The organism is Mesorhizobium sp. CNPSo 4689 (genome assembly GCF_057784325.1).
On sequence record NZ_JBWLUZ010000034.1, the window covers coordinates 1 to 50,539 of the forward strand.

At 59.1% G+C, this 50,539-nt stretch carries 35 protein-coding genes and 12 pseudogenes; 17 read left to right on the forward strand and 30 right to left on the reverse strand.

Annotated features, from left to right (window positions below; translation table 11 throughout):
• From AC04SI_RS27570 to AC04SI_RS27580, 3 genes and pseudogenes are all read left to right on the forward strand, one after another.
• Window positions 1–879, forward strand: an 879-nt coding sequence (locus AC04SI_RS27570) for a cation:dicarboxylate symporter family transporter (RefSeq protein WP_488475252.1), incomplete at its 5' end; no start/stop codon positions are given.
• A 299-nt stretch (window positions 880–1,178) separates the two neighbouring features.
• Window positions 1,179–2,210 (forward strand): LacI family DNA-binding transcriptional regulator, encoded by a 1,032-nt coding sequence (locus AC04SI_RS27575; protein WP_488475253.1) that lies wholly within the window; start codon window positions 1,179–1,181, stop codon window positions 2,208–2,210.
• A 157-nt stretch (window positions 2,211–2,367) separates the two neighbouring features.
• Window positions 2,368–3,169 (forward strand): annotated as a pseudogene (locus tag AC04SI_RS27580) (TIM barrel protein).
• Window positions 3,170–3,175: 6 nt separating this feature from the next.
• Here AC04SI_RS27580 and AC04SI_RS27585 read toward each other — a convergent pair.
• Window positions 3,176–4,120, reverse strand: coding sequence for a LysR family transcriptional regulator (locus AC04SI_RS27585; protein ID WP_488475254.1), 945 nt, complete (start codon window positions 4,118–4,120; stop codon window positions 3,176–3,178).
• 106 nt (window positions 4,121–4,226) lie between these two features.
• On the opposite strand from AC04SI_RS27585, the pseudogene AC04SI_RS27590 reads away from it, so the two are divergent.
• From AC04SI_RS27590 to AC04SI_RS27600, 3 genes and pseudogenes are all read left to right on the forward strand, one after another.
• Window positions 4,227–4,313 (forward strand): annotated as a pseudogene (locus AC04SI_RS27590) (thiazole synthase); the annotation flags it as partial.
• Window positions 4,310–4,913: pseudogene (locus tag AC04SI_RS27595) on the forward strand (thiamine phosphate synthase). The pseudogenes AC04SI_RS27590 and AC04SI_RS27595, both read left to right, overlap by 4 nt.
• Window positions 4,904–5,656, forward strand: a complete 753-nt coding sequence (locus AC04SI_RS27600) for a hydroxymethylpyrimidine/phosphomethylpyrimidine kinase (RefSeq protein ID WP_488475255.1) — start codon at window positions 4,904–4,906, stop codon at window positions 5,654–5,656. Before AC04SI_RS27595 ends, AC04SI_RS27600 begins: the two are co-directional and overlap by 10 nt.
• Window positions 5,657–6,080: 424 nt before the next feature.
• On the opposite strand, the gene AC04SI_RS27605 is transcribed toward AC04SI_RS27600, so the two are convergent.
• The 5 genes and pseudogenes from AC04SI_RS27605 to AC04SI_RS27625 all read right to left on the reverse strand — a co-directional run bounded on the left by AC04SI_RS27605 (window position 6,081) and on the right by AC04SI_RS27625 (window position 11,466).
• Window positions 6,081–7,397, reverse strand: a complete 1,317-nt coding sequence (locus AC04SI_RS27605) for an HlyD family type I secretion periplasmic adaptor subunit (protein ID WP_488475256.1) — start codon at window positions 7,395–7,397, stop codon at window positions 6,081–6,083.
• Window positions 7,394–9,145 (reverse strand): type I secretion system permease/ATPase, encoded by a 1,752-nt coding sequence (locus AC04SI_RS27610; RefSeq protein ID WP_488475257.1) that lies wholly within the window; start codon window positions 9,143–9,145, stop codon window positions 7,394–7,396. The genes AC04SI_RS27605 and AC04SI_RS27610 overlap by 4 nt, the downstream gene beginning before the upstream one ends.
• Before the next feature lie 520 nt (window positions 9,146–9,665).
• Entirely contained in the window at window positions 9,666–9,875 is a 210-nt protein-coding gene (locus AC04SI_RS27615; RefSeq protein WP_488475258.1) for a hypothetical protein, read from the reverse strand.
• A gap of 356 nt (window positions 9,876–10,231) precedes the next feature.
• A pseudogene (locus AC04SI_RS27620) lies at window positions 10,232–10,654 on the reverse strand (Tn3 family transposase); the annotation flags it as partial.
• A 48-nt stretch (window positions 10,655–10,702) separates the two neighbouring features.
• Window positions 10,703–11,466 (reverse strand): IS5 family transposase gene (locus tag AC04SI_RS27625; protein ID WP_488475259.1). Its coding sequence is split into 2 segments (ribosomal slippage): window positions 10,703–11,128 and window positions 11,131–11,466, totalling 762 coding nucleotides; the frame shifts between segments, so codons are not numbered across the junction.
• Window positions 11,467–12,024: 558 nt separating this feature from the next.
• Between AC04SI_RS27625 and AC04SI_RS27630 the strand changes: the two genes are divergently transcribed.
• From AC04SI_RS27630 to AC04SI_RS27645, 4 genes are all read left to right on the forward strand, one after another.
• On the forward strand, window positions 12,025–12,882 hold the full coding sequence (locus AC04SI_RS27630) for a sterol desaturase family protein (protein WP_488475260.1): 858 nt from the start codon (window positions 12,025–12,027) through the stop codon (window positions 12,880–12,882).
• Window positions 12,883–13,735: 853 nt separating this feature from the next.
• Window positions 13,736–13,804, forward strand: a complete 69-nt coding sequence (locus tag AC04SI_RS27635) for a hypothetical protein (RefSeq protein WP_488475283.1) — start codon at window positions 13,736–13,738, stop codon at window positions 13,802–13,804.
• Between the two features lie 287 nt (window positions 13,805–14,091).
• On the forward strand, window positions 14,092–14,358 hold the full coding sequence (locus tag AC04SI_RS27640; protein ID WP_488475261.1) for an SGNH hydrolase domain-containing protein: 267 nt from the start codon (window positions 14,092–14,094) through the stop codon (window positions 14,356–14,358).
• 176 nt (window positions 14,359–14,534) lie between these two features.
• Window positions 14,535–15,284, forward strand: coding sequence for a carbonic anhydrase (locus AC04SI_RS27645; protein ID WP_488475262.1), 750 nt, complete (start codon window positions 14,535–14,537; stop codon window positions 15,282–15,284).
• Window positions 15,285–16,045: 761 nt separating this feature from the next.
• Here the strand turns inward: AC04SI_RS27645 and AC04SI_RS27650 are convergent.
• From AC04SI_RS27650 to AC04SI_RS27700, 11 genes and pseudogenes are all read right to left on the reverse strand, one after another.
• The gene (locus tag AC04SI_RS27650) at window positions 16,046–16,816 is read right to left on the reverse strand and encodes a hypothetical protein (protein ID WP_488475263.1); all 771 of its coding nucleotides are present in this window, start codon (window positions 16,814–16,816) and stop codon (window positions 16,046–16,048) included.
• A gap of 370 nt (window positions 16,817–17,186) precedes the next feature.
• Window positions 17,187–18,983 (reverse strand): annotated as a pseudogene (gene glmS, locus AC04SI_RS27655) (glutamine--fructose-6-phosphate transaminase (isomerizing)).
• A gap of 151 nt (window positions 18,984–19,134) precedes the next feature.
• Window positions 19,135–19,373 (reverse strand): annotated as a pseudogene (locus AC04SI_RS27660) (acyl carrier protein).
• Window positions 19,374–19,379: 6 nt separating this feature from the next.
• Window positions 19,380–20,138 (reverse strand): annotated as a pseudogene (locus tag AC04SI_RS27665) (sulfotransferase); the annotation flags it as partial.
• Between the two features lie 197 nt (window positions 20,139–20,335).
• A complete protein-coding gene (locus tag AC04SI_RS27670) occupies window positions 20,336–21,124 on the reverse strand; it encodes an ABC transporter permease (protein ID WP_488475264.1) in 789 nt (262 codons plus the stop codon).
• Between the two features lie 3 nt (window positions 21,125–21,127).
• Window positions 21,128–22,036 carry a nodulation factor ABC transporter ATP-binding protein NodI gene (gene nodI, locus AC04SI_RS27675; RefSeq protein WP_488475265.1) on the reverse strand — a complete coding sequence of 303 codons (909 nt, stop codon included), beginning with the start codon at window positions 22,034–22,036 and terminating at the stop codon, window positions 21,128–21,130.
• A gap of 10 nt (window positions 22,037–22,046) precedes the next feature.
• Entirely contained in the window at window positions 22,047–23,759 is a 1,713-nt protein-coding gene (nodU, locus tag AC04SI_RS27680; protein ID WP_488475266.1) for a nodulation protein NodU, read from the reverse strand.
• 13 nt (window positions 23,760–23,772) lie between these two features.
• Window positions 23,773–24,419: pseudogene (gene nodS, locus AC04SI_RS27685) on the reverse strand (nodulation methyltransferase NodS).
• Window positions 24,420–24,429: 10 nt separating this feature from the next.
• Window positions 24,430–25,773, reverse strand: a complete 1,344-nt coding sequence (gene nodC, locus AC04SI_RS27690) for a chitooligosaccharide synthase NodC (protein WP_488475267.1) — start codon at window positions 25,771–25,773, stop codon at window positions 24,430–24,432.
• Between the two features lie 16 nt (window positions 25,774–25,789).
• A complete protein-coding gene (gene nodB, locus AC04SI_RS27695; protein WP_488475268.1) occupies window positions 25,790–26,449 on the reverse strand; it encodes a chitooligosaccharide deacetylase NodB in 660 nt (219 codons plus the stop codon).
• The gene (locus AC04SI_RS27700) at window positions 26,446–27,036 is read right to left on the reverse strand and encodes a NodA family N-acyltransferase (RefSeq protein ID WP_488475269.1); all 591 of its coding nucleotides are present in this window, start codon (window positions 27,034–27,036) and stop codon (window positions 26,446–26,448) included. The genes nodB and AC04SI_RS27700 overlap by 4 nt, the downstream gene beginning before the upstream one ends.
• A 273-nt stretch (window positions 27,037–27,309) precedes the next feature.
• Here AC04SI_RS27700 and AC04SI_RS27705 point away from each other — a divergent pair, with 273 nt between their 5' ends.
• A complete protein-coding gene (locus AC04SI_RS27705; RefSeq protein WP_488475270.1) occupies window positions 27,310–28,269 on the forward strand; it encodes a LysR family transcriptional regulator in 960 nt (319 codons plus the stop codon).
• A gap of 878 nt (window positions 28,270–29,147) precedes the next feature.
• Here AC04SI_RS27705 and AC04SI_RS27710 read toward each other — a convergent pair.
• From AC04SI_RS27710 to AC04SI_RS27745, 8 genes and pseudogenes are all read right to left on the reverse strand, one after another.
• A complete protein-coding gene (locus AC04SI_RS27710) occupies window positions 29,148–30,152 on the reverse strand; it encodes a LysR family transcriptional regulator (protein ID WP_488475271.1) in 1,005 nt (334 codons plus the stop codon).
• A 58-nt stretch (window positions 30,153–30,210) separates the two neighbouring features.
• A pseudogene (locus AC04SI_RS27715) lies at window positions 30,211–30,794 on the reverse strand (NodA family N-acyltransferase).
• Between the two features lie 288 nt (window positions 30,795–31,082).
• Window positions 31,083–31,656: pseudogene (locus AC04SI_RS27720) on the reverse strand (IS110 family transposase); the annotation flags it as partial.
• Between the two features lie 488 nt (window positions 31,657–32,144).
• A pseudogene (locus tag AC04SI_RS27725) lies at window positions 32,145–32,678 on the reverse strand (transposase); the annotation flags it as partial.
• Window positions 32,679–32,760: 82 nt separating this feature from the next.
• A complete protein-coding gene (locus tag AC04SI_RS27730) occupies window positions 32,761–33,465 on the reverse strand; it encodes a hypothetical protein (protein WP_488475272.1) in 705 nt (234 codons plus the stop codon).
• Window positions 33,466–33,502: 37 nt separating this feature from the next.
• Window positions 33,503–33,823: a hypothetical protein gene (locus tag AC04SI_RS27735; protein WP_488475273.1), complete on the reverse strand. Its 321-nt coding sequence runs from the start codon at window positions 33,821–33,823 to the stop codon at window positions 33,503–33,505.
• The gene (locus AC04SI_RS27740; protein WP_488475274.1) at window positions 33,816–34,562 is read right to left on the reverse strand and encodes a hypothetical protein; all 747 of its coding nucleotides are present in this window, start codon (window positions 34,560–34,562) and stop codon (window positions 33,816–33,818) included. Before AC04SI_RS27740 ends, AC04SI_RS27735 begins: the two co-directional genes overlap by 8 nt.
• 440 nt (window positions 34,563–35,002) lie before the next feature.
• A complete protein-coding gene (locus AC04SI_RS27745; RefSeq protein ID WP_488475275.1) occupies window positions 35,003–35,368 on the reverse strand; it encodes a hypothetical protein in 366 nt (121 codons plus the stop codon).
• A 137-nt stretch (window positions 35,369–35,505) separates the two neighbouring features.
• On the opposite strand from AC04SI_RS27745, the gene AC04SI_RS27750 reads away from it, so the two are divergent.
• The 5 genes and pseudogenes from AC04SI_RS27750 to AC04SI_RS27770 all read left to right on the forward strand — a co-directional run.
• Entirely contained in the window at window positions 35,506–35,835 is a 330-nt protein-coding gene (locus AC04SI_RS27750) for a hypothetical protein (RefSeq protein WP_488475276.1), read from the forward strand.
• On the forward strand, window positions 35,832–38,573 hold the full coding sequence (locus AC04SI_RS27755) for a caspase family protein (protein ID WP_488475277.1): 2,742 nt from the start codon (window positions 35,832–35,834) through the stop codon (window positions 38,571–38,573). The genes AC04SI_RS27750 and AC04SI_RS27755 overlap by 4 nt, the downstream gene beginning before the upstream one ends.
• Window positions 38,574–38,806: 233 nt before the next feature.
• Window positions 38,807–39,115 carry a CU044_2847 family protein gene (locus AC04SI_RS27760; protein WP_027043935.1) on the forward strand — a complete coding sequence of 103 codons (309 nt, stop codon included), beginning with the start codon at window positions 38,807–38,809 and terminating at the stop codon, window positions 39,113–39,115.
• Window positions 39,116–39,239: 124 nt separating this feature from the next.
• Entirely contained in the window at window positions 39,240–43,487 is a 4,248-nt protein-coding gene (locus tag AC04SI_RS27765) for an NB-ARC domain-containing protein (RefSeq protein WP_488475278.1), read from the forward strand.
• Window positions 43,488–44,288: 801 nt separating this feature from the next.
• Window positions 44,289–44,378 (forward strand): annotated as a pseudogene (locus tag AC04SI_RS27770) (oxidoreductase); the annotation flags it as partial.
• A gap of 33 nt (window positions 44,379–44,411) precedes the next feature.
• On the opposite strand, the gene AC04SI_RS27775 reads toward AC04SI_RS27770, so the two are convergent.
• The 4 genes from AC04SI_RS27775 to AC04SI_RS27790 form a co-directional block, all read right to left on the reverse strand.
• On the reverse strand, window positions 44,412–45,083 hold the full coding sequence (locus AC04SI_RS27775; protein ID WP_488475279.1) for a hypothetical protein: 672 nt from the start codon (window positions 45,081–45,083) through the stop codon (window positions 44,412–44,414).
• Between the two features lie 359 nt (window positions 45,084–45,442).
• A complete protein-coding gene (locus AC04SI_RS27780; protein ID WP_488475284.1) occupies window positions 45,443–46,165 on the reverse strand; it encodes a thermonuclease family protein in 723 nt (240 codons plus the stop codon).
• A 68-nt stretch (window positions 46,166–46,233) separates the two neighbouring features.
• Entirely contained in the window at window positions 46,234–46,620 is a 387-nt protein-coding gene (locus AC04SI_RS27785) for a hypothetical protein (protein ID WP_031260607.1), read from the reverse strand.
• Window positions 46,621–48,208: 1,588 nt separating this feature from the next.
• Window positions 48,209–48,352, reverse strand: coding sequence for a hypothetical protein (locus tag AC04SI_RS27790; RefSeq protein WP_488475280.1), 144 nt, complete (start codon window positions 48,350–48,352; stop codon window positions 48,209–48,211).
• Window positions 48,353–48,591: 239 nt separating this feature from the next.
• On the opposite strand from AC04SI_RS27790, the gene AC04SI_RS27795 reads away from it, so the two are divergent.
• Complete coding sequence (locus AC04SI_RS27795; RefSeq protein WP_488475281.1) at window positions 48,592–49,527, forward strand: ImmA/IrrE family metallo-endopeptidase; 936 nt, start codon at window positions 48,592–48,594, stop codon at window positions 49,525–49,527.
• A 510-nt stretch (window positions 49,528–50,037) separates the two neighbouring features.
• On the opposite strand, the gene AC04SI_RS27800 is transcribed toward AC04SI_RS27795, so the two are convergent.
• On the reverse strand, window positions 50,038–50,274 hold the full coding sequence (locus AC04SI_RS27800; RefSeq protein ID WP_488475282.1) for a hypothetical protein: 237 nt from the start codon (window positions 50,272–50,274) through the stop codon (window positions 50,038–50,040).
• Between the last annotated feature and the right edge of the window lie 265 nt (window positions 50,275–50,539).

Below are 50,539 nucleotides of genomic sequence, written 5' to 3' on the forward strand. Positions count from 1 at the left end.
TCAACGATTGTCGGTGCCTTCGCGCAAGGCGACATCCTGCAGGTGCTGTTCTTCTCGGTTCTGTTCGGCATCGCGCTGGCGATGGTCGGAGAGACGGGCAAGCCTGTCGTTTCCTTCCTTCAGGCGCTCATCGCGCCTGTCTTCAAGCTCGTCGGCATTCTGATGAACGCCGCGCCGATCGGCGCTTTCGGCGCAATGGCCTTCACGATCGGCAAATATGGCGTCGGTTCGGTCGTGAACCTCGCGATGCTGGTCGCGACGTTCTATATCACCGCCTTCCTCTTTGTGTTCGGGGTTTTGGGCGCGGTCTGCCGCTACAACGGCTTTTCGATCTTTTCTCTCATTCGCTACATCAAGGAAGAGCTGCTGCTTGTCCTGGCAACGTCCTCCTCGGAGGCCGCGCTGCCCTCGCTCATGGAGAAGATGGAGAAGGCGGGCGCCAGGCGGTCGGTCGTGGGTCTCGTCATCCCGGCCGGATATTCGTTCAATCTGGACGGCACCAATATCTACATGACGATGGCGGCCCTCTTCATCGCCCAGGCGACGAACACGGATCTGTCAATTAGCGATCAGGTGCTGCTGCTGCTCGTTGCGATGCTTTCCTCGAAGGGCGCTGCAGGTGTGACAGGCGCGGGCTTCATCACTCTGGCTGCTACGCTCGCCGTAGTGCCGAGTGTGCCCGTTGCTGGGATGGCACTCATCCTCGGCGTCGACCGCTTCATGTCCGAATGCCGGGCGCTGACGAATTGCGTCGGTAACGCAGTGGCATCCCTCGTTGTCGCCCGCTGGGAAGGAGAATTGGACGAAGCGCTGATGAAAGCCGCATTTTGCGGTCATCCGCCTGCCGAGGCATCAAACCGGCTACCGCCCGCCGAGTAAGGGCGAAGCACCGCGACCCGTTAATTCGCCTAGCTGGTCACGGGAACTGAACGATCGACTCGCAGGCTCTAAACGGCGCCTCACGGACCATGAATCAGAAGCGCTAAATGTGTGAGTGCAAATCGTCGCCCCCCAAGCGATAACCTTCCGTTATACCCGGCCGGTCTACGTCTGGAGTGCTGTTCGTCCAATACGCCGTCGATCATGCAGTATGCGGACGTCTTCACTTTGCCCGAAACCATTGTCGAGACGCGCTAGGTGACAGAGAGCCTGCGTCAAAACCAATCAGAATAGGACCCATGACCAAGCGCCCCACAATTGCCGATCTCGCCCGTGAAGCCCGAGTCAGCGTAGCAACGGTCGATCGGATTCTGAACGCCCGCCATCCGGTGCGCGAGGAGACCGCGCGGCGGGTCCACGCCGCCGCCCACGCCATCGGCTATCATGCTGCCGGTCTCATCAAACAGCGCTTGCAGCGAGACCTGCCGCACTATCGGCTGGGCTTCATCTTGAGAAAACCGGCCCAGCATTTCTACCAGGAATTCGCGCGCGAGGTCGAAGCGTCGGTCAATTTGGCCCAGTCCTTCCACGGCATTTCGCGCATCGAATTCGCGCCGTCACATATGCCGAGCGACCTGATTGCGCGGCTCAAGGATTTGAGCGTACGCTGCCATGCGATCGCGATGGTGGCACCGGACCATCCGAAAATTACAGCAGCGGTTGAGGAGCTCAAGGCCAAAGGCATTCCGGTTTTCTCGCTGCTTTCCGACTTCGCCGCCGGCGTGCGACAGGGGTATATCGGCCTCAACAACCGCAAGGTGGGACGCACGGCCGCTTGGATGGTATCCAAGGTCGCAAAACGGCCCGGCAAGGTGGCGGTGTTTGTCGGCAGCCATCGTTTTCAGGGTCACGAGCTCCGTGATTTCGGCTTTCGCTCCTATTGCCGTGAGAAGGCGCCGACGTTCGAGGTGCTGGACCCGCTCATGAACCTCGAGAAACGGCAGATCACCTACGAGGCAACGCTTGATCTCATGCAGCGGGAACCCGAGCTCGTCGGCTTCTATGTCGCCGGCGGCGGCATGGAGGGCGCCATCTCCGCGGTCCGGGAAGAGGGCAAAAGTCGGGATCTCGTCGCGATCGTGAATGAAATCACGCCGGAGTCTCGGGCGGCGCTCGCAGACAACATCGTCACGATGGCAGTCGCCACGCCAATGCGCCGGCTTTGCCAGGAGCTGATAACGCTGATGACGCGGGCTATCGAGACCGGCACCGCTGAAACACCAGGACAGACATTTCTGCCGTTCGACATCCATCTGCCGGAAAATATATGAAACCGATGGATTCTATCATAGCGGGGAGTTTCCTTTCACAAATGAAAGAAGGCTCGATTGACTGTCCTGCCTCATTTCGGTCAACGAGCGGTTCCACGCGGCAGAAGCCGAACAGCCGAGAACGGCGACCGCGCTTCATGAAAGGAAAAGCCAAGCCATGCGCCAGGCGTCGCCCCGCTTTGCACTCGACCGCTTGGCGGGCTGCCGATTTGATGTTCGGGCATTTTTCGCGCTTGCCCGCGACCACGGTCTGACAGACGTTCTTTTCAGCAATTCTTTTGCACCTGGCATGCCGGCTGCGGACGTGAGGTCTGCCGCCGCTGAGGCGGGCATCACGATTATCTCTGTCAACGCCTTACAGCGGTTCAATGAGTGGGCTCCCGCGCGCCATGCCGAGGCGAGCAAGCTCGCCGATTATGCGGCTGACTGCGGGGCGAAGACGCTCGTGCTGGTGCCGCTCAATCACGGCTCGAGGCCCACGAACGGCGAGCGCCACGGGAATCTGTCGTCGCCTTGAGCGCGCTCAAGCCGATCCTCCAGTCGCGCGGTTTGATCGGTCTTATCGAACCGCTGGGCTTCCAGACCTGCTCGCTTCAATCGAAGAAGGAAGCGGCTGAGGCCATTGCCGCGGTTGATGGCCAGTCCGCCTTCCGCCTCTTACACGACACGTTCCACCACACCCTCGCGGGGGAGACATTCTTCTCCTGCGAGCTAACCGGTCTCGTGCACATTTCAGGCCTGACAATCCGACCTTCTGGATTTACCCGGATCGCGTCCTGGGAGGTTCCGACAATGGCAGCCAGATCCGGTCGCTGCTTGATGGCGGCTATGCCGGTCCCTTCTCGTTCGAGCTAGTCGAGGAAGTCCAGGCGCTGGACGACCTCGCAGGCGCACTTGCCGGCAGCGTCGATCTCATCCGAAACGGGGCTATTCACGCGAGAGCCTCCCTGAGACGCTGAGTAAATCTAGGAGCGCGTGCGACGTCCCGAGGACTTGTTTGGAGTAGCCATGCGGGACGCCTCCTGCAACATTATCTCCCGTATCCAGATGCTTGCCGGATCGCTGTTGTGAAGGGCCGGCCATTGGAGGGTCTCGGTAAATCCGGGAAGTGGCAGCGGAAGGTCGAGGATCTGCAGGGGGAACGTTGCTTCGAAATGCTTGACCAGCCGCAAGGGCATGGTCGCTATACGATCTGTGCCTGATACCATCGGCGGGATCATGCTGAAGCCCTGCACAGCGACCTCGACACGTCTCCTAAGACCATGCTCAATCAAAAACGATTCTTCGATGGAGGGCCTCAGCATACGGCCGAACTTGACCACGACGTGCTTCATCGACATGTATCTCTCGAACGTAAGCTGCCGTGGCAGCTGTTTGTTCGCGGCGCAGCCTACACATACGAGCGTTTCGTCGAACAGCGCCACTCTTGAATGCGCGCTCGACTTGTACAAATCCGGAAGAATTAGAAAATCGATGTCACCGCGCCGGAGAAGCTCATCGGGGGTTTCGTCGACAGGCAGCAATTCGAAGCTTACACCGGGCGCTTCCCGTGCAACACGCTCCACGACCTTTTCAAAAAACACGAGTGTGACGAAATCGGAAAGAAGGATGCTGAAGCGGCGGTCGGATTGAGCCGGGTTAAACGGATCCCAAGAAATAATCGAGCTCTGGATGCGCAGCAGCGCGTCGCGAACTGCGGGGGCGAGTGCTTCCGCACGCGGTGTCAGGATGCGTTCGCGGCCGCTCATCAAAAATAGTTCATCGTGGAAAAAGTCACGCAGCCGGGCGACGGCCGCACTCATGGCCGGCTGACTCAGGTTGATGCGGCGTGCCGCCGCCGTGAGGCCGCGCTCAGCCAGCAGCGCGTCGAGCACGACGAGAAGATTGAGATCAAGTCCCTTGAAACGCATGTCTTAGCTATCATAGCGTGGATGCATTTGATTGAAACAAACGATTTTACCGATTTTTCAGAACGTCGCATAGGGAGAATTCAAGGAACTCCTAAAGGAGGTTTTTCAGGAAGCGTATGGTTCGGGACTGCTCGAGCCGCGCGACGTCGCCGTGCCGTCGACGCCTACGGTCGGCAGGGCGGTTTTTTCATGAAGCTCGATCCCTTCTACCTGATCGTCGACAGCGCCGCCTGGGTCGAGCGGCTGGTGCCGCTCGGCGTCAGGCTGGTGCAGCTTCGCATCAAGAACATGGACGAGGACAGGCTGCGCGTGGAGATCCGCGAGTCAAAGGCCTTGTGCGCACGACACGATTGCCAGCTCATCGTCAACGATCATTGGCGGCTGGCGATCGAGGAGCGCTGCGACTTCGTCCATCTCGGCCAGGAGGATCTGCAGGCCGCCGACCTCCCGAAGACGGGCGGCCGGCATCAGGCTCGGGCTGAGCACGCACGATCATGCCGAGCTGAAGACGGCCATGGCCGCCAGGCCCGACTACGTCGCGCTGGGTCCCGTCTATCCGACCATACTGAAGAAGATGAAATGGGCGCCGCAGGGGCTCGAAAGGGTTCGCGCCTGGAAGGACGCCGTCGCACCCATTCCGCTGGTCGCCATCGGCGGCCTCAATCCCGAGCGGCTCGACGGTGTTTTCGAGGCCGGCGCCGACAGCGCCGCGGTGGTTACTGACATAACAGTGAACCCTGATCCCGAGGCGCGCACCAGGGAATGGATCGAAAAGACGCAGCAATGGCGCTGAACCGAGACCCGCATGTGCTCGTCGTCGGCGGATCGGATTCCAGTGGGGGCGCGGGAATTGCGCGCGACATGGAGACGATCTCCGCCATCGGCTTGCGCGCGTGCGTTGCCGTCACCGCGGTAACGGTGCAGACACACCAATCCGTCACGGCTATCCACCATATGCAGCCCGGCCTGGTCGCCGATCAGATGCGCGCGGCGCTGCGGGCCAACAGGGTATCCGCGATAAAGATCGGCATGCTTTCGACGGGACGCGTCATCGCGGCGGTTGCAGCCGTCAGCGAAAATCTGCGGATACCGGCAGTCCTCGATCCGGTGCTGGCTTCCTCGTCGGGCAGGCAACTGCTGGAACCGGGGGCGATCGGCGTCTTGAAGCGCGATCTTATGCCGCTTTGCCGTCTCGTCACGCCGAACCTCGTCGAGCTGGCGATCCTGACCGGTTCGGATTTGGCCGAGGACGACGACGATGCGCTGCTGCAGGGGAGGCGATTGCTTGCGGCCGGGCCGCAGGCACTGCTCATCAAGGGCGGCCATGCGACGGGACCCAGATCAACGGATATCCTGTTGGGCCCCGGACAAGAACCTATCCACGTCGACATGCCACGGCTTGCCGGCTCGATGCGCGGGACCGGCTGCATGCTGGCCAGCGCGATAGCGGCGTATCTGGCGATCGGGGATTCGATTGAGAAAGCCGTCCGCCAGGCTAAGCTTCTTGTCTTCGAAAAGATTTCGAAAAACCTATGAGGATCGGACTCGCGATCGTCGCCCGTGATTCGCCTCGAAGGATCTTTGTGGCTTTGGTTGGTTGATTGGTGAATGATGCGATTCAGCAGACAAAGCACCCGTCGCGCGGAGCCAAAGGTCATGGCTATCCAGCTAAAGGCCGCTGCAGCGACGCGCCTTTCTGGTCGCGAGCTGGTCACCGCAACGTGCCAGCCTCCGGCGCGGGGAAGTGGCGGCAAAAGCTGGTTCAAGGAGACCTCTCGGCCAAGCGCGCTGCCGAAGGATCCAGCCGTGTCTCCTACGCAGGCTTTATAAGCAAGGGCTCGGCGTCACCGGGGCCACTTCGCAAGCTGGCGTAATCGACGATTCCCGGACCGGAAGGGTCGGTGTCCGAAGCGCCACCTCTATCGCCGATATCTATCTCGCCGCTCCAGCCACGCGCTGCTCAATCCTCCCGGAAGGCGTGCCGCATCTGGTCGGTGAGCGGCTTGGTGAGGTAGGAGATGACGGTACGGTCGGCGATCTTGATGAAGACCTCGGCGGGCATACCGGGATAGAGCGAGAGGCCCTTGAGCTTGGCGAGGCTTTCCGGCTTCGGGCGGATGCGCAGGGGATAGTAGGTGGCTCCGGTGCGCTCATCGGTCACGATATCGGGAGCGACCCTCACGACCTCGGCCTCGACTTCGGGCGTGGTGCGCTGGTTGAAGGCGCTGAATCGGATCTCGACCGGCTGGCCGACACGGATCTGGTCGATGTCGTGCGTCGCCACCCTCGCCTCGATGGTGAGGTTATCGGCCTCCGGCACCACGAGCATCAGCGTCTCGCCGGGATTGATGACGCCGTTGACCGTGTGAACTGCGAGCTGGTAGACGCGACCGGGAAGCGGCGCCGTGATATCGAGGCGGCGCAACTGGTCGGTAGCGGCGGTGCGGCGCTCCTCATATTCGGCGATCTTCGCCTCGACCTCCGTCAGGTCCTTGGAAATCTCGGTGCGCCGGTCCTCGTCGAGTTGCAGGATTTGCAGGTCGATCTCGCTCGACTTGCCGTGTGCCTGGGCAAGGGCGGCGATGTGCTGTCCGCGTTCACCTTCGAGTTCCGCGCGCTGGCGCTTCAGCGTCGTCACCCGCTGCATCGGCACGAGCCCCCGGGCATAGAGCGAATCGACGCCGGTCAGCTCTTCCTCGATCAACTTCAACGCATCCTCGATCGACTTCACTTGCACCGTCAGGCCTTCGATTTCGTCGGCAAGCTGTGCCTTCCTCGACGCCAACTGGCTCTTCATGCCGGCGAGTGCCGCGCGCCGGCTCGCGAAGAGCTTCTGCTCGCCCTCGACGAGCTTCGCGGCCACTGGGCCGGAGATGAACTTACGCAGCTTCTCGTCGACAGAGAATGAGGACGCTCCAATCCGCTCGGCCTGGAGGCGGGCGTGGCGGACATAGAGCTGCGCAAGCGTGCTTTCGACGACGGCGAGGTTCGCCCGCACAGCAGTGTCATCAAGGCGGATCAGAACCTGCCCGGCTTGAACGCGATCGCCTTCCCTGACGAGGAGTTCGTCGACGATACCGCCTGTCAGGTGCTGGATCTTCTTTACGTTATCGTCAACGACGACGACGCCGCCGGCGACGACCGCGCTCGACAATTCCGTCGTCGCCGCCCAGCCGCCGACACCGACGACCAGCGCAAGCGCCAACAGGGACAGACCAATCATGTGGCGTGAAAGCGAACGGCGCGAACTCGATGTCTGCTGCATGCGGCCGCTCATTGCTTCGTCTCCTGGCCTTCAACGATCTTCAGCGGCGCAGGCCTCTGCTGCTGGCGCAGCATCTTGCCAAGGACTTCATCCTTCGGGCCGAAGGCCTGCATGCGGCCCTCCTGCATCATCAGCACGAAGTCGACGCTCGCAAGAGCGTTCGGGCGATGGGCGATGACGACGACGATGCCGCCACGCATGCGCACATTCATGATTGCTTCGCTCAGCGCCTGCTCGCCTTCGGCATCGAGATTCGAATTCGGCTCGTCGAGGACAACGAGGAAGGGATCGCCGTAAAGGGCTCTTGCCAGCGCCACGCGCTGGCGCTGGCCCGCGGAAAGCGCCATGCCGCCCTCTCCGATTTCCGTGTCGAAACCGTTCTGCAGATGCAGGATCAGATCGTGGACCCGGGCTGCTTTGGCGGCAGCCACGATCGCCTCTGAGGTGGCGTCCGGATCAAAGCGGCAGATGTTCTGTGCCGCCGTTCCGGCGAAAAGTTCGACATCCTGTGGCAGATAGCCGATATGCTTTCCGAGCGCATCGCTATCCCATTGATCGAGCGCGGCGCCATCGAGGCGGATGGAACCGCGATAGGCAGGCCAGACGCCGATTATCGCGCGGGCCAGCGACGATTTTCCCGACGCGCTCGGGCCGACGACGCCGAGGGCGCTGCCTGCGCAGATGGTGAAGGTCACGTCGGAGACGATGAGGCGATGTGCTGCCGGCGGACCACTTGCCAATCCCTCAACACTGAGCCGCTCGTGAGGACTTGGCAGCGCCAGAGGCGTTCCCGTCTCGGGCAGCGCATTCATCAGTTCCTTAAGCCTTTGCCAACTCTGACGAGCCGAGACAAAGCCGCGCCAATTGCCGATCGCGAGCTCGACCGGGGCAAGCGCGCGGGCGGTCAGGATCGAGCCGGCGATGATGATACCGGGCGAGGCCCGGCCCTCGATCACAAGAGCCGCACCAGCTGCGAGCACGCCCGATTGCAGCGCCATGCGGAAAACCTTCGACAGCGCGCCATAACCGTTACCGATGTCGGAGGTACGGCGGTTCTCGTCACGATATTCGGCGTTGCGGCGATCCCAGAGCGCGGTGAGCCGCCCTGACATGCCCATGGCCTGAACGACCTCTGCATTGCGCTGCGAGGCCTGCGCAAACGCGTTGCGGTACCCCCCGGCTTCGGCCGCCTTCTTGGCGGGCGCCTGGGTGCCACGATTGGTGAGATAGGTGAGAAGCGTCAGGATCATCCCGCCGACGACGGCGACCATGCCGATGACGGGGTGAAACAGGAAGCAGATGGCGACATAAAAGGGAAGCCAGGGCAGGTCGAAGAGCGCGGCCGGTCCGGCGCTCGAAAGGAATGACCGGACCTGATCGAAATCGCGCAGTCCCTGGAGGCCGTCCCCCTGCATCTTGAGCTTCAGCGGTGCCTTGACGAGCGCGCGGTAGATGCGCCCGCTGAGGCTCTCGTCGAGTGCGCCGGCGATACGCACGAGCATGCGGCCGCGGATAAGCTCGAATACCCCCTGGAATCCATAGAGCAGCAGTGCGAGGAGACACAGGCCGGTGAGCGAGGGAATGCTTCGGCTCGGCAGCACCCGATCATAGACCTCGAGCATGAAGAAGGAGCCGGTCAGATAGAGAATGTTGATGAGAGCACTGGCGAGGCCGACGCCGATGAAGGCCGATCGGCAGTCGCGCAGGGCGGAGGCGGGATTGGCGCTCCTGCTGCTCGATGTTGCTGCAAAGTCAGTCACTAACAATGTCTCCCCTCGGGACAGCCGGCCGCGCACGGCCTTAGCTCAGTCGTTCGGCGGTGAAACGCAAAGCCACGGCCGCGCCAGAACATCCGCACTGGCCGAGAAGGCTCGCCTAAGCTGCGCCTTTTGGCGGGTGCGGAATTGATGGAAAGGAACGCTGTCCCTGAGGCCTCCCGTCAATCCAGCACATGAGACGTGGATGCCTCGCTGGCGGCAGTGCGATCTTCGACCGCTCTCTCCCCTTCCCGATTTTGCTGCAACGCCAAGGATTCGGGAAAACAAGCGGGACCAAGAAAAGTCTTATCCCGCTCACTCTTAGGAAACAAAACTCCTCTTGCGTGCTCGAGGATAAAACTTCTTTCAGTTTCTTTGTGTGAGTCGATTCCTATCGAATGCACTCGTACCAACAGCCCGACTGCATCTGTGGAAACCCAGCCGCCGTTCGACCAGGATAACTCCTATGGTGTCAGGAACCGGCAGCCTTTCGCTGCCGGTTCCTTCAAACTACCTGAGTCGCTCAGAACCACCAGCCGTGGTCTGAAGAGGGCTCGGAAATCGGAGTGGCGTGAGCAAAGTGGTCGGAGCTGAAGTCTGCCGGCTCACTGACGTGGCTGTTGGGAACGAAGGTTTGTGTCCTGCCATCGAAGTGGTGCGAGAGGGCCCAATCGAGAAACTTGCCGTCGGGCTTAGGCAGATTCACTTCCTTACCATCAGGTCCGATATACATTGTTGAGAGTCTCCTGTTTGGTGCTTACTACCTCGCCCAAAAGGCGCTCTAGCATGGGTAAGCCTTTGCCGACCAATCCATTTTGTGCATCGAACGCATTCGTCCTATGGATAAGAAAGGCGGCCCGCAAACTGTTCGCAAGCCGCTGGCAACTTCCACAGTGCATCGAAATCGGAGGAGCGTTCACGACGGTGAGCATGGGCTGAACGGCCTCATGGCCAAACATCGCAAGCGGGCGTAACTGTCCCATCGGCACCCTCATTGGCTGAGGATTTTAAGTCCTTCATGGTTTCGAGCTATCCACTGGGGTTGCTGAGCTGCTGCTCGAGGATGCCATTACCGGGACACCGCATGAGCAGCAGGTTCAGCCCGGACGCCCGGTAGAAATGGCTTCGAAGGTCCTGTCCCGCAGCTCTCCAAGGCGATTGAAGAACAGCCGCGGGCCAGAGCGTTCTGGGCTTCGCTCTTGTTGAGGCCGGCAGTGGGGTTCCGGCGCTTCTCGGGGTCCTGCCACCATTACGCAGGAAGATGGACCTGTGGATGCGTCCGATATCGCGAAACGCGAGCGCCAGTCCGTTTTGACGCGGAAAGGCGGGCAGCTTCGCCAGCAAGGTTGAAGACCGGACCTGGCCGGAACGGAGCGCCGTGACGAGATGGCCGCGTAGCCAAGGCACAGGTTGGAAACCAACCAGGCGGCAGACGACGCAGTGCGTTTCGATAGCGAGATCGCTGCCGTGATAGAGCAGACCGTCGAGAACATAGATGGCTTCATTCGCGTTTCATTCACGGCGATATGTAGAAGGCGCCGTACTAGGCCGTGTGGACATTTAGCGCAGCCATAGGACGATTGCCGCGAGAGTGACAACGGCGCGATAATTGCGGGCTGTTTTCTCGAAGCGGGTCGCGACCCGGCGGAACTGCTTGAGCTTGGAGAAGCAACATTCGACGAGATGACGCTGGGCATAGAGGTGCTTGTCGAGCGGATATTTGAGCGAGCGCGATGGGTTGTTGGGGATAACGGCGATCGCATCCTTGTCGGCGATGGCTTGGCGTAAGTAATCGGCGTCATAGGCGGTGTCTGCCATTACGACCTCGGCGGATAGTCCTTCGATCAAGGCGGCGGCTTGCGGCGCATCCCCTTTTTGACCTGCGGTAAGCGTGAACCGTACAGGGCAGCCCAAGCCGCGAACGGCCATGTGTATCTTGGTGCTCAGGCCGCCACGAGAGCGCCCGATGGCTTGAACTTCAGACCCCCTTTTTTGGCGCCGGCCGCATGTTGGTGGGCCCGCACGATGGTGGAATCGATGATCAGATATTCGAAGTCAGGTTCGTCCGACATCGCCTCGAAGATGCGCCGCCAGACACCCTTGATGCTCCATCGACTGAAGCGACGGAAGACGCTATTCCAATCGCCGAATACATCGGGAAGATCGCGCCAGGGCGAGCCCGTTCGTACAATCCATAGCACCGCCTCGACGAACATCCGGTTGTTGCGGCCCGTCGATCCCTTCTGATCGGGGCGCCCGATAATCAGCGGCGACATCCGCTCCCACGCCGCGTCACTCAATACCAACCGATCCATCACACCCAAGGCTGCCTCCAAAAAGCAGCCTTGAATCACGACCCCTAAGAGTCCACACCACCTAGAGGTCAGCAATGCCATTGCCGGAAGCATTGCGCAGGGCGACGAGGCCTTCGCGAAACCAACGGCATGATCAAGGGCGCAATGCCCCTCGTCGACACCGACGCGCCGAGTTGCTGGTTTTGAAGCTCCGCTGCCATGGCCGTGGCCGCCGCAAGGCACTGGCACATAGTTGTACGGGCAAGCCACATCGTCGAACGCGCTTCTCCGACGCATTTGGGAAACGGATACGTCTCATCCAAACAATCAATTTTACCAATCCGCAAGCATCTCGCATAGTCCGCCCCGCTGTGCCGGCGGAATAACCACCGTTTGGTAAAGCAAATTGCATGCCTGACTAGGTGCAATTCCTACCTTCTACGCCGATTCAGATCCGGTTGCCGAGTTCGACTTTGCCGGCCGCGCTGGAGATTCATAACCATTGGATTCGCCCTGATGACGAAAATGACTGCCTCGATGATCTTGCCTGAAACTGGCGCGTTCTGAACGAGTTGCTGGAGCAAACAAATGCAGATTCTTGATTTTAACCAGATATCCCAGATCTTCGTGAAATCGCTCGAGCTGGTTGTGGTCTTCGCTACCATTTGCGCCGCGCTGGAGCTCACCTTCCCGGCCCATCGATACAGCTTTGCCTCATACGTTCGAGGCGTGCGGAATTGGCTCATTCGGCTCGGATTGGGCGCGTTTATCTGGCACTTCTTTGCTGTCGGCCTGGCTTGGCTAGGAACAAAGCCGCTGGTGACGATCAATTTCGGAACGTTGCTTCACTCTGACAGCGCAATCATCAACACTGGATTGGCGGTCTTATCAGGGGTTTTAGTCGCGATTGCTGGCGACTTTTTTTACTATTGGATGCACCGCGCTCAGCATGCTGTTCCATTCCTCTGGCGTCTGCACGCTACTCACCACTCGATCCGCGAATTGACGGCATGGAATTGCAGTCATCACATCACCGAACCACTGGTTTACGCAGCGTTGGTAGCACTACCACTTGCTCTGATCCATTTTGAATCTGGCATAGTACCCATCGTTGCCATGACGCTGATTACCTTTCAGACCCATCTTTTGCACTCTAGTACCCGCATCAATCTTGGGCCGCTTCGATACATCATTGGCGACAACAAATTCCACCGCATTCACCACTCGATGGAACCGCATCACCGGCATCGGAACTATGGGGCCTTCACAACCATTTGGGACACGATTTTTCTGACGGCATACTGGCCAAAAAAGAATGAGTGGCCGGAAGTTGGCATGCGAAACCAGCCTGAGCCGCTTACCGTACGCGATTACGTTATGTTCCCATTCGATGGACGTCGCTGGCGCAGAGCCAAAGTCGGAAAAGCTGTAGAGGCTAGGGATTGAACGAGTAGAGGCTTACGCTTCGTAATCTGACTGTCGAAGGCTACAAAGCCATCAAAGAAAGCAATCAATCTGGAACTGCCCCTCAGACCCCGGACAAGTCCCAGAAGGATTGTGATGGGGACTGAGTGGCAGCAGCATAGGGGATTTTCCTACAGCCTTGCCGCGTTGGTGAGATTGACCGGAAACGGTCGCACCGTCGCACCGGCCGTGTCTCCGTGTTGACTTTGCCGAGGCCGCATCGTGACGTGCCGGCAAACCCTCTCGGCCATTATGTCTACCGGGACAAGAAGGACGTCTACCACCTGCTTCATGGCATGGCTGATCTGACTACGACTAGCCACAACGGAGCGCAGACCAGTCACACGGCCGCTTGCAATGCCCGCTCGCGCGGCACTGTCAGCCGACTACCCCGCGGATCTTCCCCGGCCGAACGGTACCCTAGTTCACTGCCTAATCCGCACGTGGCCAATCCACGGTGCGTTTTTGGTCAAGCCTTGCACAGATCCTTCAAAGGAATTCACAGAGTCTTAGCAGTTCCGGCTAAACGTGGTGACGGTTCATATCCCGCCGCTGCGTGAGCGGCGGGAGGACATCCCGGTCCTCTTCACATTTCCTGGAACGCGCGTCCAAACGCTTCGGCAAGCCTGCGTGGTAGATGAGCGCGCGCATGCGCCGCCATCTCATGGGTCACGACTGGCCCGGGAATGTTCGCTAACTTGCGCATTTCGTCGATCGCATTGCGCTGGGACTTGAAGGGGCGCCGAGGCCGCTCCATCGAAAGGAAGAACCGGAATCAAACCTCTCCCTTTCCGAAAAGGTCAGCCTTTATGAGACAACCGTCATCCGCGATGCGTTGCAGAAATGCGAAGGCGACGTGAAGACGACGGCCGAGTTTCTGCAAGTGCCTCGCAAGACGTTTTAGGACAAGCTGAAACGCTACCGGATAATTCCGGCCGAGTATCAAAGTGGCTTGCACTGAATATGTCGACGAGCACTCCTGGTGGCCGTGCAGCAGATGCCGGACGGCCGGAGTGATCGCTTCCGGAGCGGCGTCGAAACAGTTCGCCGCCCTTATCGTCGCGCAGCCGGGCTACGATCGCTGATGATATATCCATGACGTGAATGAGCGTCATTCAAACAATCGAATTTCCAAATTTTACGGAATGAGGCAGATGTCGATCTGATTGATCCTCAAGCACGTCAAGCACAGTGTTTACTTACAGTTACTCCAAAATATATGTCAGCGAATACCGACGAAGCCATTCCGCAACTCTTGTTTTCTTGAACCAAGTGTCCTTGAAGGCGGACGTAGAGGTGATTTCTTATCACGACTTTCTCTGCGATGGCACAACATGCAAGACGGAGATCGACGGAAAATTTCTTTACCGAGACAGCGGCCACCTTTCCTATGAAGGGTCGGAGATCATCGCTCGCCAGACAAGACTTTCCGAGAGGCTGATCAGGGCTGCTCGTTAGAGCTGATGAGATGACTTCAGGTGGCCAGATACGGCGGGTGGTTCAATAGTTGGAGGCAAACTTCTGCAGAAAGGTTCCATCAGGACTCGGACACTGCGCCAGATCGCATGCGTCCGTCTTCCAAACATTTTTTTGCAATTGGAAAAGCATCAGTTCGCGTAAAAAGGGAAAGCAATATGCATCGTCGTCACCTGATCAAAGGGGGCATTGCACAGGGCGCTTGCCTCATCTGTGCCGCTGCCGCGCGAGCGGACGGCGCCCATTGGGGGTACACTGGCCAGGTGGGGCCGAAGCACTGGGCCGATCTGGACAGCAAGAATTTCGTCTGCTCGGCGGGCACGCAGCAATCACCCATTGATATCACCGGCACGATCAAGGCGGACTTACCGCGTATCGTCGTTGATTGGCACAAGGGCCGCGGCAAGCTGCTGAATAACGGCCACAGCATTCAAATCAATATGCCGCAAGGCAGCACGCTGACCCGCGGGAATCGCACCTTCGAATTGATCCAATTCCATTTTCATGCACCAAGCGAGCATCGCATCGCTGGCAAGAGTTTCCCGATGGAGGCGCATTTCGTCCATAAAGACACAAAGAGCGACAGTTTGGGTGTCCTGGGCGTCTTTTTGACGCCCGGTGCGACAAATACTAGCTTTGCCGGCTTGGCCGCGGCATTTCCCCCGTGGCCAGGCACGGCAATGGCTGTCGAGGTCGATCCCAACGGGCTTCTGCCGGCCTCGCTCGGCTACTGGACCTATAAGGGATCATTGACGACGCCGCCCTGCAGCGAGAACGTCGAATGGATGTTGGCAAAGGAATCCGTCGAGGTCGATGCGGCGGACATCAACCAGTTTGCCTCACTCTACCCTTTGAACGCGCGACCGATCCTTTCACCTAATCGGCGCTTCATCCTGGGCCTCGACTGAGGCCTGGGAATGCGGCTGTGAAGAACGTGAGTTGCGGCTGAGATTGGCCTGCAGATGCCAAAGGACCGTCTGATCCGGCCGAACGTCTCCGCTTCATGATACGCTGACTGATCACATAGGGGCCGTGCCGCGTGATGCGGCCATCGATAACAGAACTATGGCGGCGCGCGCGCGCGGCGTCAGCGAGAGCGAAATCTGGGTCGGCCGCGATCGCCTGCCCGAGGGCCTCCGAAGCACCAGGCTAGTTCGACAGCAGCAGATCGATCCCCTCCCGACAGTGTTCGGCGGCGCGGCCGGCCGTTGTCGAGAGTGGTAATCCGCGGCTGTCGAGTTGCGTCATGGCAGGGCAATTCATTCCGGAAGCTGGCACGTGCAAATGCTCGTGCCGATTAATGCGATTGCCTTATTGGCTGCATTTTGACAGTCCGCCTGATCGTGTCATTCAAGCGGAGAGACTTGCCGAGAAGAGCCCCAGATCGCCGGCGTCACCTAGGCTTCAGGGGGTATCCCTGGTTCACCAGATGGCAGCAATGGTGAAAAAAGGGCCGCCCGACCTGTCATCGACTTCAGTATACCCACGGCTTCAATGCCGGCGACGAGGTCGGGGGTGAGTGAAGCCCACAAGTGGCGCACCGGTCCCAAAGATCTCCTGCCTTACTTTGGTGCTTGGCGATATCGGCATGCATCTTCACTACCCTACCTCTCCGGGATCGCACTGCCGCATCTGAAGATCGAACGGCGGCTTGTCCATGCCTGATGGTTTATGCAGGTCCCTCGAAATGGAAAGGACCGCGAACGCCAGGCGAGAACCGCTCGGCTGCTTCCAGCGCGAGCGCGAGCCGTTCCAACGGCTTGCCGCCCTTGCTTGCGAATAGCGCGCCCTGAGCGATCTGCTCGCTGCACCCAGCGGCATCGAAGCCGTCTACCGCCTCGGCCACCTGATAGTCGCTCTCGATGCGGAAAAGTCGCCCTCCATAGCCCACCAGGAAAACACCACCGCGCTCGGCTTCGTTGTGTCGTTCGGCATAGCCACCTGATTTCAGGCAATGCCGCACGGCGTTGATGAAGTCGGTCACCATGAACTTCTCAACATTGTTGTCAGGGGGGCACTTAGGCGGTGTGAAGGCGTGATGCAGAAGCTGCCCCATCCGAAATGAAGTCGTAAAACCCATCAGGAAATCGCAGTTGCGGAATACCTTTCGGTCGGCCCGGATTTTGAGCGAGTAGCCATCTCCGCCGGCGGAATCGCCGCCGATATAGACTTTTCCTTCGTCGACAAGGCCAACAATGCACGTCATGCCGCGCCCGTGTAGCTGTTCGACAGGATGGCACTGCAGAGATCTTGGACTCTTCCTGCTGCGGACCCGTGGAACGCCATCAGCGCACATTTCCATTGGATGGACGCCGATGCTCTCTTGTTCTGGAATGCGATGCGCTGACTTGAGATGTCGGTTTCCTTCCTTCAAGACACCCGCGACATGAATGCCTGTCGGCAGTTCCCGCCACGCACAGCGAAGGGTCTCAAATCTCATGCCGTTTTGTTTGTTAAGGGCGAAAATAGAATTTAGTGATTTATTTTCCGCTATTTAGCCTGAGGGAAAGCACGAGATTGACTAAACAGCCCGTGTCGCGGACCCGACAAAGCACTTCATGACGTTTGGTCGAAGATACGTGGTCTGATAGCAAAATGCCGAGCCGATCCCAGCCTTATGGGTCCGGTTAGTGGCAGGACTCACCCAACCCTGCCGCTTCGCCGGAATTGATCCGCGCTGATCAGATCATTGTGCGAGATCGCCACAAAACCGATGAACGGCAAGTAGTCCGCAAAGGGGGGCACGCCAAGCTCGGTCGCCACGCCCCGTGCAGCACAACGACCATAGACGGAACTGCGACGACCGACGCTCACTCTACAGTCACCGACTTCGCGAGGTTGCGCGGCTGATCAACGTCAGCGCCCATGAAGACCGCCGTGAAGTAAGCGAGCATTTGAAGCGGCAGCGCGTAGACCATCGGTGCAATGAGGTCGGGCGCGTCAGGTAGCACGATCGTTTCGAAAGCCTTAATCTTCCCGTCACGCGCGCGACTTCCTGCATATTCGAGACGGTCTTTTCGAACATCCGATTATGCGGGGCAATTACGATTACTGGCATGTTCTCGTCGATCAGCGCGATCGGCCCGTGCTTCAATTCACCCCGCCGCATAACCTCGGCGTGGATATAGGAGATTCCTTGAGCTTCAGCGCACCTTCCATTGCGAGCGGATAGTTGGTGTCGCGCCCGAGATAGAGTACATGTCGGACCTGAGCGAGCTCGCGCGCCACCTTTTCGATGCTGTGCTGGAGCTTTAGCGTCTGGCTTGCGAGACGTGGCGCATCGCAAAGTTGCCGCATCAGTGCTTTTTCTTCCTCGCGTGTGATGGTGCCGCGAGCGGCAGCAGCACGGGCGGCGAGCGAAGCGATTACCGCGAGTTGGCAGGTGAAAGCCTTGGTCGAGGCAACGCCGATCTCTGGGGCGGCAAGCGTCGGAAAGACGATGTCCGACTCCCGGGCCATCGTCGATCCCTGCACGTGACGATGGAGGCGACCGGAATGCCAGCCTTGCGGCAGTAACGCAGGGAAGCGAGAGTGTCGGCCGTTTCACCGGACTGCGAGACAAAGAGTGCGGCGCCGCCCTTCGGGAGAGGGATCTCGCGGTAGCGGAATTCCGAAGCGATTTCGATGTCGACCGGCAGCCGAGCGAGCCGCTCGAACCAGTATTTGCCGATTAAACCAGCAAGATAGGCAGTGCCACATGCGGAAATAGTCAAGCGGTCGAGCTTGGCGAAGTCGAACAGCATTTCGAGCGGCCGCCAAGCCCCGCCGGCGAAGTCGAGGTAGTGCGCAAGTGTATGAGAGATCACTTCCGGCTGTTCATGGATCTCCTTCTCCATTCCGATGGTTACCCTTGTCCACGAGAAGACTAGTGCCTATCGACTGCTGCCGCTGCCGTTCGACCGGATTGCCGTCCAGATGGAAGATCTGCGCCCGATTGCGGCGCACGATGGCCCAATCGCCATCCTCGAGATAGGTGATCGAATCGGTGAATGGCGCCAGCGCGATCGCATCCGAGCCGAGGAACATTTCGCCTTGACCATGGCCGACGGCGAGCGGCGGACCGTTGCGCGCTCCGACGATGAGGTCCTCGTCGCGGCGGAACATGATGGCGAGTGCGAAGGCGCCTTCCAGCCGCTTGATCGCCCTGTGGGCCGCCTCGGCTGGAGCAGCACCGCGCTTTATCTCACGCGAAACCAAATGCGCGACCACCTCCGTGTCGGTCTGCGAGCAAAATTCGTATCCGTCGCGAACAAGTTCGTCGCGCAGTTCGGCGAAATTCTCGATGATGCCATTGTGGACTATGGCGACGTCTCGTCTGAAATATGCGGATGGGCGTTGGTTTCGTTCGGCGCTCCATGCGTTGCCCAGCGTGTGTGGCCGATTCCTATCTTGCCGTCCAGCGGTGCCGCCTGAAGGCGCCTTTCAAGATTGACGAGCTTGCCTTCCGCTCGGCGCCGCACAAGCACGCCAGATTCGATCGTGGCCACGCCGGCCGAGTCATAACCGCGGTATTCCAGTCTCTTTAAAGCATCGGCGATAAGCGGTGCAACCGGGGCTTGCCCAATGATTCCAACAATCCCACATCGGTTGAGGGTCCCTCGCTTCATCGAAAAAGAATGACTAGAAGATAGACGCAGTACCGAGGGGGAGTGCCTCGATGGCTCATGGCTTTCGCCCGCCGATCATCAACGAAGACATAGCGCAGATGCCACTGAAGCCGGTGGTAATGATGCACAAACGGGCCATGCCGTCGGATCATCAGTCGTTAGCGGCAATCAAGGCTCCCGTCGCCTCGACGATGTCGCCGACATTCTTGAGGTCGTTCCATGCCTCGGTTGTGTCGATTCGATTTCGATGCCGTAGGCCTCCTCGAGATCGAACATGATCTCGGAGAGCTCGAGCGAATGGATGCCAAGATCCCCGAGTTTCGTGTCGAAAGTAATTTCGCTCTCGGTGTCCGCGTGAGTTTTAATCTTTTCGACAATCTCGGTTGTCAGCTGACCGCCTACTGCCCTTTCCTCCTCGCCGACCTCAAAGAATCTTGCGTAAGGTCCGTGCGCGAAGTGGCGGCGCAATTCATGAAAATTCTCGATCGTTTGCTCTAGTGGTCGCGTTTCCTGGCGCTGAACGACGGTCGCACCAGAAAGTGGAAGCGCTGGAACGCCCAGAAAGTCCCAAATCGCTGCCAAGCATGTGGCGGGTTCGCGCAGAAGGCTTTCGTACTCGATCTCAAGCAGGTTGGTCTTAGCGAAGGAATGGTCGACCTGAGCGTGGAAATCATCGGCGGTCTTGAAGTAGTCCTCGCAGTCTGCGATTGACAGTCTAACCTGCGGCGGCGGAGCATCATTGTCCGAACTGAACTTCAGCCATTGGCGGGTTTGCCTCGCCTGTACCAGAGACCGTAGCGATTCCAAGGTATTTTCACGAACCACGAGAATGACTTTAAGGCTTGGCCAACGGGTCAGCTCGGCAAAAAAGCCAGGGCGCTCACGAAACTGTGGTTCATTGATCTTGCAGCCGACGTGCGTCACCATCTTGTCGCTCCGGCTGGGATGGCGCAAGTAGGCAAGCTCAAGGAGATCGCGATCGCTGCCTAGAAGACGATCCTTATCAGGCCATTTCGTATCGTATATGTTGAGCAGCTCGCCGTTGCTCAACACGTTCAGATGCTCGTTCAGCAATTCTTCCAAGTAGTGCGTGCCAGTTCTTGGCATGCCCAGGATCACAAATGGCTCAGGCGGTAGTGTGTGGCGATCAGTCATTGCACGTGTTCCCAACTAGCATTAGTCGCGACGGTTCGGGTGGCGCTTAAGACGAGAATCCTGGCACTCATCTCCTCCACAGGCTCGTTCAAAGAATTTGGAAGCGGACGGATTGGGCGCTCATGCAACGAGGCGATCAAAGACGATAACGCCATAACCGCACGGTTACGCAGACTGAGGTGACTGCGCGCCACGCGTCAGCGCATCAGGCGCCGACGCAACAGCGCCGCCGATAAAAAGAACGGCAAAACCGCGTATATGCAAAGTGTCGTAATATGCAGGCCGACGCTTTCGGCTGGGTGGCCAAGCATGACTGGACGGATCAGGTCGACCGAGTGAGCCAGAGGCAAGAAGGACGCTACCTGCTGGAACGCGCCTGGCATTTGGCTGATCGGAAAGACCGCGCCGGACAGGAATAACATAGGCGTGAGGACAAGCGTTTGGTAAAACACGAGACAGTCGTAATTGGGCGCAAGCGCCGTAGCGACCATTGCTAGGCTCGCGAAGGCGAGGCCAGTGAGGGCGATGATTGGCAGCGAGTAGAGAATGGATTGCCACTCTGCATAGCCGAGCGCGACAGCAACTAGCGTAATTGCCGTGCCGGCCAGAAGGGACTTGGTGCCAGCCCATGCCAATTCACCGAGTACGATATCGCCGAGCGTGAGCTGAGTGCACAGCATCGCTTCCCAGGTGCGCTCGCCTCCCATGCGAGCGAAAGTCGAGTAGATGGTTTCGTAGGTCGATGAGGTCATCGCGCTTACCGCAGCCATGCCAGCCGCCAGAAAAGCTACGTACGAAGTGCCGTCAACGCGGCCTATCATTATCCCGAGGCCAAAGCCGAGAGCGAACAACGAGATCATCGGCTCGGCGAGGTTCCCGAGGATCGCCGCAAGCGCAATTTTCTTCCAGGCCAAATAGTTGCGGCGCCATACGGCGACCCAGTTCCACGCATTGGCGGGCATGGCCGCCACATAACCTTCGTTCATCCTTCAGTCCCTCATCTCACGGCCCGTCAGGCGCAAGAAAACATCCTCGAGATTCGGGGGGCGCTGCAAAAGCCGCAGACCAGCAACCCCACGCAGTTGCACGAGCACATGCTCGGGATCGGGCGCGTAGCAAAAGAGAGTTTCGCCGCTCACCTCGATGCGCTGCGCGTATGGCTTGATCAGCGCTCGCAGCTCATTCGGATTGCCGCCATAGACCTCGACCACCTGACAGCCTATCTGCTCGTCAATCAACGCGTGTGGTCGCCCTTCGGCGATTTTGCGCCCTTGCTCGAGTACACACAGCCGGTCGCATAACCGCTCGGCCTCCTCCATGAAGTGAGTGGTCAAAAGTATCGTTTTGCCGCGCGCCAACAGCGAACGCAGGCGTTCCCAGATCAGGTGGCGCGCCTGTGGATCGAGGCCAGTGGTCGGCTCGTCCATGACCAGCAGTTGAGGGTCGTTGATCAGCGCACGGGCCAGCGTCAGGCGTCGCTTCATACCGCCGGACAGATCGCTCACGCGTGCATCCGCCTTGTTCTCGAGGCGGGCGAACTCGAGCAGCGAGGGGATCACCGCTTCGATGTCGCGTCTGCTCATGCTGAAGTATCGCCCGAACACCAGCAGGTTCTCACGTACCGTGAACCTATGATCAAGGTTATCGAACTGCGGGACCACGCCGATGCGTCCGCGTGCCAAACGGGCGCGTGCCGGCACTGGCACGCCGAACACCGTGATCTTACCTGCGTCAGGCGTTGCCATGCCGAGGAGCAGGCGCGCAATCGTGCTTTTGCCCGCGCCGTTCGGTCCCAGCAGGCCCAAGCACTCTCCCGGCGCAACGGTGAACGACATCCCGTCGACAACGACCCTGTTGCCATATGATTTCGTTACGCCGGTAAAGTCGATTGCTACCATGGATGCGCACTCAACTCAGCGTAAGGACGCCATCGACCGGCGATAGTTCAGTCGCGGAAGTTTTGCTCAACAGCATGCCGTCGCACCATATGTGTTCAATACGTCCCCACTGGCAGGCTGCGGCGGCATCCGGAAAGAACCCACGTCCATGGTGGTTGGCACTCGTATTGCAAAGCAGCGGAATGCCCGTAAGCTTTTCATATTCGACGAGCAGCTCGGCGACCTTGTGCTCAGAGGTTCTGGAAATTGTTTGCAATCGCGCAGAACCGTCGAGATGCACAATAGCGGGGACTTTGTCACGCCATTCCGCCCTCGTCTCGTGATCGAACAACATGTAAGGATCCGGCGTTCCAGGGCTGAATATTTCCGGCGCGCGGTCCTCCAGGCAGATCGGTGCCACTGGCCGGAAGTGTTCGCGAAGTTTGACGTCGTTGAGATAATCCTTCATTGCCGGCGAAGTCGCGGCCGCGAGAATGCTTCTGCCGCCCAGTGCCCGTGGTCCGAGCTCGGCGCGTCCGCTAAGGAAAATGACGGGCTTGTCGCTGGCGAGGATGGAGGCAAGTTCTCTCATACCGCATGGTGCGGTCTTCCATCCGGACGGCACTTGGCCATCCTGCATGACCGGACCACTGTAGACCGACCATTCCAGAGGCACGAAGCCATCTTGGGCCACCATTGCGCTGCAAGCGGCACCGATTGCTGAGCCGCTGTCATTCGGAAAAGGCGGTACCCAGACAGCATCGAAGAGGCCGGTCTCACGTAACGCACTGTTCCATTTGATGTTGAGGCCGCAGCCGCCGGCGATGCACAAATTTCGCGGCCCCGAAAGATGTGAGTGCCGCTGTACAGCGATCGCCATTTCGCGGACTAGGAGACGCTCGAGAAAAAGATGGAACGATGCAAGCACATCTTCGGGTGCCTGATCTCTCAATCGGAGCGCACTGACTTCGAAGAAGTCATGCACGGCCTCAAGCAAGGGCTCCGCACTGGTGACGTCCGCGCGGTAACTGTTGGCAAGCTCGGTGTCGCCGGCAAAGCGCTCCTCGTAGAGTTCCTGAAACACCGCCACGATGTCTTCGTCGACCGACCCGAGCGCGATGTAAGCCATCAGCTTGCCAGCAACACCGAGGTCCCAGTCACCGCGACCCGCCCGCTTATAAGGCCCGAAGTGATGGCCCGCAGCAGCGTAAACATGGCCTATTACCGGGAAAAGGCATTCCAGGAGCCGGGCTCCCCGGCCTTCTACATAATAGAGGCGTGGAAAGATACAGCCGTCCCACACCAAGCAGAACGCGGGTTGCCCGGTTTTGGCAAAAGGGCTGGTGCAGTAGGCAGAGGTCACATGACCGGTAACGTGCGGGTAGCTTTTATAAGAGAAAAGCCGGCCATCGAGCAATAGGCCGGCGCCGTCGAGCGAAGTGAGAACGCCCTCGGCATGACGTTCGACATAAGGTGCTCCTTTGAGAGTGATTGGAGTCGCACCGCTGAGGACCTGGAACTGGGACTCCACGTCCCCATCCCAGCCGTCGACAACAAACTGATCAACGTCCCCCGCATCCACACCGTGCTGCGCCAAAGCGGCGACAACTGCGTCCAGATTGTCGATGGGTTTGTACCGTCGATTGTTGTCCAGCTTCTCCTGTTCAATGCAAAAGACGAGCCGTCCGTCCTCGACAAGGGCGACCGCCCCGTCATGCGTCAGCTTGATACCACAAATGCGCATAATGCCTCCTCGTCTAACGCAGGCAATTCGATTCATCCGGAGGCCGAACTGGACTCCGAAAACGGGCGAGTAAGCAGTCTTGGTTGGGGGGCTCACCCTGACAGTGCAGATGATCGACAGCGATCAACGTCTCGTTCAGCATGGCCATGACGGTTTCGGCGCCAGCGGCGTGGCCCCAGCGCTGGCAAGTGGCATCGCGTGCAGACCCGAATACCAGGTGCCCCCCTGGCGCAAGCATCCGCGCAAGGTTGCGGATGGCAGAGCGCATCTCGGCTATGCTGCTGAGGTAGTAGAGAACCTCTGCCACGACGATCAGATCGAACGGTTCCTCAGGCGAGAACTGTTGAACATCGGCGACTACCCATGTGATGTGTGATTGCTCCTTCATCCGTTGGCGCGTTCGAGCAATCGCGCGCGGCACGACGTCGATCACTGTGAGCCGTTGACAATGGGGCGCTAGTCTTTCCGTGAAAGCGCCTGCCGCACACCCGACTTCGAGTGCGTTTGTGATGGAGCCTTGGGAAAGCGACAGCCGGAGCATTTCCGTGTGACGCTCCCGCTCGAACGGATTGGCATCGAGCAGCCACGGATCGTCCGCGGCCAGTTCTCGATCCAACAGTCGATGGTTATTGTCCTGCTTCAAGATTCGTCTACCTCGATAACACAACTATCACTCGTCGGAAGTCACCAACGCTGCACAGTCCCGTGCAAGATGGCGCATACGATGCTGCGCCGCATCTCCCGACAATCTTGTAGTGCTTGATCCAGTGGGCGGGGTTTGGACGGGGGTGTGTTTTCCATCCTTGTCTGGCACGCTGGCAGCGAAGCTGCGCGACAGCCAATCGCTATTGCTCAATGTACACAACGCATAGGCTTTCAGGGGAAGTAAGAGAAAGACGTTGATGAATGTGTGTAGAGAAAAGCCTAGAAATCGAAGTTGACGAGCACGAAGCGCCACGACGCTGCAGCGCACGATCGTCATCGATACAATCATCAGGACTGTCCACCATGGCACCGTGCCCGTTAGTGTGAATTGCGCGAGGCCTGTTAATACCGACAGGGCGAGAAGTAGCGGCCCGAGATTCTGTCCGACCACGTCCAACGTTAGAAAGCGGTCGAGGCCCGGTAGAAGATTCAGTGAAAGCCAGGTGTCCCGAAAAGTACTGCGTGCCCAGCGGAGCTGTTGGCGCAGATAAGGCCCCAGGCTGTCCGGAACGACTGTGGCCGCGATGGCGCCGGGGACGTACTCGGTTCGAAGGCCCGCTTTCAGCATTAGGATCGTGAGGTGGCGATCCTCACCGAAGTCGCTTGGTTTCCCCCGAAATGTTTGCGTCTCATACTGATCCAGCAGCGAAAGGAGTGCGGACCGACGGTACATGGCACACGGACCGCAACAGCACATCACGGCGCCGAAGCGAGCCTGCGCCGCCCGTTCCTCATTGCAAGCCAGCCAGTACTCCATATCGATCAACCGGGTCAGCCAGGTGTCGCCCCGGTTGCTGGCTGTCAACTGTCCCATGGCCGCGCCGACCGCGGGATCTTGCATCTTCAGCGCAAGTTTCGCGACAACATCGGACGCCAGCATCGTGTCCGAGTCGACATTGAGCACCAAAGCTCCAGATGAGTGGCGTATCGCGGCGATCTGCGCCTTGCGCTTTCCGGCATTTTTGGGAAGCAAAATGAAGTTGAATCGTGGGTCGCGCGCGAAGCTCTGGTGTACAGGCGCGACGGCGTCCCGATTTCCAGAGCCGTCGTCAACGACATAGACCCGCAGTCTTCCGGCGTATTCCTGGGTTGAAATCGAAGTGAGGCAGGCGAAGAGTGTGCGCGGGTCCTCGTTGTAGCAGGGAACGATGACGTCCACGCTCGGCCAAGGGTCGGAGCTGACTATGTCGTCCGATACCGATGAAACGCTCGGCGGCCGGGCATAAGCGGCCTGCATGCTCTTATATGCGGTCGAGAGCAGCGCATAACATGAGATGGCGACAGTGCTGGTTGTGTCAAGAAGGTCCATGAGATCTCTGGTTTCTTCAGTGCTGTTGGGGAAGCGAGCGCGTTACAAATCCGCGGTCGTGCAATGCTGGAATTATGCGGGATAGCGCCATGACGGTTTGGCTGCGCAAGCTGGCGTCACTGCCCGGTTTCATCTCGCTGGGAGGGCACCCATCGTGCAAGAGCACGATTGCGCCGGGTCGGACGGAGGCCAGCACCGCATCGACGATCGCGTCCACGCCGGGACAAAACCAATCTCGCGGGTCTACCGACCAGTGGATGGCCGACAGGCCAGCGCTCGCCGAGGAAGCGATCACTTCTTCGGTCCAGACGCCATACGGAGCGCGCATGTACTGCACCGAAGCCTGAGCACAAGCCACTTTGATGGCTCTGTTCGCCTCGAATATCTCGCGTTGCACTTCGCCGGGTTCGCATTCGGACAGATCAGGGTGAGTCATGGTGTGGTTCGCGACCCCATGCCCTTGGGCGATCATTCGTTGGATCAGTTTCGGCTGGTCTGCCGCGTAGGTGCCGATGACGAAGAAGGTCGCCGGCACGCGGTGTTCGGCCAGCACATCGAGCACCTCCGGTGTGCAAAACGGATGAGGCCCGTCGTCAAACGTCAAATAGACGCTGGGTTGGCCAGTACCGTCCGCGCACTCGCTGTGCACTTCGGATAAACAGTCGAAGTGGCTCAAAGCTCTGGTCCGTTCCGTTCAATCATTGCGCCGGCAGGCCAATCGGAGATCGGGCGTCCAACCGGCAAAACGATGACAAGCGGGTCCTCGATGCGTGTGGGCGGTTTGTCGAGACGCGCGTCAGGAAGGGTGGAGCGCACGCGAATGCCCGACTTGACGAACACCGCACCGTGTCGCCCGAATCTTGCAATGTGTTTGTGCAGCGCGGGCCGAACGGTGCCGAAGCCGAATGCAACGCCGAGCTCCTGCAGGACTGGAAGCACGGCACGGATTGAATAGCTGATTCCGAGCCCCTCAAGATCCGGACGCACCCCGTACAATCCGACTTCAGCCACTAGCAGATCGACGGCATCGATTTTGATGAAACGGCGCAGCACGCCTATATGTGCCGCAACACCGCTCGAGTCATAGGCGATTGCACGGAGCTCAGGTCTAGCTCCGGCCCAACTTCGACTGCCTTCGAATGGCTTGGCATTAAAGGCCCCGGTCGGTCCATAGGTCCTTCGAAAGAACTCAGTGAGTTCGATATGGTCAGACAGCTGCAACTCGTTTTCCCAGCACAGCTTCCACCGCACCCGAGAGCGCATGCAAAGACCTCCTTTGTTGTATTTTCCTAGGGCATGCATCACGCGGTTGAAGCCGCGTGAATTGGAGCACGTCAGACTCTCGCGGTTGGGATGCTAGCCAATTGGCTGGCAGAACCTGCGTAATACATGGCTCCAGCACTGATGGACTCTCTCAAAACTTGCCGTCCTTCTTGAGCCCGCCGTTCATTTCGGGTTCCTAGTGCAGCATCGCCTGCGATTGGTAAAATCGATTGTTTGGATGACATGCATTCACTTTGTGGATATAACCGGCAGATGCGTTTCAAGGGTCTGGATCTAAATCTCCTCGTCGCACTCAATGCTCTGCTGACCGCGCGGAACCTCACTGCGGCGGCACGCAGCATCAACCTCAGTCAGCCAGCCATGAGCGCAGCGATCGCTCGGTTGCGCGCCTATTTCTGTGATGACCTATTTATTATGAAGGGCCGCGAACTTGTCCTGACCCCTCGGGCGGAAGGGCTCACGGTCCCAGTCCGCGAGGTTCTTCTGCAGGTCCAGCTCTCCATTATTCACTGGGACGAGTTCAACCCCGCTCAATCCAATCGCCGTTTTAGGATAAGTCTTTCCGATTTCATGATATTGGTATTTCTTCAAAAGATCGTGGAGCGTCTCGCGCGGGAAGCTCCCGCCGTCAGCTTCGAACTGCTCGCTGTCGCAGACGATCCCCCTGGGCTTCTTCGGCGCGGTGATCTCGACTTTCTGATTGTGCCGGAACCCTTTATGTCGAGTGCGCATCCGAAAGCCGCATTGTTTGACGACAAACTGGTGTGCGTTGGTTGTCGCACGAATAAAGAGCCATCCCGGCAGCTTACATTCGAGAGATACATGGAGATGGGCCACGTTGCGGTTCACTTCGGACTTACGCGGGTCCCCGCCGCGCTCGATGAGTGGCTTTTGCGCGGGCAAGGTTTCAACAGGCGTATCGAGGTCGTCGTGCAGGCGTTCAGCATGATCCCGCCAATACTGTTCCACACCGACCGAATAGCTATCATGCCGTTACGACTGGTTGACCATTTCGCGAAAACAATACCCCTGCGGATCTTCGACCTTTGGCTGCCCATCTCCACGTTCACCGAGGCTGTCCAATGGCCCGCCCTTCACAATAGTGATCCCGCAAGCATCTGGATGCGGACGATCATGCTAGAGGAGGCATCTCGCATGACACCGCTCAAGAGCACGGGCCGTTCAGGTGCACGTAGGAGCCTGTCTGAATAGCTGTGGCATCGTGCATTGCACGAACGATAGCCGTTCATGCAGTTCGGGCGAGCTGGATGAGGTCGTGTGCCGTGCAAAACAGCGCCCTCATTCGGCTAAGCTTTTCAGTGCCCGCAGCAGGCTGCCTGAAACTTCTTACCCACCCGACGATTTGCTTTCTGAGCTTTTGCCGAGATTCGCTGTGCGCCCCATTTCAGCCTGTCCTGCGGCCTTAGCTGATGTCCACTGCTACAGCGAGCCGAACCTGGCGGCCTTCGCCGCGCACGAGATCAGCGCCTACCCGCAACGCCGCCAATCCCCCACCGAGGCCATTGTCGATTATCCACCACCCCGTTCTCCGCCAAACATCGCCAACCGCTCAGCCGACTGTAGGATCAGAAGAAACCCTGGCGCACATTACCGGCACATCACCCTCCAAATGGAAATTTGCCACCCGACTGCTCCGTTGGCACAGGATCGGGTGCTTCTTGGTAATCTTGAGCCCTTACCCCTTCAGCTGCGAACTGCGTCTGGAGTGTAGCAACATGGCGGCCGCGGCCTTCGCACAGAGCCTCACGGGCAGACATGTCGCGTTGGTTGCGTGATGCGCCCAGTTAGGCCGATCGAACTGCCGAACTGATGCCGCCTCGGCGTCAGCAAAGGTGGCCACACGGTCGCGCGAGAGCGGATGAACCGATGCGGATCATCGATCACAATTTTTGTATATCAGCCGCAACAGGGGCCGACGGCCCGCAAACTCACCGCAGCGTTTGAGCTTTTACGGGTGACTCGGAGAGATATCTCATCATGATCGACGCGGCCGCCTAGCCACGTGAGAACGGACAAGCTTACAGGCAGCATTGACGCGCTTCGTCGGCCAAGTGCCGTGCCGCCCCGTTCTACAGTTCTGGCTCTGATGAAATTTGCGCATTGGAAGTGAGCTGGACATTCGTGCTGGTCCGGTCGAAGAGCGGCTCGGCCGTTGCAAGCGGCGAAGCCATACAAGACGCCTCCTCGAATAGTATCTCGCGCATCCAGAGGCTTGCCGGATCATTATCGTGAAGCGCAGGCCATTGAACGACCTCAGTGAACGGAAGGAGTAGTCGCAGCGGAAGCGAAACGATTTGGAGGGGTATTGTTTTTGCTAAATGCCGCGCCAGCCGTAGGGGCATGGTTCCTATGCGCTGGGTGTCCGACACCATGTGCGGAATCATGCTGAAGCCCTGTACGACGACGTCGATACGTCTCTTGTGACCGTGCTCGTGCAAATACCATTCGTCAATTCCCGACCTCTGCGTATTCCCGAACTTGACCGCAACGTGCCCCATCGACATGTATCTCTCGAAGGTAAGTGGCTCTGACAGCTGTTTGTTCGAGCGGCAGCCCACACACACATGTACATCGTCAAACAGTCTTCCTCGAGGATGAGCATTTGACCTGAACTTTTCCGGGAGAATTAGAAGATCGACGTCGCCGCGCCGGATAAGGTCCTCATTGTCGTCGGTGTGCGGCCGAAATTCGAAGCTGACGGCGGGAGCTTCTCGCGCCACACGCTCCATGACCCTTTCAAAAAACACGAGCGTGACGTAGTCGGAGAGAACGATCCTGAAGCAACGATCTGATTGGGCCGGGTTAAACGGCTCCCAGGAAATAATGGATTGCTGTATGTGCTGCAGAGCCTCGCGCACCGCGGGCGCGAGCTCTTCGGCACGCGGGGTAGGGGTAAATTCGCGGCCAGCCATCGTAAACAGCTCATCTTGGAAATAGGCGCGTAGCCGAGCGACGGCCGCGCTCATGGCTGGCTGACTGAGCTTGACACTGCGTGCCGCCGCCGTGAGGCTACGCTCGGTCATCAGGGCGTCGAGCGCGACCAGGAGATTTAGATCAAGTCCCTTGAATCGCATGCTTCTTATCCGCCATGTGGATGTATGCCGCCGAACTCGGGCGAGCAGTCGAGCTGGCTCATAGCTCTGGTCCGTTCCGGTCGATTATGGTACCGGCGGGCCATTCGGAGATTGGCCGTCCAACAGGCACAACGAGGAGATGTTGATTCTCGACCCGCGTGGGCGGCAGGTCGATACGCGCGTGTGGCAGTGTGGATCGTACGGTAATCCCCGACGCGACGCTCAGCAGACCGTGTCGACCAAACCGCTCAATGTGTTTCCGAATCTCGTGCCAAACTGTACCGAAAGCGAATGGGAATTGAAACTCCTGCAGTGTTGGACGCATGACATGGATCGAATGGGCGATACCGAGTCCCTCAAGATCCGGCCGCACTCCATACAAGCCTAGTTCAGCCACCAGCAGGCCGACTCCGTCAACTTTGATGAAACGGCGCAGTAAGCTCAGGCGGGCCGCTACACCGCTTGAGTCGTAGGCGAGTGCACGAAGCTCAGGTCTTGCTCCGGCCCAGCTTTGGCTGCCTTCGAACGGATTTGCATAGGCCCCGGTCGGTCCATAGGTCTTTCGAAAGAACTCCGCGAGTTCGACATGATCGGAGGCAAGTCGTTTTCCAAGCACAATTTCCACTGTACGTTTCGGCGCATGCAAAGACCTCTTTTGCTCCTGTTGACTGGGGTTCGAAGCTATCGATAGCCGCGAACGCGGTTCCACCGGCTAGGCCGATTTCGGCCAGCCCACTGATCCCTTCATCGGTGGGAATGCGCGCAAAGATGAGACGCCAGATCGCGGTGCCGTCAGAACAGAGAGCGATCTCCAGAGTTTCGACTTTGATGACTTCTTTCGACATCCGCGTTCGTCTTGCGCTCCGGACCGAGATGGGCAGCAGTCCCAGGCTTGCATGCACCGCCATCTCATGGATAGCGCAAGCCCTACCACAGCGCTGCGCGCGCCGACAGCATGGCGTCCATCAGTTCGGCAGACAGCGGATCGTCAGCCACGGCCGCGCGCACCGCTTGGTCAAAGGCCCCTCGCCCGACCTTGCTAAGACGGATGCCGAACGACTTCAGCGAGTGTCGGATGGCGTTCTCCAGGTCGAGGAACTTGGCCTTCAGATTGCGCCGGTGCGTCAGCAGAAGCTTCGTCCGGTCGCAGCTTTCCGACTTGATATGAGCTTGTCGGAACCAGCCGGTGCGCATGATATGGGCGATGCCGAGCGCATCGGCCTTGTCAGTCTTGTTGCGTTGCGCCGACATCGCGGCGCGCACGTGCTGCGTCCAGGCAGACGGCCGGCAGGCCGAGTTTCTTGAGCTCGGGATGCAGCCAGGGCGACAGTGATCCCGCCTCGTGGCCGACGCGACGCAGCCGCGGCAAAAACGGCTTCAAAACCGCAAACAGCGCATCTGGATCTGTCACCGCCGTCGTCTCGAGATGCACCACGCCATGATCGTCGACGACGCACACCGCTGTCTCGTCCATCGCTACGTCCAGTCCGCAAAAGAATTCCATCGTTCGCCTCCTGCGTTGCTTCACAGGCGCAGATTTTGCCGCCGAGTCGTCGGCGATCGCCAGTTGATCCGCGGTCGACGCACAGTTTTGCTGCTCGGCGAGGCGCTCGCCCCGATTACGGGCGACAGTCTTATTTTGGGTCGATTTCGTTCGAGTCCATCGCCCTTTCTCCTTAATAGCAATAAAACGCACTCTTTTCCACGCCAGGCTGCGAAGCTCTGCGAAGTTGTCGAGATCTGGTACGCCGTGCACTCTTCCGGGCTCGTCGACGAGGACATTGAGTTGCTTTGAAGCAGCGTTCGAACCGCCGCGGCACATGTCGCTACTGGATTTACGGGGCAGCATTCACAGGCATTCGTGCGTGGTCCGACGGCGCCGGCCATATCGTGCTTCCCGTTTCCAAGGTCTGTACCATCTCTCATCCGCTCGCGCGGAGCTCCTAGCTCGTTCGCGCCGTCACCAGGACGGCTGTTTCGGTGTCTTCACCATTAGTTCGCGTAGCTCAACCGCCGACCCTTCCCGGCGCTGCAAGCGTCGACGTCATGCTGTTCGGCTGTTACATCGCCAACGTAGGTTGTGCCGTCTCGCCACATCGCATACATCGCCACGGCGAGCTTTCGCGCCACCGCGACACGCGCTTTCGCGTGGCATTTTGTCTTCGCAAGTTTCAGTCCCCAGGTCTTGATGAGATCGCTGCCCTTGAAGCGGGTCAGCATTGCCGATGCAGCCTCGTAGAGCGGTCGACGGACATCGCCATCACCGGCTTTGCTGATCCGGCCCTGGATGTCGATCGAGGTTCCAGACTGCCAACACGTCGACGTCAGGCGGAAGTAAGCGGCGACATCGCGCGAGCGACGGAAGCGCGCCGGATTCTCGATCGCCGTGCTGAAGCTGAGCGCGGTGATGGGACCAACGCCGGGGATTATCATGAAGCGCCGGCACAGCTCGTCGCGCATCGCAAGCCGCACCACCAATCTGTGCAGGACGAGGTACTCGGCCCACAGCGCGGCGCGTGGCGGTAGCCCGAGCCCTCAGCACGGGCGGTTTTAATCCGCCCGTGCTGGCTCAAAGCTCACGTAATCGCGTGATGGTGCTTTTCACTGTTCAGCGCCTAGTTGGGCCACGCTCCCAAAGGTCCTGCGAGAAAGCGCCCTCTTGCCAAATCTCGACGCCCTTGGTGTGAAAGAAAGCCGCCATATCAAATTGGTTTCGGTCGATGGCAGCCCAGGCCTCGTTGTCCGCATCGGTGATTAGGGCACCGAGATCAATGGCTCGCTCCCTTTCGAGTTCTTTCCCTCGGCGGATCGCGGCCGTCAGGAGGTCATGCAGGTCGGCTATCACCTTCGCGCTAAAATTGGTCCGGCGATGGACCAGGTGAAGGCCATTTTCCGTCTCTTTCTCGACGTAGATTACGCGCTCATCGTGCCAGAGATCTTTACCTGGTCCGAAGTGGGCAATGCACTTGTCACGAAGAGTTATGACCTCGGCATGTTTTGCTTTCAATGCCTGGTCGTAGCCGCCCATAACCCCGACATTGAACCTGTTTATTGCCTTGGTGTGTGTGGCGCGGGAGTAGACGACGATCGCGTGGACGAGCAGCGCTTTACCGAGGCCCAAGGTCTCGTCAGAGACCTCCCGGTCGATTTTTTGGAGGAAGGCGATGGATTCGGCAGCATCTTTTAGGTCGAGCCCCACAGACTCCACGGCATGGAACGCCTTTATTGCGCGGACGAGATCCTTGTGCCGCGTCGGATGCAAATCGCCGACCACCGCTGTCAGGTCGAAGGCTCGGTTGCTGGATTGGGTCATCGCCGCCCGCTACCACAAGGCGGGGGTGAAAATGACGCTATTTGGGCAATTCCTTTTGCCAAGGCATGACCTCTTCCATGTTAAAGGGGAACGCCTTTCGTTCGGCGAGCACCCCAAGCTCCTCTAGGATCGAACTTAGGTCGTAGCCTTGGTACTTCTCGGTCGCCGCATTGGTGAGCGCGGTGTACCAGCCTTGCTCGTCGGTGAGTGCAAGAGTTTCAGCGAGTTGGTGGGCCGATGTGAAAACGACAGGGCGCCGGTCGGCGGGCTCTATCTCGGGATATTTGTCTGCGACCCGATGGGCTTCCTTCACGACCTCTGCCCGCACGTAGGTGTCAAGCCGCAACCAGTCATCCATGGTAACCACCAGCAATCATCTCGTTGCGGAGTGCCAAGGCTGTCTTGCGCGCCGCTGGGATTGGCAGTGACACGGCACCCAATACCTTTGCGAGTGCTTCCTTGCGGCTGGAAAGGATGTCGTGCTTCGGCGCGATCAGCCACGGTTGAAGCATGAATTCGAATGTCAGGCCGACGCACATCAAAGTCAGGTCATCGATGGTGAAGCCGTTCCTTACCTCAAAATACTCTCTGGCTTCTTCGTGGGCGTATACAAACAGGGTTCGCCTGATCGCCTCTGGATGAAAATATCCCCCTCCCTGCCAATGGAATTGGCGCTGGGCGATACGGCTTAGCTCCTGAAGGATATTCTCATTGGAGATACGCCCCTCGTGCTCGGCATTCTCAAGTTCCCTCAGAAGGTTGATAACAGAACCAACCGAGTCGAAGTTGTCGATGGTCAGAACCTGGTGGATACCCTTCTTCAACTCATGGTGCGCATATCGGTGCGCTGGAGCCTTAGGTGAAGTCAGGAGGAGATTGATGAGTGTTTCGATTTCCCATTTCCGGATGATCTGTTTCGAACGTGGGTCATCCGTGATGGCGTCTTTGGGCGCTTTGATATAGGCCATAGCCGGTCCGGGGTTGCCCGACTGCATGATGACCGTGGCCCACATGAGTTGCAGGAATCCGGCGTCATCCGCACGGGCAAGCTTTCCCTCCAGCTTGTGCCGCAGCATTTTGGCTTTGAGCGAGCTCATACCTTAGCGCCTTCGAATTGACCGCGAATCATCCCGGAACGGGCAGCCAAACAGGCATTAACCACTAAATGTTTTTCGGAATATTTTTTACTGCTCGGACGGCAAGAGTGGTGCACTCTCTGCCTCCCAACTCGCTAAGTGTCTGCCAGGACTAGCGTTTATGTTGATTAATGAGTGATTAAAGACATGTAAAAAAAGTAAACGGAAACGCGCGTGCGCGAAGGGAATGTTAAGCAATCGTGTTTAAATTGCTCAGCATGGTTTCGATAGGAGTCAACCATGTGGAGTGTGGAATCGTGGCGGATCGGTATGCAGGACGCCGCTAACATTGTGACTGTCTTGACCGCTTTGCTGGCGATGGTGCTTTGGTGGCTGTCGAGGCCCAAGCTGCCGCTTGCGCGGGACAATCGGTTGAAGAAGTTCCTGAGGCGGCTCTTCTTCTAGGATTGGTTTTCCGGCATGGCCGGCCGCACCTTTCGTGATGCCATTAGCTCGCGGATTTCGCGCATCATTTTCGGATCGCGCTTGGGCGCTTCCTCCTCAAGGTACATTCCGCACGCAACAAAATGCACGGCCGGGACCTCCTTGACCAAAACGATGGCTTGCGAGGCCTCAGCGAGTAAGTATTCCGCATCTTTGCGGTAAATTACCTTCGTAGGCTGGAAGTGGGTTTGATCATCGACGTCAACATAGAACCCGTACTGCTTAAAAGCGTCGAAGGCGCCCAGCTTCGCGAGAAAACTGCTCTCGCGGTTCGGGTCTAGCACTTCCGTCTCAATGCGCCGCGTGAGTTCGTCCGCATCCATCGTTTCATCGCGTCGATCGCTCCCTGTAGAGGTCAGCCGCCGCGCGGAACTGCGCTGGGTTGCGGTCCTGGCGTCTGCGAAGATCGCGCCGCCGACAAAATTCGACTAATATAGCCAAATGAGGTGGAGGCGATGAGATGGTGCTTGAATCTGAGCTTGCAGTGTTCGGTGTCGGGGTGGGTGGAGGTGCAGCGAACGAATTGCTGCATTGGTGGGGCCTGCGGGAGAATCCCAACCTTCCCAACTATGCCAAGAGCTTGTTTTATTGGCTGATCACGCTCGCAATGATCATTCTGGGTGGCGGGCTTTCATGGCTTCAACTTGGCGGCCATGCCGACGCCCTTATCGCCTTTCAGATCGGACTGGCAGCACCGATGCTGCTGCAAAAGCTCATAAAGGCCGCCCCCGACAAGGCGGGCGGTATGGGCGCCAGTCAGTCCAGCGTTCGTGATTTCCTGAGAGGATGAGGCCGTCGACTGCGCTCAGCGTCTGCGTCGGCATATCGGCCTACCCCGCCGCCGTGCTTGAGTCGACCGAGCGGCCCCTGCGATACCTCGCGAGCGGCGCTCAGGAGCTGTCGGAGCTTTTTTCCAGAATGTGGCCGGACGAGGGGTCGAAGCACATCTGTGCCGTCGACGCCGCCGCAAGTTTGGTGAACGTTCGGGAACTCATCTCTTCACAGACCGGCAAGTTCGACGTCCTGATCGTCTACCTGGCTGGTCATGGCAGGGCGCGAGGCGAGGCTTTCGAATTCCTGTTCCACGGCGAGCGGCCGCAAGACGCCAAGGCTGGCGCCGCAGACCTGGACAACTTGATTTCCGGAATTCCCGCTGACAGCACTCTCTTTCTGCTCGATGCCTGCCACGCAGGGCTGTTCGGGGCCGAGACAGCCTTGTTCAGAAGGCCCGACTCGGGAAGCGGGCAATTCTGCCTCACCTCGTCGAAAGCGGATCAAAAGAGCTGGGAGGACCCTTTTTTCCGGCGGTCGCTCTTTGCCGACGCTCTCATCAAGGCGTTGACCGACCATCCAAATGCTGCGGGCCGCACCAAGGTGGTTTCCGGCGACTTTTTCAGCGAAGTTGCCAGTGACGTTGCCCGCCACGCCTTTGGGCTGAAGGGGAGCGCCGCCCAGGAACCCTTGATTTTCGGAGCAGCAGGCGAGCTTCTCGAACTGGCGACTATCACGACTGAGGCCGGGCGGCAGAAATCCTTGACGACCTACCAGACGCTCTTGCTCAGGTCTCGTCAGATCGGTCTGGCGACAGCATGCGTGGCAGCACTGGCGATCGCCACGACCTCGGCAGTCACCTGGCGCCCCGCCATAAACCCGTCTGGCTCCGTCGAATTGCGAGCCGGGCCGAAATGGCTATCGCCGCTGAACATCGGACCCTGGGCACGGCGGGTGGAAACTGATGCGGCGCAATCGCAGCTGAAGGATGCGGACCTGCAGGCGGCGTTGCTTGACGAACAGGGAATACATGCCTGGCCGGGCCTTGGCGCCGGCGGTACCCGGCGATGGGCCGACGTGTTTGTTGACGATTATCTGGATGACGAGACGGCGACCCTCTGGAGGGTGCGTCTCGGTTTTGCGGACGCTATCGATTATCTGACGACGACGAGCCATGTGATCATCCCTACGCCGGCGCCGGCATACGCCTCGTCGACGGAAATGGCAGCCGAGATCGCACTCCTGCAACCCGAGCGCTCCTTGCCTGATGTCTGGAAACTGCAATGGAAGGACTATCTCGCCCCGGGCTCTTGCAGTGCAGAAGAACCCGCCGGCTCCGCTTCCGACCTCTTCTTGACGTACCTGATCTCGGATCCCGCGGACTACAAAGTCTGGATGCGCGGCCTGGCGGCAGCGGCGCGGACCGACGCTGCAATCGGGTTCGATCAAGTTGCGGATCTGGTACGAATGTTCACGACCGCCAATGCTGTGTGGAACAAGCGATATCGCGAGACCCTTGGCGCGCCGGGGGAACCTCTGACGGCCGAGCGTGTTGCGGCTCGCTTCACCGAGCGGCCGACCTCTTCGGAGATGGCGGCTCTGGTGGAGCTTGCTTCGGCGGTGGCCGCTCGCCGGGGAGCGCTTTCCCTGGAAGCGGTCACGCCACAGGAGCGCAGTCAACTGGTCTCGTTAATGGACGGCTGCTCGGACGTCGCGGTGCACGTTCTGGCAAGCCTGGGGGCCGCAGGATCCCCTGCGAAGGTCGTCGCATGGGCGCACGCCCGCGCGAAGTCAGATCAAGGGCGCGTTGCGCTGCGCGAGCTTGCCGCGCATGGCGCATTGCCGGACGCTGAAATCGCATGGGTTCTCGACAGCCTAGGATTTTCCGGTGACCAGGCGTCCCGACGACGCGCCTTCGTCAACGCGCGTGGTTGGCTCGAGGCGATCGCAGCCTATCGGTCGCTGCCCTCTCCGGTTCTGGTCAGACTGCTCGACTATGCTACGGAACGCGGGGCCGCCAACGACCCTGGCGGGCAGCAAGAAGCCCTGCGGCTCGTTCTAGGCGACCCTGCCGCGGGAAGGCCTCCGCTTGCAACACTTATCGCTGGGAGGGCGGCTCCCGATAGCAATACCGGTCCGTTGCCGCCAAATGATCTACAGGTCGAGCAGGTTGGACTGCTCGCCCGATCGGGCGCACCGATGACGGCGGGCGAGCAGGAGGTCCTGCGCTCCCTCCTGGCGGACGCAGCATCCCCTGAGACGGCGAGGATTTCCTACACAAATGAGGATAAAGGTGAAGCCGCGGGCGAGATCGAGCTCGCCGCAGGGCTGACGTCAACCCATCTCGTCGCGATCTCGCGCGCCGTGATCGGCGGCAAAGCCGATCGCGATCTTCACACCCATCAGGCCATCCTCAATTTCCTCGAGACAGCGTTGGCCGGCGCAAAACGGTTCGGCGTTCAGCCGTCACGCCTCCAGGAGACTGTGGCCGCGGCCGCCATGCTGCTGGCGCGAGACAGCCCCCGCGGGCTTGACGCTGAAGCCCTCTATCGTACGCTCGCTTGCTGCGCGCAGGACATGGCGGCGCGCAAGACCCGGGCCGACGTCGCCGTCACCGCCCTGCTCCGGATGCCTGTCAAACAACGAGACGATGTCATCGCGATGCTGAGAACCGCGTGGCGAAGCGAGAGGGAAGCCGAGCTGAAAATGGCGATTGCCGATGTCATGGTGCGCGCCATGACACAACAAACGCCCTGACAAAGGCTTCAGCGATACTTGCTCGCCAGCAAATACCTGCTGAAGGCGGTATCAAGGGCAAGCGCCACGGGCAGGATTGGCCGGCGAACCGAAACGTCTCGACATTTCAGAAAACAACCACCTAGAGGTGGTTCGCGAGAACTTGGCGCTAGACTAGACTTCAAAGAAAAGGTTCAATCACGACAGCGTACAGGACAAGCACGCTGGCCGAAACAATTCAAAGGAAGAGTTGGATGGACGAGAGCTCGACAGGGTGGCAGCAGCTGGGCGATTCCGGTGTCTTTATCGAGGTCGAACTCCGGGGCGGGCGTGAAGATGTCGGCCTCCTGGATTCCATACCCTTCGAACGTGTGACGACCCTGGTGGGAGAAATCGCGCACCACATCGGCAGCGCGATCAAGAAGGCCCAGCCCAGCAAGGCGACGGTCGAAGTCGGCATCGAGTTCGGTCTCGAGGAGGGCAAGCTCGTCGCCCTGATTGCCCGCGGCAGCACAAAGGCGAACCTTAAGATCAGCATGGAGTGGGCCCACGCCGAGACCTAGACCAGCTCAACACGATGTCTGACCCTATCGTCGCCCATTTGCGCTCATGGTGCCGCCAGATCATGGGCAAGCGCCCAGGTGCGGGCTTTTTCATCACCCCGGACATCTTGGTGACCTGCCATCTGTGGTCGGCGGCATTGAGGGCAATATCCTGGCTGTGAAGCAATGGCGAAGCGACGGTTCGCTCCACCAAGAAGACGGCGAGGTGATCGCGCGGCTGCCTGGTGATGACATCGCGCTCGTCAAGGTCGGGTCAACCGACAACGATTTTGTCGAACTCGACCCCAATATGCGCGTGTCCGACCCGGTTATTGGCATCGGCTTTCCGGCGCGAACCGGACGCGACGAGTTTGACCAATTCAGCGCGACATTTGAGGGCGAAACGTTCTATCGCCGCGCCGGCGGCGCCACGGAATCCGAAGGCAAGCTCAAAGGCGGACAGATCGAACCGGGGTTCAGCGGCGGCCCCCTGCTCAACATGAACACACTGGGCGTGTCCGGTATGGTGACTGCCACGCGCGACCGCCGCACAGACCTTGGCGGATGGATTGTCCCAGCCGAGCGGCTAGGTCGAGCGCTGGACAGTCTCGGCGTGAACCGCGTGGGCGCCAACCCTGCCTGGCAGCGTGCGGTTGATGCCCAAAAACGACTTGAAAACGACAACGCCCGCGGCGCACGTGGACAGGAATCGGGGCGCTTTTCCCAGCAGATACCGCCCTTACCGTCCCACTATGTCGAGCGAAGCGGCGACCTGGACGATCTGGTCTCAAGACTTGTCTCCGATGAGAGTTCAAACCAAGCGCTGGCCATTGCCGCGGTGCATGGGCTGGGTGGCGTGGGAAAGACCAGCATTGCAATCGCTGCCGCGCGCTCGGACAGGGTGCGTGAACGTTTCCCCGACGGGGTGCTGTGGACCAGCCTTGGCCAGACGCCGCATCTGCTTCAGACGATGACCTATTGGTTGCGCTCGCTCGGTGAGAAATTGGACGTGCCGTTGTCGCTGGAAAGCGGCAGCACATATCTGCGTACCCTGCTTCAGAACAAGTCGATGCTGATCGTCATCGACGATGCATGGGACGAGGCCGACGCCCAGCCGCTTCTCGTCGGCGGTTCGGCATGCCGTACCCTGCTGACGACCCGCCTGGCGCATGTGGCCGATCGCGTCGGCGCCAAGATCTGGACGCTGAACGCGATGAGCGACGACGAGTCGCTCATGCTGCTGAAGAAGCGCTCGGCTGGCGCATCTCTGGACGCAACCGCAGAAGAGGGCGCGAGGCTGCTTGTCAGCGAACTTGGACACCTGCCGCTTGCCCTCGAGCTTGCCGGAGCCCTGGCCGGCCGAGGCTATTCACTGTCGGACATTCGCGACCAACTTCTCGCTGTCGAGGTCGACGAAGAAGACCACGGCGTGTCGTCGCCAGGGCGCCTGGCGATCGACAAGTGCCTTGCGCTCAGTATCAATCTGCTGGCGGCTCGCGACCAGCCTCTGTGGGAAGCATTCATACGCCTGGGCATGATGCCGGATGGCGTAAAGTTCGATGCTGCGATCGCTGCCCATTTTCTTGGTAAACCCATAAAAGCCGCGACGATGATCTTGAACGCCCTGCAGGATGACGCCCTCTTGCAGAAGGCCGACAGTGCCTACGCCATGCACGCCCTCCTCAGGGATGCCGCACAAAAGCGGCTCGGTCTGCCGCCGCCCAGCGGGCTCGGCCTTCCCAGGCCGGAAGCGCATGCCGGCGTTGTTCGCAATTACCGCAAGACCCATCCCGGGCCGCTCACCGCCATTCCCGATGATGGCTATATCCATGATCATCTCGCATGGCATCTTGCCCAGGCAAACGATTTTAACACCTTGCGTGACCTCCTCTCTGCCGAAGACGCCGGTGGCCGCAACATCTGGTTTCAGATCAAAGACCAGCAGGGAGAACTTGCCAGCTATCGGGCCGATCTGGAAAAGATGCTTGCCCTTGCGATCAAGCAGGGCCCGGAATTCGCGACCGAGCAAATGCTATGGGCGTTCTGCCTGTCATCGATATCCGGCGCTCGCCGTCTGTCTCCCGCGGTGCTTGGCTCGCTCGTCAGAAGCCGGATATGGACAGCTGCGAAAGGCTATTATTGGGTTGTAAGCGAGGACAGCAGCGACAAGCGGCTCGAACTCCTGGTAAGCCTTGCCAAGGCAGTCACGAGCCTGCTTGACAACGGACCGCAAGACCAATCGGATTTGCCCGATATCGTGGGCGCCGCGATCTCGAGCGCAAAAGAGACCTTGCTCGGAGAGGCGCCCACCGCAAGGCGCACCGTTCTTGCCGCGGCGCTTGTGGAGCTCGTTCCAATGGCGCAACAAGAGGCGCTGCTGCGTGAGATTGTGCAGTGGTGTGCTGGCCCTTCAAATCAGGTCACGTTCCTGATCGCCCTACCGGAGTCGCTGAGGGCCCCGGTCATGGCGCTCAGCCTGGCAAAGATCAGCGAATGGCCCGTCGGATTGGCCAAGGCTGAGATTTTGGCGCGATGTATCCCTTATTGCCCGTCGCAGATGCTGCAAAGGCTGTTTGCGGAGACGTTTTCGACGATCGACGAATGCTTCGCGTTGGCCCGCCCACTGCCGGAAGGGCAACGCCTTCCACAAGCGCGAGATGGCGTCGGCCTGAGTTTCCCGAGCGATCCGTTCGAAGCGACCGGCGCTCACCGGCAACAGCAAAACGGTTCCATACAAATCGCCACTCACGAAGACACGTCCGCTCCCGAAAGCTTCGATCTCACCGGTTTGATCGTCGGCGACCGATCGCAAAGTGAAAGCCTTGCGATCACCATTGCCACAGCCTTGGCGATGAACACGCCGCATGAGTTTCGGGAGGAGGCGCAAAAGCGCCTCAACGCATTACACAGGATTGGCCTCATTCCAGAGTTCGAGGTTCGTGACCTGGACATCGCCACCGACGTGTCGTCGACGCCAACATCATCAGACGACTTCATCTATGAGATTGGTCTTTCCGAAGCTCTCGGGAAATTGCCAACCCTGGCTGCTGACAGCGACATTGAAACCCTGGCTGGAACCATCAGCGCCGTCGACTTCAGGACGGACTTCTTCGCCGCGCTCGAGACGGGTCGGCTAGAGGGGTTGAAGCAGGAAAAATTGCTTTCTTGCCTTTCGAGGCATTTCTATTGGTCGTCGGAGTTGGCCCTCTATTCACTCCGTACCGATCCAAAGGCACTTTGGACGGAAGCCATGTCCAAGATGCGGCCGGCGGACTCGGATTTTGAGTATGACTCAATCATGCGCATCGGCCTGCATGTATTGACCGATCAAGAAATGCTGAAGTCTCTTCTTGAGGAATATTTTCTAAACAATGACTTGAACCAGCAGACTGCGGCCGTCTATAAGCTCATGCCCTTCCTTCCGTCAGAATATCCCGAAAATCTGCTGGCGACTTATGCAGATCGGGAAGCGGTCGGACGACAGCTCTCCAGCTTGACCGAGATCATGATTGACCTGATCGGGGCAATCAGCGCGGGTCGGTTGTCTGCGTTCGTGGAGGCTGCCTCAAACCGCCATAGCGAGTGGTGGGTCGTCGAAGCACTGACGCTGACGATGACCAAGCTGAAGTCGCCCGACGAAGTGGAAGCAATGCTTTCTGCCACAACCCGCATCCGAAACGCGGACCTGCATGCGCGCATCGTCGGCCGCGCCGCGCGCCGCGCTGCAGATCTGGGCTATGTCGAGCTTGCTGTAAACGCCGTTTGCGGCATCAACGCTCCGGCCGCGCGCGACGATGAATTGCACGAGTTGGGCATACGGCTAGCCTCGGCGGGCAACATGGAGGCGGCGGGGCAGGTTGCCGCAAGGATCGGTTCAATCGAGACCAGAGCACGCGCCTATCTCGGCATCGCTTTGGAGATGGGAGCGCTTGGTCGGCGCGAAGACGCCTACCGGGCCCTGGCTGAAATACCGCTTGCAAGCGAGCGCGAGTTGGGCGCCAAACTGCTTGGCCCAGAGACGGTCCATCATGCGGTTCCGCTTGACGACCGGCTTGCGTTGCGCGCCGAAGTGGCCGAGAGCGCATCGTTTTGCGAGAGTGTGTCAGGCGCAGTCGAGGCACTTTCACGCGAAATCCCCGAGCGGGCGTGGATGAAGCCGATGGGCGAGGCTGCCGCGAAAGGAGATGCACCGGAGGTTGCGCGGCTGAGCGAGATGCTCTGGACGGCGAGCGCGAGCAACAATAGCCTTGCCCGAGACATCGCGCAGCGGCCCAGGATCGGGGCTCTGAAGCTGGTTGGCGAGGCGGCGCCCATCATTGCCGCATCGGCGGACGGCGCCAATGTCACAGGCGCGATAGAGGCCATCAAAACCGTCTCGCGCTGGTGGCCCTAGGTTTTGCTCGCAGTCGACCATGCGCGCGGGGATAGTTTGATCCGGCCGGCGTATTCTTCCAAGGGTCGAAGGCTCGCCTTCGACATGCGATCATGGCGGCGACCCGGCGCCGCATCGGCTACGATCCCCCCGCGCAAGGCATATCCAGGCGGCACAGACATCCGTTGAAAGAACGACATCCCGGAAGTTCCGGTCCGGGGCGATCCAAAGACGGGGAGCACCTAAACCGTGAACAGAGCTAACTTAAAGACGCGGACAGAACGGGAGCATGTCACAGGTCACGGCGGTTGCGTGTACATCCAGCAACGAAGCCGCCCCGGTTAGACCGAGACGGCTATTGATTTATGATGAAATTGGTTGCGGGGACAGGATTGGTTTTTTGTCCCGCGGTGTCGGCTTTGCCTCCTTGCAGGGCAGGCCCCTGAGCCAAGGCAAATCGATGGCCAGCCCAGCCGAGTATCAAAACTGCCCGCACGAGGCGGGCCGTTTTGCCGGCTGAGCTGAATGTGTCATTTTTCGAACGCTACATGGACGGTGTCGAACTTTCCAAGGGTGCAGTTCAAGGCATTCGCTTCGACATCGTCGATGGAGAACCGTCGTTCAGGGTTGGCGTTCGTCCTGGCGAGCGAGGCGATATCACCATTGAGATCACGGTCGCGGCTGCGCAGACACTAAACAGTCTGCGTAGTGGCGATCCGGCATATTCGGCAGCGATCGACCATTTTCGGCGCGTGGGTCAGATGCGGGTTGATGGCGACCCTTCCTGGATGGGCAGTTGGCTGGCGGTAAGCTCGGCGTGGTTTGGTCGTCTATGTCTGCTCGGAGCAGGCTTCGGCGACAAGTGGCGCTGCTTTGCGCGTCGACGGCGGCGTCCATAGGTCAATCGTCTAAGGGGCGCTGTCGTCATTCGCTGACAGGTCTTCCCTAGCGGTCCAACTCCCGGTTTATGCAGGCTCTCGTTCGTCTCACAGCGTCGAGGAGGCTTGGCGGATTTGGGGGCAACCGGGAACTGCCGTTGGCTCTATGGCGAAAGGCGTTAGCGGTCTGTTTGACCTCCTTCATTCCGCTATCGAGTTTGACGCCTCCGGCCAGGAGACACTCGCACGCTTTGTAGAGATCAAACCAGTCAGGGGCTACGGCTGAATAGGCCAACGCTTCAGCAAGAATGGGTTGGGCGGCAGCGGCTTTGTATCTCTCTTGCGCGATCGATGGTGCCGCTTCCTCGACGATCGGCTCACCATGCTGGTCAAGGATCTGAAACCTGGCCGCCCCGGCGCCAAATCTAAAATGCGCGGTCTCGGTCTCCATGATGAAATCTACCAATAATCGGTCCCCGAACGAGCGAACCGTTCCGGTCAACGTCACATTTGATTTGCCAACGATTCCGGCCACGATGGCATTCATTTCCCTGACGGCCAACTTACCAGCGTCAAAGGCTTCTCGGGGCGTGGCACTAGCGCCCAACCGCGCCACATTCAAAACAAGATGCTCTTGCCCGTCCTGACTAAGCACCTCAACGGAAGGGTCGAACGGAGCCGAGAATAAATCCAGCCAGTTGCGCCGCTCGGCTGCATCAGCCCTTAGAAGTAGCCGCACCGGTTATCCTCGCGGTTGTAGGGAGCTAATGCAGTCTCCGTAGTATGTGATGACGTCATTCCCAGGCGCGGCTATTGAAACAGAGGTGGGCATTCGAAGGGAAAACGTCAGCTCCTGTGCCCCTATTTCGGCAACCATCAAACTTGATCCGACGCTTAACGAAACGGGCGGGTTTTGTCCGACTTGCAGAGTATTGTCGTTAGCTCCCATCCCGCCACGGAACGTTAGCAGCATCGGAGGCAGGTGCTCAAACTTGCAGGAGACCACAGTCGGTTCTCCCGCCGCAAGCGCAACCATCTGAAAGGGCAGGCACAAAGCCACAGCCAGTCCAATTAGTCTCGCTGTCATCGTCGCCATTCCTAGCATAAGGTTTCGCACGCCTGCCCGTCGCCATCCCGGTCGAGCTTGCCGCCCCACGGACAATTACTGAGATACCATTGAGCCTCGTCGCACGAGCTGATTTGCGAGCATTTCCGCCGCGGCTGGCATGAGTAGCTTTGCGCTACCTGTTGACGGCTGATGGTGCCGAGCGGTTGGCTCACCGCCGGTTGGGCATTGTCTCCATGCCCGGCGCGCCATTCCCACGGCGCTTGGAACTTTCCGACCCACAGCCCGACCTTCGCCGCTTCCGCCTTCCCCTGCTGCGCTGCATAGGCACCATGGCTGTAGCGGGGCCAGTCGATCGCCTGGCCGTGCTCGACCATCCAGGCGCCCACGCTGGCGCCATCGGCACGCTGGCAGTCGCCGACAAAGCGGTGATAGCGATCCCAGGTCACGAATGTGCATTGCACTGGCTTCGACGCGGCCAGGAAGGTGTCAAGCGCCTGTGCCGATCGCCGGCCGCAGGGATAGTCGGCCCCACTCGCATTTTTACAAAGCTGCTGGCTCTCCGGCGCGTCGATGCCGTTGAAGCGGATGCGCTGTCCGTGGATTTCGATCGTGTCGCCGTCGATGACGGATGCCACGCCGGCAATCGTCGCCAGGCCCGCGCTGGTCGAGTTCGGCAGACGGAACTCAGGTATGCGGTCGCTGTGTTGCATGGCCGTTTGCGCAGCCAGAGCGCCAGCCGCGGCCACCGTCACCAAGATCAGGCGCCTTTGCACCACGCCAAGTGGCCTCCGGCGAGGCGATCGCATTCTACGCAGCATTGCTAGTTCGCCTCATGTCCGGTGCGGCCGCCCGGTTTCGCTTCGGCGGCACGTTCACCGCAAGCCCGGCCTAGGCTGTCAACCCCATTGCGCAGATCGCATGGATGATTGCCAGAGTCCCCGCCGCCACCTTGGCGCGCACCTTGGCCTGGCGGTGTCAGCGGGATTCCGCGAAAGGCCTGGATGACTCCAGCTGTTCGCTGGCCGTCGCCCTCGATATGCGTGTTCTGACTGTTCGGGTTGAACGGGTCGACTGTCTGGGCGAGGCTATTGGCGCGATTGGCGTCGCCGGCAGAGAGCGTCACGCTGTCGTAGTGATTGAGATAATCCGCTGCGCAGCCGCTCAATGCCAGAACGATGCCAAGGCAGATCGCCAGGTTCCACTGCATGGCCCCTAGACCGGCGCCGGGTTTATGCCGGCGGCTCTCAGTTGCGCACCAAGCTTCGCTCGAGTCCCACACGCGGCCTTGTCGCCGGCGACGCACTTGTTATTCGCGCCTGACCAGTCCAGCAGCGCCGTATTGATCCAGCTGCCAGGTGCGCGCTGGATCCCATAGGGTGTCGGTGGCGCGCCACCAGCAACGGCTGGAGCTGCCGTGGCACTCTGGCCATGCGGGGCACGCTTCCACCCGCTTAGGATGAGGCAGTTCTTCATATACTGGTCTTCGGCAGCCAAGTTGCCGAGGGCATTGCCGATTCCGGCCCCCGCAACAAAGCCCGGGGACCCGATAGCAATATAGCCTTGGTCAACCGACCCCTTATGCATTTCGCATTGAGCGTGGGCGACGTCGAAACTAGGCCCGTAGCCTATTTGCATGTAGTCAGCTTGATTGCTTGTTTGGCAGCCGTCCAGCGCTGCCGTGGCACTAAGTGCCACAAATGCTTTTATTCTCATCCCCCAGCCCTCCCAAGGCCGAGTTAGCATCTCCTAAAGTTGAATTTGGTGCAAGAGTGATGAACAAATCTGGTAAATTCTGCCAAATTCCACCTGCTGGCAGTCCGTAGACTTCCCTATTCCGACGGATATACCCCGTTATTTTATCCATCATTCCGTAGGAATGAAGATGCGAAACAGCGAATTGGCGCAACGGCTATGCAATGGCTGGACCCCATGGGCAAAGGGTCCAGGCGACCACGATATTGAGAAAATATGGTGGGCGGCCCGCGTGCTGCATTTTCCGAAGCTGAACTTTTCGACTTGGTTCGAGGGCTCGGAAGTCGTCGGCACCTGGCATTGGGGATTTCGTCAGGAGCGGCATGCTTCTCCCTCTGACCCGATCGTGCATCTCTTACGGATGTAGAGCTACTGATTCCGGCTGACGTCCGCGACATGCACCCGCAGAGTAGAGTGAACCTCTAACATGGAAGGTGGAGGTTTTTGTCCTCCTTGGGCGATCAACGCTGGAATTTCGGCGGGGGGCGCTCGATCAAGGATGCCGAGACCGAGATTACGCCTTTTGAAGGCGTGCAGAATTGACAGAAAGGGCAGTTTCAGGTCATGCGGCCGGCAGCATTCGCCATAGTGCCGATTTGATCCGCAGCTGCAAAGCTCGGCCTCCTTAAACTGAGTTAGCCGATAATAGGGATCAGATTGGCCCAGTTCATCAGGCATCGCATACTGGCGTCCCGGCCACCGATCAAACACCACCAAATGAAGGTGACGAAGCGCCCATACGCTATAAAGGTCGAGCAACGTGCACAAATCACCACCTGGCGACCAAGCTTTGTCGAGCATGGGGTGATAAGCGCAGACCGAGCCGTCAGGGAAATTGGTATGTCGCGGGCCGATCCATTCGACCTGCCCATCTTGCTCCCAGAACGCCCATCCACGCGGCTCGACCGCTGGTGTTTCTGGTAAGGCAATAAGGAATATGGCTTCTCGCGCTAAACCATCTATGACTTGGCTGCGAGCGAGAAGCCATACTCCATGGTCATCGGGGAGGAGAGTTGCTCCGGGGTATGCCCGTTGCACATTCTCTAGCTGCCCGGCGTATTTGCCGGCGAGGCCGACGATCCGTGATCCGGCACGGGGCGCCCGTGATCGATCGGACGACCTTTGCCGTCTGGTGGACCCTTGCCGTGATCGGGCTGCGGGTCCTCCCGCTCCTTGCTGTTGCTCATTACTTTTCTCCTGGACAGTCGGTGATGTGGGCTGTGGGCCGAGAATTACGATTCCCCGGTCCCTTACCCCCACGGGCTGGCGCGCGTCCAAACCGTCGCCAATCCGCTGCAACTCAGCCCGCGCATCGTCGGTCAACAACACTTCCATTTTGCTTGCCGATGTGCGAGTCTGTGTCACCAGCACAGGATGCATTCTGGAGCGGAGTGTGTCAAGGTGTGCTGATCGCACAATGGTGAACATGAACGAATTCGAAGAAAAGCTCGTCGGAGCGGTCCGCGAGAAGCGGGAACGCGAAGGTCTTAGTATAAGGGCATTATCGGGGATTGTGGGGATCAGCTTCTCCACGCTGGCCCGCATCGAGCGGGGCGACGGATCGCCCGACAACAATTCCAAAATTAGGCTGCTCGAGTGGCTCGGCCCTGATGCCGATGAACACGAGCTTGGCTTTGATCGGGTGGCATTCGTCCACTTCCGCGCTGGCAAAAACGCGTCCTCCGGGACTGTGCAAACCCTACTGCACGCAGCCGTGTGTCTTCGTCAGCACTACACTAAGGGTGATATATCAGAACCGAGCAGCGCGCCGATAGATGCTGAAGTTATCGCCATGTCTAAGGAGGAGCTAGAGCAGACGGCCGAAGATTTCCGAAAAGAGTTAGGGTTGAAGAAAAGCGATCCGCTGGATCCATTTTATTTGATTGTTGATTCTGTTACGGTAGAACGATTGCGGGAATCCTCCTGTATCTCCGGAAAGGCAAAAAACACGCTTGCTGGACCGTCGCGCGGCGAGTGGTCCGCTATGAGCGTTCCCTTGAATTCCGATCAGGATAGCTGGGTTGTCTTTTTAAACGACTACCATACCGTTGAGAGACAAAGAGTGACGCTACTTGAGGAGTATTGGCATATTCTTGCCGGGCACAAGCTAACCAAGATAGCTAAGATTGCTGGCTGCTTCGGTCGAACATATGATAGCGCTGAAGAGCACGACGCTTATTTCTTGGCATCGGCAACTTTGCTTCCACGAGACGCGATCAAGCGTATGGTCTCGGATGGCAAAAGTGCCCCTGAGATCGCATCCTTCTTCGGGACCTCACCGGAACTTGTTGAATATCGAATAAAGCGGCTCGGCTTATGGCGCGATCATATTGGAAAGAAAGTGAGTCTCGCCAAACCCTAACGATGCCACCCGTCGACCGCCAGCGGCGCGTGGTTCAGCAAGGTTCAGATTCGCAGTTACGCTTAGGCAGTGCAAAGCCGGTCGGGAAATGTCGACCCTATTACAAACTTCAAAATAGCGCCTTCTAGCTCCCCTGACCTTTCGATGCCGTCAAGGAAGGAGACCGACGAGCGCGTCATCCCCCTCGGCAACGAGCCATCTCTGCCGGAATGGCTGCTTGTCCGCCTCCAAAGCGAATCTCACCGCCTCCTCCACCCTCTCATGTGCACCATCTGCAATCGCCCAGAGTGTCGGGTTGAGAGCGTGTCTTTGCCTAGCATCCTCCAACAAGAGATCGACCATGCGCGGCAAGTCGGCAATGGTGGCGGCTCTGATAATAGCAGGCATGTCGTTCCCACGTCGCAATGCGGATTACGCCAATCCTGTTGGCGGCGCCACGGCACCGAGCAGACTCAAAGCTGCCTTAGCTGCTCTCGCAAATGAACTCCCGCTCGGGGCGGATTGCGGGTCCTAGTGCTGCGCTAAGGCTGCCGAGAGCATCCCTGACAGGTCGTCGGGCCAGATGGTTTCGGCGGCGGCGGCTAGATCATCAACTTCATAGCCTAGGTTTGTAGCGCTCTTGACTGCCTGACCGCGCCGGATAAATTCCATGCCGTGCCTTGAGAAGCGGCCCTGGGCATCTTGGCTAAGCCGCGTGATAACCGACGATGGGGGAGCCCTTACGTCGTAGACAACGAGCAGCACCAACAAAACTCCTTGAACATATCAACTGGCCCGCTGACCTGCTCACGCAGTCTGCGGCCGAACGAACACGTTTGGAGATGGAGTCATGCGGATACAGAGTGGCTATTGGTGGGCGATTAGTAACCGCCCGGTTGTTACCGCGGAGATTTCGCTTTGATGCGAGCGATGAGTTCCTGGTCATCGACGAAGGCTTCGAGGAAGTCATTCCATTCGTCAGCGGTGCGGCGCGCATGGGTAAGCATTTGCTCCAGCTCTTCCATTCCGTCGC

What these genes read in the sequence shown, in the direction of transcription:
- AC04SI_RS27710 (WP_488475271.1), bottom strand. Translation starts at nt 30,152, where the DNA reads ATGCGATTCAAGGGACTTGATCTAAATCTCCTGGTCGCGCTCGACGCC.
- AC04SI_RS27630 (WP_488475260.1), top strand. Translation starts at nt 12,025, where the DNA reads ATGCAGATTCTTGATTTTAACCAGATATCCCAGATCTTCGTGAAATCG.
- AC04SI_RS27760 (WP_027043935.1), top strand. Translation starts at nt 38,807, where the DNA reads ATGGACGAGAGCTCGACAGGGTGGCAGCAGCTGGGCGATTCCGGTGTC.
- AC04SI_RS27605 (WP_488475256.1), bottom strand. Translation starts at nt 7,397, where the DNA reads ATGAGCGGCCGCATGCAGCAGACATCGAGTTCGCGCCGTTCGCTTTCA.
- AC04SI_RS27795 (WP_488475281.1), top strand. Translation starts at nt 48,592, where the DNA reads ATGAACGAATTCGAAGAAAAGCTCGTCGGAGCGGTCCGCGAGAAGCGG.
- nodC (WP_488475267.1), bottom strand. Translation starts at nt 25,773, where the DNA reads ATGGACCTTCTTGACACAACCAGCACTGTCGCCATCTCATGTTATGCG.
- AC04SI_RS27670 (WP_488475264.1), bottom strand. Translation starts at nt 21,124, where the DNA reads ATGAACGAAGGTTATGTGGCGGCCATGCCCGCCAATGCGTGGAACTGG.
- AC04SI_RS27735 (WP_488475273.1), bottom strand. Translation starts at nt 33,823, where the DNA reads ATGGATGACTGGTTGCGGCTTGACACCTACGTGCGGGCAGAGGTCGTG.
- AC04SI_RS27745 (WP_488475275.1), bottom strand. Translation starts at nt 35,368, where the DNA reads ATGGATGCGGACGAACTCACGCGGCGCATTGAGACGGAAGTGCTAGAC.
- AC04SI_RS27750 (WP_488475276.1), top strand. Translation starts at nt 35,506, where the DNA reads ATGGTGCTTGAATCTGAGCTTGCAGTGTTCGGTGTCGGGGTGGGTGGA.
- AC04SI_RS27785 (WP_031260607.1), bottom strand. Translation starts at nt 46,620, where the DNA reads ATGCAGTGGAACCTGGCGATCTGCCTTGGCATCGTTCTGGCATTGAGC.
- nodI (WP_488475265.1), bottom strand. Translation starts at nt 22,036, where the DNA reads ATGGTAGCAATCGACTTTACCGGCGTAACGAAATCATATGGCAACAGG.
- AC04SI_RS27600 (WP_488475255.1), top strand. Translation starts at nt 4,904, where the DNA reads ATGGCGCTGAACCGAGACCCGCATGTGCTCGTCGTCGGCGGATCGGAT.
- AC04SI_RS27575 (WP_488475253.1), top strand. Translation starts at nt 1,179, where the DNA reads ATGACCAAGCGCCCCACAATTGCCGATCTCGCCCGTGAAGCCCGAGTC.
- AC04SI_RS27585 (WP_488475254.1), bottom strand. Translation starts at nt 4,120, where the DNA reads ATGCGTTTCAAGGGACTTGATCTCAATCTTCTCGTCGTGCTCGACGCG.
- AC04SI_RS27740 (WP_488475274.1), bottom strand. Translation starts at nt 34,562, where the DNA reads ATGAGCTCGCTCAAAGCCAAAATGCTGCGGCACAAGCTGGAGGGAAAG.
- AC04SI_RS27645 (WP_488475262.1), top strand. Translation starts at nt 14,535, where the DNA reads ATGCATCGTCGTCACCTGATCAAAGGGGGCATTGCACAGGGCGCTTGC.
- nodU (WP_488475266.1), bottom strand. Translation starts at nt 23,759, where the DNA reads ATGCGCATTTGTGGTATCAAGCTGACGCATGACGGGGCGGTCGCCCTT.
- AC04SI_RS27650 (WP_488475263.1), bottom strand. Translation starts at nt 16,816, where the DNA reads ATGAGATTTGAGACCCTTCGCTGTGCGTGGCGGGAACTGCCGACAGGC.
- AC04SI_RS27615 (WP_488475258.1), bottom strand. Translation starts at nt 9,875, where the DNA reads ATGTATATCGGACCTGATGGTAAGGAAGTGAATCTGCCTAAGCCCGAC.
- AC04SI_RS27730 (WP_488475272.1), bottom strand. Translation starts at nt 33,465, where the DNA reads ATGACCCAATCCAGCAACCGAGCCTTCGACCTGACAGCGGTGGTCGGC.
- AC04SI_RS27755 (WP_488475277.1), top strand. Translation starts at nt 35,832, where the DNA reads ATGAGGCCGTCGACTGCGCTCAGCGTCTGCGTCGGCATATCGGCCTAC.
- AC04SI_RS27790 (WP_488475280.1), bottom strand. Translation starts at nt 48,352, where the DNA reads ATGAGCAACAGCAAGGAGCGGGAGGACCCGCAGCCCGATCACGGCAAG.
- AC04SI_RS27700 (WP_488475269.1), bottom strand. Translation starts at nt 27,036, where the DNA reads ATGCGCTCTCGGGTGCGGTGGAAGCTGTGCTGGGAAAACGAGTTGCAG.
- AC04SI_RS27705 (WP_488475270.1), top strand. Translation starts at nt 27,310, where the DNA reads ATGCGTTTCAAGGGTCTGGATCTAAATCTCCTCGTCGCACTCAATGCT.